This window comes from Kitasatospora indigofera, assembly GCF_014655955.1.
GTDB classification, from domain to species: domain Bacteria; phylum Actinomycetota; class Actinomycetes; order Streptomycetales; family Streptomycetaceae; genus Kitasatospora; species Kitasatospora indigofera.
Genome location: NZ_BNBO01000023.1, coordinates 56,373 through 112,695, shown reverse-complemented (window position 1 = coordinate 112,695; position 56,323 = coordinate 56,373). Strand labels below are relative to the sequence as shown.

52 protein-coding genes and 1 pseudogene (2 of these 53 only partly in view) are annotated in these 56,323 nt (G+C 74.2%); 13 read left to right on the top strand and 40 right to left on the bottom strand.

The genetic code is table 11. The annotated features are described in order from the left end of the window. Positions 1-1,171: the 3' portion of an FAD-dependent monooxygenase gene (locus tag IE329_RS20680; RefSeq protein ID WP_190212425.1), read on the top strand. 371 nt of this gene lie to the left of the window's left edge; the window shows 1,171 of its 1,542 coding nt (coding positions 372-1,542); its start codon lies beyond the left edge, outside the window; it ends in the stop codon at positions 1,169-1,171. A gap of 179 nt (positions 1,172-1,350) precedes the next feature. Here the strand turns inward: IE329_RS20680 and IE329_RS20675 are convergent, their stop codons facing one another. The 6 genes from IE329_RS20675 to IE329_RS20650 form a co-directional block, all read right to left on the bottom strand. Beyond that, positions 1,351-3,747, bottom strand: coding sequence for a collagenase (locus IE329_RS20675; RefSeq protein ID WP_190212424.1), 2,397 nt, complete (start codon positions 3,745-3,747; stop codon positions 1,351-1,353). A gap of 188 nt (positions 3,748-3,935) precedes the next feature. After that, positions 3,936-4,910 carry an ABC transporter ATP-binding protein gene (locus IE329_RS20670; RefSeq protein ID WP_190212423.1) on the bottom strand — a complete coding sequence of 325 codons (975 nt, stop codon included), beginning with the start codon at positions 4,908-4,910 and terminating at the stop codon, positions 3,936-3,938. Beyond that, complete coding sequence (locus tag IE329_RS20665) at positions 4,907-5,923, bottom strand: ABC transporter ATP-binding protein (RefSeq protein WP_190212422.1); 1,017 nt, start codon at positions 5,921-5,923, stop codon at positions 4,907-4,909. The genes IE329_RS20670 and IE329_RS20665 overlap by 4 nt, the downstream gene beginning before the upstream one ends. Positions 5,924-5,926: 3 nt before the next feature. After that, complete coding sequence (locus tag IE329_RS20660) at positions 5,927-6,913, bottom strand: ABC transporter permease (RefSeq protein WP_190212421.1); 987 nt, start codon at positions 6,911-6,913, stop codon at positions 5,927-5,929. After that, positions 6,910-7,896: an ABC transporter permease gene (locus IE329_RS20655; RefSeq protein ID WP_190212420.1), complete on the bottom strand. Its 987-nt coding sequence runs from the start codon at positions 7,894-7,896 to the stop codon at positions 6,910-6,912. Before IE329_RS20655 ends, IE329_RS20660 begins: the two co-directional genes overlap by 4 nt. Before the next feature lie 13 nt (positions 7,897-7,909). Then, positions 7,910-9,658 (bottom strand): ABC transporter substrate-binding protein, encoded by a 1,749-nt coding sequence (locus IE329_RS20650; protein WP_190212419.1) that lies wholly within the window; start codon positions 9,656-9,658, stop codon positions 7,910-7,912. 248 nt (positions 9,659-9,906) lie between these two features. Here IE329_RS20650 and IE329_RS20645 point away from each other — a divergent pair, with 248 nt between their 5' ends. Beyond that, positions 9,907-11,388 carry an aminopeptidase P family protein gene (locus IE329_RS20645; protein WP_190212418.1) on the top strand — a complete coding sequence of 494 codons (1,482 nt, stop codon included), beginning with the start codon at positions 9,907-9,909 and terminating at the stop codon, positions 11,386-11,388. A gap of 162 nt (positions 11,389-11,550) precedes the next feature. Here IE329_RS20645 and IE329_RS20640 read toward each other — a convergent pair whose 3' ends face one another. The 3 genes from IE329_RS20640 to IE329_RS20630 all read right to left on the bottom strand — a co-directional run bounded on the left by IE329_RS20640 (position 11,551) and on the right by IE329_RS20630 (position 13,316). Beyond that, positions 11,551-11,880, bottom strand: a complete 330-nt coding sequence (locus IE329_RS20640; protein WP_190212417.1) for a helix-turn-helix domain-containing protein — start codon at positions 11,878-11,880, stop codon at positions 11,551-11,553. Next, the gene (locus tag IE329_RS20635; protein ID WP_190212416.1) at positions 11,877-12,248 is read right to left on the bottom strand and encodes a type II toxin-antitoxin system RelE/ParE family toxin; all 372 of its coding nucleotides are present in this window, start codon (positions 12,246-12,248) and stop codon (positions 11,877-11,879) included. The genes IE329_RS20640 and IE329_RS20635 overlap by 4 nt, the downstream gene beginning before the upstream one ends. A 96-nt stretch (positions 12,249-12,344) precedes the next feature. After that, positions 12,345-13,316, bottom strand: coding sequence for an aldo/keto reductase (locus tag IE329_RS20630; protein ID WP_190212415.1), 972 nt, complete (start codon positions 13,314-13,316; stop codon positions 12,345-12,347). A 101-nt stretch (positions 13,317-13,417) separates the two neighbouring features. Here IE329_RS20630 and IE329_RS20625 point away from each other — a divergent pair, with 101 nt between their 5' ends. Beyond that, complete coding sequence (locus tag IE329_RS20625; RefSeq protein WP_190212414.1) at positions 13,418-13,993, top strand: MerR family transcriptional regulator; 576 nt, start codon at positions 13,418-13,420, stop codon at positions 13,991-13,993. On the opposite strand, the gene IE329_RS20620 is transcribed toward IE329_RS20625, so the two are convergent. Beyond that, entirely contained in the window at positions 13,885-15,030 is a 1,146-nt protein-coding gene (locus IE329_RS20620) for a nitronate monooxygenase (protein ID WP_229927618.1), read from the bottom strand. The genes IE329_RS20625 and IE329_RS20620 overlap by 109 nt on opposite strands. A gap of 326 nt (positions 15,031-15,356) precedes the next feature. On the opposite strand from IE329_RS20620, the gene IE329_RS20615 reads away from it, so the two are divergent. The 3 genes from IE329_RS20615 (at position 15,357) to IE329_RS20605 (ending at position 18,924) form a co-directional block, all read left to right on the top strand. Further along, the gene (locus tag IE329_RS20615) at positions 15,357-15,842 is read left to right on the top strand and encodes a cation:proton antiporter regulatory subunit (protein WP_190212413.1); all 486 of its coding nucleotides are present in this window, start codon (positions 15,357-15,359) and stop codon (positions 15,840-15,842) included. Positions 15,843-15,846: 4 nt separating this feature from the next. Then, positions 15,847-17,124, top strand: a complete 1,278-nt coding sequence (locus IE329_RS20610; protein ID WP_190212412.1) for a cation:proton antiporter — start codon at positions 15,847-15,849, stop codon at positions 17,122-17,124. Positions 17,125-17,388: 264 nt separating this feature from the next. Next, the gene (locus IE329_RS20605) at positions 17,389-18,924 is read left to right on the top strand and encodes an amino acid permease (RefSeq protein WP_190212411.1); all 1,536 of its coding nucleotides are present in this window, start codon (positions 17,389-17,391) and stop codon (positions 18,922-18,924) included. Positions 18,925-18,994: 70 nt separating this feature from the next. On the opposite strand, the gene IE329_RS20600 is transcribed toward IE329_RS20605, so the two are convergent. Then, complete coding sequence (locus tag IE329_RS20600; RefSeq protein WP_190212410.1) at positions 18,995-19,678, bottom strand: TetR/AcrR family transcriptional regulator; 684 nt, start codon at positions 19,676-19,678, stop codon at positions 18,995-18,997. 136 nt (positions 19,679-19,814) lie between these two features. On the opposite strand from IE329_RS20600, the gene IE329_RS20595 reads away from it, so the two are divergent. From IE329_RS20595 to atzF, 4 genes are read left to right on the top strand one after another with little or no spacing between them, the layout of a single operon-like run. Beyond that, positions 19,815-20,630, top strand: a complete 816-nt coding sequence (locus IE329_RS20595; protein WP_229927617.1) for an urea amidolyase associated protein UAAP1 — start codon at positions 19,815-19,817, stop codon at positions 20,628-20,630. Beyond that, on the top strand, positions 20,627-21,235 hold the full coding sequence (locus tag IE329_RS20590; RefSeq protein ID WP_190212409.1) for an urea amidolyase associated protein UAAP2: 609 nt from the start codon (positions 20,627-20,629) through the stop codon (positions 21,233-21,235). The genes IE329_RS20595 and IE329_RS20590 overlap by 4 nt, the downstream gene beginning before the upstream one ends. A 4-nt stretch (positions 21,236-21,239) precedes the next feature. Next, positions 21,240-24,833 (top strand): urea carboxylase, encoded by a 3,594-nt coding sequence (uca, locus tag IE329_RS20585; RefSeq protein ID WP_190212408.1) that lies wholly within the window; start codon positions 21,240-21,242, stop codon positions 24,831-24,833. Further along, complete coding sequence (gene atzF / locus IE329_RS20580) at positions 24,830-26,560, top strand: allophanate hydrolase (protein ID WP_190212407.1); 1,731 nt, start codon at positions 24,830-24,832, stop codon at positions 26,558-26,560. Before uca ends, atzF begins: the two co-directional genes overlap by 4 nt. Positions 26,561-26,645: 85 nt before the next feature. Here the strand turns inward: atzF and IE329_RS20575 are convergent, their stop codons facing one another. Together IE329_RS20575 and IE329_RS20570 are read right to left on the bottom strand one after the other, a co-directional pair. Beyond that, complete coding sequence (locus IE329_RS20575; RefSeq protein ID WP_190212406.1) at positions 26,646-27,338, bottom strand: response regulator; 693 nt, start codon at positions 27,336-27,338, stop codon at positions 26,646-26,648. Next, complete coding sequence (locus IE329_RS20570) at positions 27,335-28,531, bottom strand: sensor histidine kinase (protein ID WP_190212405.1); 1,197 nt, start codon at positions 28,529-28,531, stop codon at positions 27,335-27,337. Before IE329_RS20570 ends, IE329_RS20575 begins: the two co-directional genes overlap by 4 nt. Positions 28,532-28,694: 163 nt before the next feature. On the opposite strand from IE329_RS20570, the gene IE329_RS20565 reads away from it, so the two are divergent. Further along, complete coding sequence (locus IE329_RS20565) at positions 28,695-29,816, top strand: ABC transporter permease (RefSeq protein ID WP_190212404.1); 1,122 nt, start codon at positions 28,695-28,697, stop codon at positions 29,814-29,816. Next, positions 29,813-30,493 carry an ABC transporter ATP-binding protein gene (locus tag IE329_RS20560; RefSeq protein ID WP_190212403.1) on the top strand — a complete coding sequence of 227 codons (681 nt, stop codon included), beginning with the start codon at positions 29,813-29,815 and terminating at the stop codon, positions 30,491-30,493. Before IE329_RS20565 ends, IE329_RS20560 begins: the two co-directional genes overlap by 4 nt. 86 nt (positions 30,494-30,579) lie before the next feature. Here IE329_RS20560 and IE329_RS20555 read toward each other — a convergent pair whose 3' ends face one another. The 26 genes and pseudogenes from IE329_RS20555 to arc form a co-directional block, all read right to left on the bottom strand. Beyond that, positions 30,580-30,816, bottom strand: a complete 237-nt coding sequence (locus IE329_RS20555; RefSeq protein ID WP_190212402.1) for a hypothetical protein — start codon at positions 30,814-30,816, stop codon at positions 30,580-30,582. Between the two features lie 94 nt (positions 30,817-30,910). Further along, positions 30,911-31,621: a GntR family transcriptional regulator gene (locus IE329_RS20550; RefSeq protein ID WP_190212401.1), complete on the bottom strand. Its 711-nt coding sequence runs from the start codon at positions 31,619-31,621 to the stop codon at positions 30,911-30,913. Positions 31,622-31,773: 152 nt separating this feature from the next. Continuing rightward, complete coding sequence (locus IE329_RS20545; RefSeq protein WP_190212400.1) at positions 31,774-32,694, bottom strand: ornithine cyclodeaminase family protein; 921 nt, start codon at positions 32,692-32,694, stop codon at positions 31,774-31,776. Between the two features lie 10 nt (positions 32,695-32,704). Continuing rightward, entirely contained in the window at positions 32,705-33,757 is a 1,053-nt protein-coding gene (locus IE329_RS20540; RefSeq protein WP_190212399.1) for a proline racemase family protein, read from the bottom strand. After that, entirely contained in the window at positions 33,757-35,127 is a 1,371-nt protein-coding gene (locus IE329_RS20535) for an aldehyde dehydrogenase family protein (protein ID WP_190212398.1), read from the bottom strand. The genes IE329_RS20540 and IE329_RS20535 overlap by 1 nt, the downstream gene beginning before the upstream one ends. A gap of 107 nt (positions 35,128-35,234) precedes the next feature. Next, complete coding sequence (locus IE329_RS20530; protein ID WP_190212397.1) at positions 35,235-36,233, bottom strand: proline racemase family protein; 999 nt, start codon at positions 36,231-36,233, stop codon at positions 35,235-35,237. A 152-nt stretch (positions 36,234-36,385) separates the two neighbouring features. Next, positions 36,386-37,249 carry a dihydrodipicolinate synthase family protein gene (locus IE329_RS20525; RefSeq protein ID WP_190212444.1) on the bottom strand — a complete coding sequence of 288 codons (864 nt, stop codon included), beginning with the start codon at positions 37,247-37,249 and terminating at the stop codon, positions 36,386-36,388. A 119-nt stretch (positions 37,250-37,368) separates the two neighbouring features. Continuing rightward, positions 37,369-38,811 carry an FAD/NAD(P)-dependent oxidoreductase gene (locus IE329_RS20520; protein WP_190212396.1) on the bottom strand — a complete coding sequence of 481 codons (1,443 nt, stop codon included), beginning with the start codon at positions 38,809-38,811 and terminating at the stop codon, positions 37,369-37,371. Continuing rightward, entirely contained in the window at positions 38,792-39,106 is a 315-nt protein-coding gene (locus IE329_RS20515; RefSeq protein WP_190212395.1) for a (2Fe-2S)-binding protein, read from the bottom strand. The genes IE329_RS20520 and IE329_RS20515 overlap by 20 nt, the downstream gene beginning before the upstream one ends. A 92-nt stretch (positions 39,107-39,198) precedes the next feature. Beyond that, positions 39,199-40,353: an NAD(P)/FAD-dependent oxidoreductase gene (locus IE329_RS20510; protein WP_190212394.1), complete on the bottom strand. Its 1,155-nt coding sequence runs from the start codon at positions 40,351-40,353 to the stop codon at positions 39,199-39,201. Between the two features lie 213 nt (positions 40,354-40,566). Next, positions 40,567-41,457 carry a twin-arginine translocase subunit TatC gene (gene tatC / locus IE329_RS20505; protein WP_190212443.1) on the bottom strand — a complete coding sequence of 297 codons (891 nt, stop codon included), beginning with the start codon at positions 41,455-41,457 and terminating at the stop codon, positions 40,567-40,569. 115 nt (positions 41,458-41,572) lie between these two features. Continuing rightward, entirely contained in the window at positions 41,573-41,851 is a 279-nt protein-coding gene (gene tatA / locus IE329_RS20500; RefSeq protein WP_190212393.1) for a Sec-independent protein translocase subunit TatA, read from the bottom strand. A gap of 146 nt (positions 41,852-41,997) precedes the next feature. After that, positions 41,998-42,174, bottom strand: a complete 177-nt coding sequence (locus IE329_RS20495; protein ID WP_190212392.1) for a hypothetical protein — start codon at positions 42,172-42,174, stop codon at positions 41,998-42,000. A gap of 36 nt (positions 42,175-42,210) precedes the next feature. Beyond that, positions 42,211-42,441 carry a hypothetical protein gene (locus IE329_RS20490; protein ID WP_190212391.1) on the bottom strand — a complete coding sequence of 77 codons (231 nt, stop codon included), beginning with the start codon at positions 42,439-42,441 and terminating at the stop codon, positions 42,211-42,213. A 2-nt stretch (positions 42,442-42,443) separates the two neighbouring features. Beyond that, positions 42,444-43,400 carry a helix-turn-helix transcriptional regulator gene (locus IE329_RS20485; RefSeq protein ID WP_190212390.1) on the bottom strand — a complete coding sequence of 319 codons (957 nt, stop codon included), beginning with the start codon at positions 43,398-43,400 and terminating at the stop codon, positions 42,444-42,446. Next, positions 43,397-44,410: a helix-turn-helix transcriptional regulator gene (locus tag IE329_RS20480; RefSeq protein WP_190212389.1), complete on the bottom strand. Its 1,014-nt coding sequence runs from the start codon at positions 44,408-44,410 to the stop codon at positions 43,397-43,399. The genes IE329_RS20485 and IE329_RS20480 overlap by 4 nt, the downstream gene beginning before the upstream one ends. Before the next feature lie 284 nt (positions 44,411-44,694). Continuing rightward, positions 44,695-45,060 (bottom strand): FKBP-type peptidyl-prolyl cis-trans isomerase, encoded by a 366-nt coding sequence (locus tag IE329_RS20475; RefSeq protein ID WP_073921586.1) that lies wholly within the window; start codon positions 45,058-45,060, stop codon positions 44,695-44,697. A 162-nt stretch (positions 45,061-45,222) separates the two neighbouring features. Beyond that, positions 45,223-46,533 carry an FKBP-type peptidyl-prolyl cis-trans isomerase gene (locus tag IE329_RS20470; protein ID WP_190212388.1) on the bottom strand — a complete coding sequence of 437 codons (1,311 nt, stop codon included), beginning with the start codon at positions 46,531-46,533 and terminating at the stop codon, positions 45,223-45,225. Between the two features lie 198 nt (positions 46,534-46,731). Further along, on the bottom strand, positions 46,732-47,715 hold the full coding sequence (locus IE329_RS20465) for an FKBP-type peptidyl-prolyl cis-trans isomerase (protein ID WP_073921587.1): 984 nt from the start codon (positions 47,713-47,715) through the stop codon (positions 46,732-46,734). 216 nt (positions 47,716-47,931) lie between these two features. Further along, positions 47,932-49,293, bottom strand: coding sequence for a Pup--protein ligase (gene pafA / locus IE329_RS20460; RefSeq protein WP_190212387.1), 1,362 nt, complete (start codon positions 49,291-49,293; stop codon positions 47,932-47,934). A gap of 161 nt (positions 49,294-49,454) precedes the next feature. Next, positions 49,455-50,207, bottom strand: coding sequence for a proteasome subunit alpha (prcA, locus tag IE329_RS20455; RefSeq protein WP_190212386.1), 753 nt, complete (start codon positions 50,205-50,207; stop codon positions 49,455-49,457). Between the two features lie 82 nt (positions 50,208-50,289). After that, complete coding sequence (gene prcB, locus IE329_RS20450) at positions 50,290-51,132, bottom strand: proteasome subunit beta (protein WP_190212385.1); 843 nt, start codon at positions 51,130-51,132, stop codon at positions 50,290-50,292. Next, positions 51,084-51,209 (bottom strand): annotated as a pseudogene (locus tag IE329_RS42215) (endonuclease VII domain-containing protein); the annotation flags it as partial. The gene prcB and the pseudogene IE329_RS42215, both read right to left, overlap by 49 nt. Before the next feature lie 155 nt (positions 51,210-51,364). Further along, positions 51,365-51,583, bottom strand: coding sequence for a ubiquitin-like protein Pup (locus IE329_RS20445; RefSeq protein ID WP_190212384.1), 219 nt, complete (start codon positions 51,581-51,583; stop codon positions 51,365-51,367). A gap of 219 nt (positions 51,584-51,802) precedes the next feature. Continuing rightward, positions 51,803-53,332 carry a depupylase/deamidase Dop gene (dop, locus tag IE329_RS20440; protein ID WP_190212383.1) on the bottom strand — a complete coding sequence of 510 codons (1,530 nt, stop codon included), beginning with the start codon at positions 53,330-53,332 and terminating at the stop codon, positions 51,803-51,805. 206 nt (positions 53,333-53,538) lie between these two features. Further along, a complete protein-coding gene (gene arc / locus IE329_RS20435) occupies positions 53,539-55,305 on the bottom strand; it encodes a proteasome ATPase (RefSeq protein WP_073921591.1) in 1,767 nt (588 codons plus the stop codon). A 284-nt stretch (positions 55,306-55,589) separates the two neighbouring features. Here arc and IE329_RS20430 point away from each other — a divergent pair, with 284 nt between their 5' ends. Then, positions 55,590-55,895: a ferredoxin gene (locus IE329_RS20430; protein WP_190212382.1), complete on the top strand. Its 306-nt coding sequence runs from the start codon at positions 55,590-55,592 to the stop codon at positions 55,893-55,895. Positions 55,896-56,112: 217 nt separating this feature from the next. On the opposite strand, the gene IE329_RS20425 is transcribed toward IE329_RS20430, so the two are convergent. Further along, on the bottom strand, positions 56,113-56,323 hold the end of the coding sequence (locus IE329_RS20425; protein ID WP_190212381.1) for a hypothetical protein. 407 nt of this gene lie beyond the right edge of the window; 211 of the gene's 618 nt are visible here — the last part of the coding sequence; its start codon lies off the right edge, out of view — the gene reads right to left on this strand; it ends in the stop codon at positions 56,113-56,115.

Sequence of the window (56,323 nt, the reverse complement as noted above, 5' to 3'; positions counted from 1 at the left end):
CGAGACCGGCGTCGAGCTGTCGGGGTTCACCCAGGACGGGCACGGCGTGCGGGCGGACCTCGCCGACGGCCGCCGGATCACGGCCGACTACCTGGTCGGCTGCGACGGCGCCCGCAGCACCGTCCGGCGGCAGCTCGGGGTGGCCTTCGAGGGCAGCACCGACGAGGAGCAGACGATGTTCTGCGGGGACGTCGAGGTCGACGGCGACCTCGACCCGACGGTCTGGCACCAGTGGTTCGACCAGGACGGGGCCGTCCTGCTCTGCCCCTTCGAGGGCACGCCGGTCTGGCAGTTCCAGGCCTCCCCCGAACTCGGCCCCGACGGCCGCCCGGTGCCGCCCACTCTGGAGGGCTTCCAGCGGCTGTTCGACCGGTACGCCCGGATGCCCGGCGTGCGGCTGCGCAACGCCACCTGGCTCTCCACCTGGCGGGCCAACGTCCGGCTCGCCGAGAGCTACCGCACCGGACGGGTGTTCCTGGCCGGCGACGCGGCCCATGTGCACCCGTTCGCGGGCGGGCTGGGGATGAACACCGGCATCCAGGACGCCTGGAACCTCGGCTGGAAGCTCGCCCGCGTCCTGGCCGGGCAGGCCGGCGACGCGCTGCTCGACAGCTACCAGCAGGAGCGGCTGCCGGTCGCCGCGCTGGCGCTGGACCTGAGCACCGCCGCGCTGGCCAAGGTGATGGCGGCCGTCCGGGTGCCCGGGGTCGGCGTGGAGGCCGTCGCCACCCAGGACCTCCGCGGCCTGGGCATCCACTACCGGTGGAGCAGTCTGGCCGGCGGGAGCCAGGACGCCCCCGGCGACGGCCCGCGCCCCGGGGACCGCGCCCCGGACGCCCCCGGCCACCGGCCCGGCGGCGGGCCGGTCCGGCTGTACGACCTGTTCGCCGGGGGCCGGTTCACACTGCTCGGCTTCGGCCCGGCCGCCCGGGCCGCGCTGGCCGGCTGGGGCCCGCAGGTGCGCACGGTCGCGGTCGACGCGGCCCCGGACGGGGCGGGCGGCCCGGGCGGCCCGGGCGTCCTGCTGGACACGGACGGCCACGCCCGGCGCGCGTACGGGATCACCGGGGACGCGCTGGTGCTGGTCCGTCCCGACCACCACCTCGCCCTGGTGGCGCCGGCCGACGGCGGGCCGCTGATCCGTGCGTACCTGGCGGAGCTGGGGCGCTGACGTGAACGCCCGCCCCACGGGCACCCGGTGGGGGTGCTCGCGGGACGGGCGGGCGGGTGGAACGGGTGGAACGGGTAGGGCGGGTGGAACGGGTAGCACGGATGGAGCCCGGCCGGGCGCGGCCCTCGTGGAAGGTTCCCCGCCGCGCCCGACCGGAGTTGTCGGACCTGCCGCCCGGACTACCGCCGCAGCGGGCCCTCGCAGGTGTAGTCGGCGGTGCCGGCCCGGCCGGTCGGCCAGATGTCGACCTTGCCGAAGCTGCAGTTCATGTCGTCGAGGTTGTTGGCGACGCCCTTCGTCCGGGTCAGGACGAAGTAGTCGACCGTGTCGGACATGTCCTTGAACACCTGGTCCGCGCTGCCCGACGCGGCGAGGTTCGCGGTGATCCGGCCGGTGCACACGAAGCGCATCGGCTTGTTGTCCCAGTCACCGTTGTCCTTGCAGTTCGGGGTGGCACCGGTCGCGCCGGCGAAGGCCGCCTGCACCTCGGAGGCGTAGGCGAACTTCAGCGAACCGTTCGGCGTGAAAGCGGTGTTGGGGACGTAGAGGCTGTCCACCGCCCGGATCCGGTCGTCCAGGAAGGCGCTGTAGCCGGCCTGGATCGCGGCGTCCGCGCCGACCCGGCCGCGCCAGGCGTCGAAGCCCGCGGGGTCGTCCGCACGCTGGTAGCCGTACATCTCCCGCAGCAGGGAGGGATGCTGCTGCCAGAGGTACTCGAAGAACGTCCCGGCGTAGTTGTAGAAGTGGAACGCCGGGGTGTCGTCGTAGGTCGCGTGGAGCAGCTGGTTCACGGTCATCCGCGGGATGCCGGCGGCCTCGTCCTTCGCCAGTTTGGCCACCAGGGACTTGCGGACCAGGATGCCCTGGTCGCGGGTCGAGCCGTCGAAGAACTCGGCCGTGCCCTCGTCCATCGCGGTGGTCAGGTCGCCCGAGTACCAGCGCGGGTCACCGAAGTAACCCGGCACCGCCCAGCGCCCGTTGAGGTAGTGGGTGTACTCGTGGCGGAACAGCTCCTCCAGCGTGAGGGTGGAGTCCTGCGGGACCCGGCGCTGGTAGGTGTAGAAGGTGGCGCCGTTCTCGATGTAGATGCCGCCGTTGTTGGTGCCGTAGCCGGTGAGCAGCGGGTGGTAGACCTCGTAGTCGGCGCGCGAGGCGTACAGGTGGATGTGCAGCGTGGAGTTGGTGTCGCCGGCCAGCGGGACGTCGGTGCCCAGGACGCGGAAGAACTGCGTCTTGACCTGCTTGCTGGCGTAGTACATCTGGTCGACGGTGGCCCGGTCGAGGGCGGTGTGCACCTCGACGGCGCCGTTGTCGTAGCGGTAGGTCCAGGGGAAGAGCTGAGCCTCGATCTGGTCGGTGCAGACGTTGAACTGACCGCAGACCTGGTAGTAGTTGGCCCAGCCGACCAGCTTGACCCAGGGGTCGGAGAAGGCGCCGAAGGTGGCCTTCGCGGTGTCGAGCAGGGTGCCGAGTTCGGCGACCACACCGGCCCTGAGCGGGGCTATCTGACCGAACCTGCCGTACTCCCCCATCGCGTCGCGGGCCAGCCAGGCGTTCTTGGTGCCCTTCAGGTGTCCGTGGCCGGCGAAGGCCCGGAACGCGGCGCGGTAGTCGGCGTCGGCCGCGACCACCGCGGTGAAGTCCTGGTCGCCGTTGTAGATGCCGAGGTAGTTGACGTTCAGCGCGGCCAGGCCGGCCGTGCCCCAGGCCGCGCTGTCCGCCACCGCGGTGCCGGGGCCGAACTTCGCCAGGATCCGCTTCACCAGCGCGAGGTTGCGCTGGCGCAGGCCCACGCTGCCGGCGGTGATGGTCATCTCCCGGACGGTCGCGCCGGCCGACTCGGTGTCGTCGAAGGCGTGGGCGTAACCCGAGTACGCGACCACGGCCTGCTGGACGGCCGCCAGGGTGGCGGCGTCGGTGATGTCGATCTCGCCGTGGTTGAAGTCGAAGTAGACCGTGGCGTGCAGGTAGGTCCACAGGGTGTAGAAGCGTTCGGCGCTGCCGCCGTCGGCGGCGCCGGCGAGCTGGGTGATGCGCTGGGCGACGGCCTGCACATGGGCGTCGTCCATGGTGGTGGCGTAGCGGGCGTCCCAGGTCCAGAGGAAGTTCCGCACGCAGCCGTCGACGGTGACCGCCGGGTCGGTGAGGAAGTCGGCGAGCTGGCCGGGGCCGAGGCCGGTCATCCCGTCCAGCGTGCACGGGACGCCGGCCGCGGTGGCCGCGGGCGTGCCGGAGGCCTGCGCGGCGGCGCCCGCCGCGAGCGGGGCGGGCGCGCCGACCCGGTCCGGGAGCAGCCCGGGGACGGGCGAGTCGCCGAGCGAGCCGCCGCCCGGGGCGGGGGCCGCGCCGCCCGCCTTGGCGGTGGCGGTGCCGAGGTGGTCGACCTCGTCGTAGGCGGTCGGGTCGGGCGCGGTACCGGTGACCGGCGCCTGGGCGGGGGCGGGGGTGGCGACGGGTGCGGGCGCCGTGGGGCCGGCGGGGGTGGCCGCCTGTGCGCTCTGCAGGGCCGGCAGGGTGAGCGTCGCGGCCAGGGTGGCGGCCAGCAGAACTCGACGTGCGGTGCTGTGAGTTGGCACCTGTGCTCCTGGGGTGTGGGAGGAGTGGGGGTGGTTCGGTGCGGTGGTGCTCGTGGCGCGGTGGTGCTCTTGATGCGGCGGTGCGGCACTGCGGTGGTGCGGTTGTGCTCGTGGGGAACGTCGAAGGGGCGCCGCGGCGGCGGGCGGGCGGGGCGGCCGCGCGGGGGCCGCCGCGGCCCGCCGCCGGGTCAGGCCTCGGGGAAGTGGCAGGCCGCCTGCCGGGTGCCAGGACCGGCGATCCGCAGCAGCGGCTGTTCGGTGCGGCAGCGCTCCTGCGCCTTGGGGCAGCGCGGGTGGAAGGTGCAGCCGCTCGGCGGGTCGGCCGGGCTGGGCGGGTCACCCAGCAGCACGATCCGCTCCCGGGCGCGTTCGGCCGCCGGGTCCGGCAGCGGGACGGCCGAGAGCAGCGCCCTGGTGTACGGGTGCGCGGGGCTCCCGTACACCTCGTGCTTGTCGCCGATCTCGACGATCCGGCCGAGGTACATCACCGCGACCCGGTCGCAGACCCGCTTGACCACCGAGAGGTCGTGGGCGATGAAGAGGTACGCGAGCCCGAGTTCGCGCTGCAGGCGCTCCATCAGGTTGACCACCTGGGCCTGGACGGAGACGTCCAGGGCGGAGACCGGCTCGTCCGCGACCACCAGCCGGGGCGAGGTGGCGAGCGAGCGGGCGATGCCGATCCGCTGGGCCTGGCCGCCGGAGAACTCGTGCGGGTAGCGGTCCAGCTGTTCGGGGACGAGGCCGACGAGGTCCATCAGCTCGGCGGCCCGCCGGCGGGCGTCGGCGGCCGAGGCGCCCTGCACCAGCAGGGGTTCGGAGATGATCCTGGCCACGGTCTGCCGGGGGTTGAGCGAGGAGTGCGGGTCCTGGAAGACCATCTGGAGGTGCTTGCGGTAGGGGCGCATCCCGGCGGGGCCGAGCCCGCCGATGTCCTGCCCGTCGAGGGTGATGCTGCCCTCGGTGGGGTCGAGCAGCCGGACGACCAGGCGGCCGGTGGTGGACTTCCCGCAGCCGGACTCGCCGACCAGGCCGAGGGTCTCGCCGGCCCCGAGGTCGAAGCTGACGCCGTCGACGGCGCGGACGGGCGGCCCGGCCCGGCCGGTGCGGCCGCGCCGGCCGGGGAAGGTCTTGACCAGGTCGCGGACGGAGAGCAGGGCGGTCACGGGCGGGCCCCTTCCGGGACGAGCGGCAGGTGGCAGGCGGCCAGCCGGCCGGCCGCCGCGCCGGGGGCGGCGGCCGGCGCGAGCGCGGGGCGCTCGGCCAGGCAGCGGGCGTGCTGGGCGGCGCTCGCTCCGGCGGTGCGGGCGCAGCGGGGCGCGTAGGCGCAGCCGGGCGCGGGGGCGGTCAACGAGGGCGGGTTGCCGGGGATGGCGCGCAGCGGGGCGTCGTCGGGGTCGTCCAGCCGGGGCAGCGAGTCGAGCAGGCCCCGGGTGTACGGGTGCGCGGGGTGGCTGAACAGCTGGTCCACGGGGGCCTGTTCGGCGGCCCGGCCGGCGTACATGACGAGCACCTCGTGGGCGACCCGGGCGACCACGCCCAGGTCGTGGGTGATCATGACGACGCCGAGGCCGCGGTCCTGCTGGATCCGGGCGATCAGGTCGAGGATCTGGGCCTGGACGGTGACGTCCAGGGCGGTGGTGGGCTCGTCGGCGATCAGCAGGTCGGGTTCGCAGGCCAGCGCCATGGCGATCATGACGCGCTGGCGCATGCCGCCGGAGAACTGGTGCGGGTAGTCGTCCACCCGCCGGGCGGGCTCGGGGATGCCGACCTCGGCGAGCATCTCCACCGCGCGCCGGCGCCCGGCCCGGCGGGAGGCCTTGAAGTGCACCCGGTAGTGCTCGGCGATCTGCTCGCCGACGGTGTAGAAGGGGTGCAGGCCGGACAGCGGGTCCTGGAAGACCATCGCGACCCGGCGGCCGCGGACGGTGTTGAGCTGCCGTTCGGGCAGGCCGCACAGCTCCCGGCCGTCCAGCCGGACCGAACCGGTGACGGCCGCGCCCCGGTGCAGGCCCATCACGGCCAGCGAGGTGACGGACTTGCCGGACCCGGACTCGCCGACCAGGCCCAGCGTGCGGCCGGCCTCGACGGTGAAGCCGATGCCGTCCACCGCCCGGACGGTGCCGCGGGGGGTGTCGAAGCTGACCTTGAGGTCGCGGACCTCCAGCAGAGGGCTCATCGGTCAGTACCTCACTCTCGGGTCGACGTAGGCGTAGAGGACGTCGACCAGCAGGTTCGCGGCGACGATGAAGAAGGCGGCGAGCAGGGTCACGCCGAGGATCACCGGCTGGTCGGAGCGGACCAGCGCGTCGTAGAAGAGCCGTCCGACGCCGGGCAGGCCGAAGATCGACTCGGTGATCACGGCGCCGGCCAGCAGCCCGCCGAGGTCCATCCCGAAGATGGTCAGGATCGGCGTCATCCCGGCCCGCATCCCGTGCTTGACGGTCACCGTGCGGGCCGGCAGGCCCTTGGCGCGGGCGGTGCGGATGTACGGCTCGGCCATCGTCTCGATCATCGAGTTGCGGCTCTGCCGGGCGTACATCGCGGCGTAGAGCAGGGCCAGCGCGAGCCACGGCAGCAGCAGGTTGGACGCCCAGGAGAGCGGGTCGTCGGTGAAGGCGGTGTACGCCGGGTACGGCAGCAGGCCGGCGCCGCGCACCACGCCCCAGATCAGCATCACCGAGGTGAAGTAGACCGGCAGGGAGGCGGTGGCCACCGAGGCCACCATCAGCGAACGGTCGGTCAGGCTCCCCTTGCGCAGCGCCGAGGTGACGCCGGCGCCCAGGCCGAGGACCAGCCAGAGCAGGGCCGCGCCGACGGCGAGCGAGAAGGAGACCGGCAGCCGGTCGGCGAGCAGGCTCCAGACCGGCATCGAGTACTCGTAGGAGTAGCCGAGGCACGGGAACGCGCAGTGCAGGGTGCCGGCGCCGCTGCCGTAGTCGCGGCCGGCGAAGATCCCGGTCAGGTAGGCCGCGAACTGCGAGGGGACGGACCGGTCGAGGCCCATCGCCGTCCTGACCTCGGCCAGCCGCTCGGCGCTGCAGGTCTTGCCGCAGGCGGCGGCCGCCGGGTCGTTGGGGAGCAGGTAGAAGATGCTGAAGGTGATGGCGCAGACGGCGAGCAGGATGCCGGCCACCCCGAGCAGCCGCCGCAGCAGGTAGCGGGTCACGACCGGCCTCCCCTGGGGTCGAGGATGTCGCGCAGGGCGTCGCCGAGCAGGGTGAAGGCGAGCACGGCGAGGAACAGGAAGAAGGTCGGGATGAGGAAGTACGCCGGGTCGGTCTCGTAGAAGTTGATGCTCTCGGCGATCATCTGCCCCCAGGACGGGGTCGGCGGGCGGACGCCCACGCCGAGGTAGCTGAGCGCGGCCTCGGTGCTGATCATGCCGGGGACGAGCAGCGTGGTGTAGGCGATGACCGGGCCGGCGACCCCGGGCAGGATCTCCCGGCCGAGGATCCGCCAGGAGCCGGCGCCGCCGACCTTGGCGGCGTCCACGTACTCGCGGTGCTTGAGCGAGAGGGTCTGGCCGCGCACCACCCGGGCGATGCCGGGCCAGCCGAAGAGGCCGATCACGGCGGTCATCAGCAGCACCCGGTTGACGTCCTTGGCGACCGCCATCATCGAGATCATGAAGATCAGCGACGGGAAGGACATGGTGAGGTCCATCAGCCGGGAGAGCACGGCGTCGGTGCGGCCGCCGAAGTAGCCGGCCGCCACGCCGGCCAGGGTGCCGGCGACCACCACCACGGCGGTGGCGGTGAAGGCGATCAGCAGCGACACCTGGCCGCCGTGCAGGACCCGGGCGAACAGGTCCCGGCCGGTGACGGGCTCCACGCCCAGCCAGTGGTCGGGGCCGATGCCGCCGGCGGCGCCGAGCGGCAGTCCGCCGAGGTAGGGGTCGATCGCGCTCCGGTCGAACTCCTCGGGGGTCCAGCCGCCGAGCGCGCTCAGCGGGGTGGCCAGCGCGGCCAGGCCGGCCAGCAGGGCGACCGTCAGCAGCCCGAACCTGGCGGCGCGCCGGGCGAGCAGCTGGTCCAGGACCAGCCGCCAGGGGCCGCGCCCGGCCGGGGCCGTGACGGCCCGGGCCGTGGCCGCGGGATCGGCGGGGGGATCGGTCGCGGGGTCGGTCGCGGGACCGGTTGCGGTGGTCATCGCCGCCGGCCCCTCAGCCCTGGCCCTTGGCGGGGTCCTTGAGACCGATGGTGGCGAAGTCGAACATGCCGGTCCAGACGGGGTGCCCGAAGGCGCCGGCGACGTTGGTGCCGACCAGCAGCGGGCGGCGCTGCCAGAGCATCGGCACGGCCGGGGACTTCTTCATCAGGTCCTGGTCGAGCTGGAGCCAGGCCGCGTTGGCCTCCTTGACGTCCGGCATCCTGGCGATCTCGTCCATCCGGTCCATCGTCGCCTGGTCGCGGAACTGGCTGTAGTTGCCCTGGTTGCCCTTCTCCTTGATGGTGCGGCCGTCGAAGACGAAGGGCAGGAAGGTCGCGCCGGAGGGGTAGTCGGGGCACCAGCCGGTGACCGAGAGGTCCGGGGCGTTCTTGGTGTCCCCGATGGTGTCGTAGTAGACGGAGGGGTCGGCGGTGTTGATGGTGACCTGGATGCCGGCCTTGGCCAGCGACTGCTGGAGCGCCTCGCCGCGGGTCTTGTCCCCGGTGGAGACGGTCAGGCTGACCTTGAGGTCGGACTTGCCGGCCGCGGCCAGCAGTTCCTTCGCCTTGGCGGGGTCGCCGACCGGGGCGATCCGCAGCGGGTCGGCCCGGACGCCGTTGGTCAGCGCGGGCGGCAGGAAGGAGGTGGCGATGTCGGTCAGGGCCGGGCCGCCGAACGAGGTGACCTGGGCGTCCTTGTCGACGGCGTACATCATCGCCTCGCGGACCTTCGGGTCGTCGAACGGCGCCTTGGCGTTGTTCAGGTAGAGCATCTCGGTGCAGCCGGTCATCTCGGCCACCAGCCGGGACTTCACGTCCGCCTTCGGCAGCACCTTGGCGGCCGACTCGGGCCGCATCATCGGCCACTCGACGGCGGAGGCGTCGGCGCCCTCGCTGGCGATCAGCCGGTCGTCGACCTGGCCGCCCTTGAGCCCCTGGACGAACACGATCCGGTCCGGGTAGGCCTTGCGGACGCTGTCGGTGGCCTGGTCCCAGTTGGTGTTGCGGACCAGCGTGAGCTGCTTGCCCCGGTCGTACGTCTCGATCTTGTACGGGCCGGAGGAGAACGGCCGCAGGTCGTACTGGGCGCCCTTCTCCTGCGCCTGCGGCACCGGCGAGAAGGTCGGCAGGGTGGCGGTGTAGGAGAACTCGGCGACCGGGCGCTTGAGGCGGAAGACGATGGTCCGCTCGTCCGGCGTCTCGACCGAGGCCAGGTGCTGGCCGGTCAGCGGGCCCTTGTACCCCTCGGTCCCGTCCAGGTACTGGGCGGCGTAGTCCGGGCCGCCGGTGAGGTCGGGGGCGAAGGAGCGCTCGACGTTGTACTTCACGTCGGCGGCCTTCACCGGGCTGCCGTCCTCGTACTTGACGCCCTCCTTGAGGGTGAAGGTCCAGGTCCGCCCGCCGTCGGAGGGGCGGCCGAGGTCGGTGGCGAGGTCCGGGACGAGCTCGCTGCCGGCCGCGCCGGGCTCGGCCTTGAAGGTCACCAGGGTGCGGTAGAGCAGCCGGATGCCGAAGTCCATGTTGGGCATGGTCCAGTTGCGGGCCGGGTCGAGGTGGGCGAAGTCCTGGTTGGAGAGCACCGTGAGGGTGCCGCCGCGGACGGGCGTGCCGCCGACGATCGTGCCGGACGCGGCGCCCGGGGCCTTGGTGCTGCCGGCCGCGCCGTCCTTGGTGTCGGTGGCCTTGGTGTTGCAGGCCCCGAGGCCGAGGGTGAGGGTCGCTGCGATCGCCGCCGCGAGGGCGGCATGGGTGCGCCTGTTCATGTGCAACTCCGCGATGGGGGGCCGGACTTGCGGCCCGTGGTTCACCCCGGGGCTGATCCGGGGCCCGCCGGGAGGGCGACCCTTCGAGGTCTAGCCGCTCCGCGATGTGACCCGTAACATAGTAATGTGAAATTGCACTGGCAAGGGATGCTGCGGCCCGTTACCGAGCTGTGTCCGGCCGCTGCCCCAACTTCCCCCCTGCAAGCAGCCTTTGTCCCGATTCAACCCTCCGGCAAGGAGCCGCCACGATGACCGACGCCCGCCCACCCCGGCTCAACACCGGCAGCCACGACCTGCCCGTCTCCCCCGCCCTGGACGCCTTCATGGCCACCGCCTGGGCCGCCACCCCGCTCCCGGCCGGGCTGCGGGTGCCCGCCCACGACCACACCCCGGCCCGCCGCGCCCGGCTCTCCGAGACCTTCCCCGGCGAGCGGATCATCGTCCCCGCAGGCGAGTTGAAGGTCCGCAGCAACGACGACGACTACCGCTTCCGCCCGCACAGCGGCTACGCCTGGCTGACCGGCCTCACCGGCGAGGACCAGGTCGGCCACGTCCTGGTGCTGGAACCCACCGGCCCCGAGGGGCACGAACCGGTGCTGTACCTGCGCCCCCGCTCCCCGCGCAGCGCGGGTCACGGCGCCGGCGGCTCCGAGTTCTACCGCGACCGCCGCTACGGCGAGTTCTGGGTCGGCCGCCGCCCCGACCTCGCCGAGGCAGGCCGGCTCACCGGACTGCGCACCGAGCACCTCGACGACCTGGCCAAGCTGCTGACCGGCCCCAACCCCGCCACCCGGGTCCTGGCCGGCGTCGACCCCGCCCTGGACAGCGCCGCCGGACGGCCCGGCTCCGGCGCCGACCGGCAGGCCGACGCCCGGCTCGCGGCCGCCCTGTCCGAACTGCGCCTGGTCAAGGACGCCTGGGAGGTCGCGCAGCTCCAGCTCGCCGTCGACCACACGGTCGCCGGCTTCGAGGACGCCGTCCGGGCCCTGCCCGCCGCCCTGCGCCACCCGCGCGGCGAACGCTGGATCGAGGGCACCTTCGACCTGCGGGCCCGCGCCGAGGGCAACGGCACCGGCTACGACACCATCGCCGCCTCCGGCGCGCACGCCTGCGTCCTGCACTGGACGCGCAACGACGGCCGCCTCGACCCGGCCCAACTCCTGCTGCTGGACGCCGGGGTGGAGACCGACACGCTCTACACCGCCGACATCACCCGGACCCTCCCGCTGAGCGGCACCTTCTCCCCCGTGCAGCGCCAGGCGTACGAGCTGGTGCTCGCCGCCCAGGACGCGGGCATCGCGGCCCTGCGCCCCGGCGCCGCCTTCCGCGACTTCCACCGGGCCGCCATGCAGGTGATCGCCGAGGGGCTCGCCGACTGGGGCGTGCTGCGGATACCCGCCGGGCAGTCGCTGCGGGAGGACAGCGGCCTGCACCGGCGCTACACGCTCTGCGGCAGCGGCCACATGCTCGGCATGGACGTGCACGACTGCGCGCAGGCCCGCGCCGACGCCTACCTCGACGGCGTCCTGGAGGAGGGCCAGGTGCTCACCGTCGAACCCGGCCTCTACCTCCAGCCGGACGACGAGACCCTGCCCCTGGAGCTGCGCGGGCTCGGCATCCGGATCGAGGACGACCTGGTCATCACCGCCGACGGCGCCCGGCTGATGTCCGGGGCCCTGCCGCGTTCGGTGGCCGGCATCGAGGAGTGGATGGGCACCCTGCTGGGCTGACCCGGGCCGCCCGCGCGGGCGCCGCGGGGCCCTCGGCGGAGCGGCCCCGCGGCGCACGGGTGCGGTGTCCGGGTGGCGCGGCGCCCGGATGCCATGGCGCTCGGCCGGGCGGGGAACCGGAGCCGGGGCCCGGGTCAGGGGTCAGGGGTCAGGGGTCAGGGGTCAGGCGACCTTGACCGTCCGGTCGCCGCGCCGCACGGACACCTCCACCTCGCCGCCGATCGCCGCCGCGTACGCCCGCAGATTGTCCAGGCTGTCCACCTGCCCGTGCTCGATCTGCGACACCCGCGCCTGGCTCACCCCGAGCAGCCCGGCCACCTCACGCTGCGTCATCCCGGCGGAGCGCCGGAGCTCGGCGAGCTCGTGCCCCCGGATCCGGGCCAGCGTCTCGGTCCGGATCCGGGCCCGGTCGGCCTCGGCCTCGGGGGTGGCGAGTTCGGGGAACCGCCTCAACGCCTCGGCCCGGACCTCCGTCCAGCTCCGTCCCTTCATCTTCCGCTCTCCTTCCGCTGCTCATCGACGAGATCCGCGTAGCGTGTCTCCGCAAGCGGAATGGCCTCCTCGTACCACTGGGACCAACGCCCGGACTTGTCACCCGCGACAAGGACGATGGCCTCACGGTCAGCATCGAAGACGAACAGCAAACGAACCTCCGAGGCCCCGGAGGAGCCGGGCCTCAGCTCCTTCAGGTTGTGCAGTCGACTTCGGTGGATCCTGTCCACCGCAGGTCTTCCCAGGGTCGGCCCGACCGCCGCAAGCGGGTCGAGTGCTTCAAGGATGTTGCTGGCTGTTTTGGGGTCCTCCCCACAGATCTGTAGATACCACTCCTCCGCCGGTGCCAGAAGCGTGATCTCCCACATACAGCCAGATTAAGTTCTCCCTTATACCGCAACTCCCCCTCCGCCGGAGATCCACCCTCCCGGGGGACGCCACGCCCCGGTCCGTGCGCCGCCCGCTCACGCCTCGTCGAGCCGGCGCCGCTGGTCCGGGGTGAGGTCCAGGCCGACGGCGTCCAGCGACTCGTCGAGCTGGGCCACCGTGGTGGCACCGATCACCGGGATCACCGGCGCGTCCCCGCCCAGCAGCCAGGCCAGCACGACCTGGCCGGCGGTGGCACCGGTCTCGGCGGCGACTTCGCGGAGCGCGTCGAGCTGGGCCCGCGCGCCGGGGTGGTCGTACTGCGGGGGCATCGGCTTGGCCGGGTCGGTGTAGGCGCCGTGGATCAGCGGGCTGTACGCGAGCAGGGTGAGGCCGGGCTCGGTGCGGACGTAGTCCAGCAGTTCGGGGGTGACGTGCTCCTGGGTGCCGAAGGTCGCGCCGGGCGCGGGCCGGAGGTAGCTGTACCGCTGCTGGACGCAGCTGTACCCGGCCACTGCGCGGGCCCGGGCGGTGGCACGGGAGCGCTCCAGCCGCCAGGTCAGCTGGTTGCTGATGCCGAGCAGGTCGGCGGCGCCGTCCCGGACCAGCGCCCCGAAGGCGTCGACGGTCTCCTCCAACGGCACCGAGCGGTCCTCGATGTGCCCGTACAGCAGGTCGACCCGGTCGGTCCCGAGCCGCCGGAGGCTGCCCGCGACGCCGGCCCGGACCGCCGCGGCGGAGAGCCCTTCGGCGTTGGCCGGCCACTCCCCCGGTCCGGCCGGACGGGCGCCGACCTTGGTGGCGAGCACCACCTCGGCACGCGCGTCCCGGTCGGCCAGCCAGTCGCCCAGCATCAGTTCGCTCTCGTCGCCGGTCGCGCCGTCGATCCAGAAGGAGTAGCAGTTCGCGGTGTCGACGAAGGTGCCGCCGCGCTCGACGAACCGGTCCAGCACGGCGAACGACCCGGCCCGGTCGACCCGGGTGCCGAACGGCAGGACGCCGAGGCAGAGCGCGCTGACCTCGGGGCCGGGGGTGCCGTCCGCGCGCCGGCCGAGGGTACGAAATCGCATGGTTCCTCCAGGTACTGGGTGTGCTGCGAGCCGCTCGGAACCCTGCCAACTGGACCGCACTCCAGGTCAAGCCGCCCGGCGGCGCTGGCATGATCTCCGGCATGACCCACGCCACCGCGCCCCAGCAGCCTGCCGCCCGTGCCGCCGCGGACCCGGGTGCCCACTCCGCCGGCCCGGCAGGATCCGGCGCCAATTCCGGCGCCAATTCCGGCGTCCGCCCCGGCGGGGAGGGGTGGCTGACACCGGCACAGGCCGTCGAGCGGTCGGGCTTCAGCCTGGACACCCTGCGCTACTACGAGCGGATCGGCCTGCTCGGCTCGGTGGGGCGCTCGCACACCGGGCACCGCCGGTTCAGCCCGCACGACCTGGAGTGGCTCGGCGTCCTGCGCTGCCTGCGCGACACCGGCATGCCGATCGCCGAGATGCGCCGCTTCGCCGAGCTCGTGCGCGCGGGCGAGGGCACCTTCGCCGAGCGGCTCGCGGTGCTGGAGCAGCACGACGTTCAGGTGGAGGAGCAGATCGCGCACCTGCGGCACCAGCAGGAACTGATCCACCGGAAGATCGCCTTCTACCGCTCCGCGACGGGCCCTTCGGAGGCCGAGCCCGCGCCGCCGGGCTCCTCGGACCCGGAGCCCGAGCCGGTGGCAGCCCCGGCCGGCCCGCCCAGGGCCGGCTGAGCCTCCCGCCACAGCTCCCGGGTGATCTCCGCGGCCGGGCCGGTCCGGGCCAGGCGGTGCGCGGTGCCCGCCCACAGGTGCATCCCCTCGGCGTCACCCCGTGCGGCGGCCGCCGCCCGCAGCGGCCGGGTCAGGTGGTGGACGGCGGGGTAGGCCGCCGGGGCGTGGCGCTCGTACCGGTCGACGAAGGCGTTCCGCAGGCCACGCGCCGGGCGGCCGGTGAAGGCCCGGGTGACCACCGTCCCGGCGAACCGGCCGTCCACCAGAGCGGCACGGTGGGCGGCGGAGGCTCCCGACTCGTCGGCGCGCAGGTAGGCGGTGCCGAGCTGGACGGCGACGGCGCCGGCCCGCAGGGCCGCGGCCACGGCGGGGCCGTCCCCGAGCCCGCCGGCGGCGATCAGCGGCAGGCCCGTCACCGCGCGCACCTCGCTCAGCAGTTGGGCCAGCGGAACGCGGCCGGGCCGGTCGGTGACCGCGAAGGTGCCCCGGTGCCCGCCCGCCGCCGGGCCCTGGACGCAGAGCGCGTCCATCCCCGTCGCGGCGGCCCGCCCGGCCTCGGCGGCGGTGGTCACGGTGCCGATCTGCAGCGTGCCGGCGGCGCGCAGCGCGCGGGCCTCCTCGGGCGAGGGCAGCCCGAAGGTGTACGAGACGACGGGGACGGGATCGGCGAGCAGCGCCTCGATCTTGGCGTCCCAGTCGTCGCGGTCGTCGGGGACGGTGGCGGGCAGCCGGACGTCGTACCGCTCGGCCTCCGGCTGCAGCCGGTCCCGGTAGGCGTCGACGGCGGCGAGGTCGCCGGGCCCGGCGGGGACGAAGAGGTTGACCCCGAACGGACGGTCCGTCAGCTCACGCGTACGGGCGACCTGTTCGGTGACGGCGGCGGCGCCGAGGTACCCGGCGGCCAGGAACCCCAGGCCGCCGGCCGCGTTGACCGCGGCCACCAGGGCCGGGGTCGAGGCGCCGCCCGCCATCGGGGCGGCGACGACGGGGACGGCCAGCCGGTCGAGTCGCGCCGGCATCCGCCCGCTGCTCCGCATCCCGGTCCTCCGTCACATCCCGGCGCCGCCGCACCGCCGATCGGTCGTGTACGCCCACTGTAGGCCCTGCCTCCCGCGGGCGAACCGGCGGGGTCGGTGCGGCGGCGCGGGCCGACCGTCGCTCAGCACCCGCGCCCGGCACCGCCGGCAGCCCCCGACCAGGCTCGACACCCGAAGACTTTACTATTGCATTACTCTTCGCCCAGGGCCTGCCGCACACCGGCGACCGCGCCACGGAGTGCCGCGACCCCGGGCCCGTCGGCCGGCCGCCGCTCCCGGTGCCGGCCGGGCCCGCCCCGAGCAGCCCTGACGAGAGGACACCAGCCGTGCCGATCCCCCGCGTCCGGACGACGAGCCTGCCCGGCGTCGGCGTCCAGTACGACTTCACCACCCGAGAACAGCGGCACCTCTCGGTCATCGCCCACCGGGACGGCTCACGCAGCCTCAACCTCTACCGGGCCGACGACCCCGACGCCTGTGCGCACAGCCTGCACCTGAGCGAGGGCGAGTCCGCCGCGCTGGTCGACGCGCTGCGCCCGGCCCAGCACAGCACGGCCCTGCTGCACACCACCGACCTCGGCCTGATCGCCGAGCGGATCCCGCTCAGCGGCGTCTCGTACTGGAACGGCCGGCTGCTCGGCGAGACCCGGATGCGCACCGCGACCGGCGCCTCGATCGTCGCCGTGCTGCGCCGCACCGGAGCCGTCCCGTCCCCCACGCCGGACTTCCGGCTGGCCGGGGGCGACACCCTGATCGTCATCGGTACCCGCGAAGGCGTCGACGCCGCGGCCGCCATTCTGGGAAGGGAGTGATCGGATGCACAGCGCTTCCGTCTTCATCGAACTGGGCGCGATCATCCTGGTCCTCGGACTGCTCGGCCGGATAGCCGGCCGGTACGGGCTCTCGCCGATCCCGCTGTACCTGCTGGGCGGCCTGGCCTTCGGCCACGGCGGGCTGCTCCCGCTCGCCGCGAGCGAGGAGTTCGTCGCGACCGGCGCCGAGATCGGCGTGGTCCTGCTGCTGCTGATGCTGGGCCTGGAGTACACCGCCGCCGACCTGGTCACCAACCTCAAGGCCCAGTACCCGGCCGGCGCCGTCGACTTCGCGCTGAACGCGCTGCCCGGCGCGGGGATGGCGCTGCTGCTCGGCTGGGGCCCGGTGGCCGCCGTGGTGCTCGCCGGGGTGACCTGGATATCCTCCTCCGGCGTGATCGCCAAGGTGCTCGGCGACCTGGGCCGGCTGGGCAACCGCGAGACCCCGGTGATCCTCAGCATCCTGGTGCTGGAGGACCTCTCGATGGCCCTCTACCTGCCGATCCTCACCGCGCTGCTGGCCGGCGCGGGCCTGCTCGCCGGCAGCATCACCCTGGCCGTCGCGCTGGTCACGGCCGGCGCGGTGCTCTTCGTCGCGCTCCGCTACGGGCGGCTGATCTCCCGCTTCGTCTCGCACGACGACCCGGAGAAGCTCCTGCTGGTCGTGCTCGGCCTCACCCTGCTGGTGGCGGGCATCGCCCAGCAGTTGCAGGTGTCGGCGGCGGTCGGCGCGTTCCTGGTCGGCATCGCCCTCTCCGGTGAGGCCGCCGAGGGCGCGCACTCCCTGCTGAGCCCGCTGCGGGACCTCTTCGCGGCCGTGTTCTTCGTCTTCTTCGGGCTGAACACCACCCCGTCGAGCATCCCGCCGGTGCTGCTGCCGGCCGCCGCGCTGGCCGTGGTCACCGTGTTCACCAAGATCGGCACCGGCTACTGGGCGGCCCGCCGGGCGGGCATCGGCAGCGGGGGCCGTTGGCGGGCCGGCGGCGCGCTGGTCGCCCGCGGCGAGTTCTCCATCGTCATCGCCGGACTGGCCGTCACCGCCGGCATCGAGCCGGACCTGGGGCCGCTGGCCACCGCGTACGTCCTGCTGCTCGTCATCATCGGTCCGCTCACGGCCCGGTGGACCCAGCCGGCCGCCGAGTGGTTCGCCCGGCGCCGGGCGGGCACCGGGCCCGCCCCCGTGGGCCCGGTCGCCGCACCGCTCACCGGCTCCGCGCCCGGCGCGCAGAGCGCGGACGGGCTGGAGCTGCCGGCACCGTCCAGCGCCTCCGCCGCCAACTGACCGTCCCCTCCCGGGCCGCAGCGACCTCGGTGCTGCGGCCCGGTCGCATGTCCGGGCTCCGCCCCGGGCCGCGGCCAGGGCTCCGGCGACCCGGTTCCGACCCGGCCCCGACCCGGTTTGCGACCCGGACGGGCGGTGAGCACAAGGCAACATCCCGGCAACCGACGGGCAATGCGGGGGAAGCCGACCGGCCCCACATTTCTGTCAGCCGACAGAAACTGTGCGGCCGCTCGCCTCCCCGCCCTCGTGGAAAGCCGGTGCCCGATGACCACCAGCCCTTCCCTCGCACCGCCCGACCGGGCCGGCGAACCCCGGACCGACGGCCCGCACCGCGCCGCGGCCGCCGGCGACCGGTCACTCACCGAGTTCGGCTACCCCCAGCAACTGCACCGCACCATGGGGCGGTTCGCCTCCTTCGCGGCCGGCTTCTCCTTCATCTCGGTGCTCACCACGGTGTTCCAGCTCTTCTCCTTCGGCTACGGCTTCGCCGGACCTGCGTTCTTCTGGAGCTGGCCGCTCGTCCTCGGCGGCCAACTGCTGGTCGCGGCCTGCTTCGCCGAACTCGCCGCGCGCTACCCGATCTCCGGCTCGATCTACCAGTGGGCGACCAGGCTGGCCAACGCCACCTACGGCTGGTTCACCGGCTGGCTGATGGTGATCGGGCAGATCGTGGTGGTCACCGCCGCCGCCCTGGCCCTGCAGGTGGTCCTGCCCGCCGTCTGGCCCGGGTTCCAGCTCCTCGGCGGGGACCCGGCCCTGACCACCGGCACCGGCGCCGCCAACGCCGTCCTGCTGGGCACCGCGCTGATCGCCCTCACCACGCTGGTCAACGTGATCGGCATCCGGCTGATGTCGGTGATCAACAGCGTCGGCGTCACGGCCGAACTGGCCGGCATCGTGCTGATCTCCGTCCTGCTCCTCACCCACAGCGAGCGCACCCCGACCGTGGTGCTGCACACCGGCGGGCAGGGCGGATACCTCTGGCTGTTCCTGGTCGGCTCGTTCACCGCCGCGTACGTGATGATCGGCTTCGACAGCGCCGGCGAGATGTCCGAGGAGACCCGCGCCCCGCGCCGCACCGCCCCCAGGACCATCCTGCTCGCCCTGGCCGCCGCCGGCCTCGGCGGCGGCCTGCTGATCCTCGGCGCCCTGCTGGCCGCCCCCGAGCTCACCGACGGCCGGCTCGCCACCGAGGGCATGTCGTACGTGCTGACCAGCACCCTCGGCGACCTCCCCGGCCGGCTGCTGCTCGCCGACGTCGCGGTGGCCGTCTGCGTCGGCACGCTGGCGATGCAGACCGCCGGCGCCCGGATGATCTTCTCGATGGCCCGGGACGGCGTCCTCCCGTTCTCCCGCCGCCTGGCGGCGGTCTCCCCCCGCACCGGCACCCCGCACCTGCCCGCCCTGGTGACCGGCGGGCTGGCGACCGGGTTCCTGCTGGTCAACCTCTTGGCGCCGTCCGCCTTCCTGGCCCTGGAGACCACCTGCATCGTGCTGGTGTACACCGCGTACGCGCTGGTGGTGGGAGCGATGCTGCGGCGCCGCCTGCGCGGGCTGCCGATCGGCACCGAGGGCGAACGGGACGAGCACGGCGAGCCGTTGTTCAGCCTGGGCCGCTGGGGCCTGCCGGTGAACGTCCTCGCCCTGCTGTACGGCGTGGCGATGACGGTGAACCTGGCCTGGCCGCGCTCCGCCGTGTACGACCCGGCGGGCGGGCACTGGTACCTGCAGTGGTTCAGCCTGCTGTTCCTGGCGGCCGCACTGGCGGCCGGGGCCGCCTACCGGCTGCGCCGGCGCTGACCCCGGCACCACCCCGGCGCCGGACGCACCGCCGCCGCTCCCGGGCCCGGCCCGGCTGCGTCCCCCTGGTTCAGGCGGGCCGCAGCCGGGCCGCGGCCGTGCGCGCGGCGGCGGTCTGGCCCGCTGTCCGGCCGGCCAGCCGCAGCGCGGCGTCGGCCACCGCCTCGCCCACCTCCCGTGCCTGCCGGCCGCCGGTCTCACGGGCCACCGCCACCCCGCCCTCGACCAGCCCGAGCAGCAGGTCGGTGCGCAGCGCCGGGTCGCCGGCCTCGTCCAGCCGGGCCAGCAGGGTGCCGTACGCGGCCTTCAACTCCCCCCGGGAGCGGCGGAATCCGGCGAAGCGTTCACCGCGGACCTCGGGCAGCTGGTACAGCGCGCCGAGGTTGTAGAGACCGCCGAAGAGCAGCTCCGCGTCGAAGGCGGCGAGCGCCCAGAGCCCGGCGGCGGCCGTCTCCTCGTCGCACTCCCCGAGCCCGGCGAGCAGCCGGCCCGCGAAGGTCAGCGAGGGCTCGACCGTGCTCTCCAGCAGGGTGGCGAGGATGTCGTCCTTGCCGGTGAAGTAGTGGTAGAGCGAGGCCTGCCGCAGTCCGGCGCGCTCGGCCACCGCCCGGGTCGTGGTGGCCGCGTAGCCGTTGACCGTGAAGAGTTCGGCCGCCGCCGCCAACACCTCGGCGCGGGGCGTCAGTTCACTCGCCGACGGACCCTTCGCACGGGGGCGTCCGACGCGGGGCGGGGTTCCTCGGTTGGCGGGCACAGCATGATCCTCGCACAGGCCCCCGGTGGTGAGGGGACGGTAACCGCGGTGAAACGCGCGGGCAACGGCGGCGACCCCCGGCGCACCTAATTTCTGTCACGCGACAGAAACCCCCGGCAGCAGCCCAGGAGGCGCCGTGACCACCCCCGAGACATCCACGGCCACCACCGTGGCCGCCCGCGCCCACGCCCGGGCCCAGCACGGCCGGGTCGTCGAGTGCATGCCCCAACTGCCGCCCCCGGAAGGCACCCTGTGGGCGGAGACGGTGGCCGGCGGCAACTACACCCACCTCGCCGTCCCGGCCGGCACCGAACTCACCCTCACCGACACCGAGGGCGACGCCTGCGCCCACCTGCTGCTGTACGTCACCGGACGCCCCTGGGAGCGGCTCAACGCCGCCGACACCGTCAAGGTCCAGTGGAACGCCTACCTCGGCGCGGGCAGCCTGCTCCTCTCCGACCAGGGCCGGGTGCTGGCCACCCTGGTCGAGGACACCTCGGGCCGGCACGACGCCCTGACCGGCACCTCCGCCGCCGCCCGCAACACCGCCCGGTACGGCGACGGCAGCGCCCACGGCCCCTCCCCCGCCGGCCGCGAACTGTTCAAGCTCGCCGCCGCCAAGCAGGGCCTGACCCCCCGCGACCTGCCGCCCGCCATCTCCCTCTTCCGGGGCGTGCGGGCCGAGCCGGACGGCTCCCTGACCCCGACCGGCGCGGCCGGCCCCGGCGCCCGGGTCACCCTGCGGGCCGAGCAGCCGCTCACCGTCCTGATCGCCAACACCGCGCACCCGCTGGACCCGCGCCCCGGCTACCACTGCAGCCCGCTCGCCGTCCGGGCCGTCCCGGGCCGGCCGACCGCCGCCGGGGACCCGCTGCGCACCGCCACCCCCGAGGCGCACCGCGCCTTCCTCAACACCGACGCCGCCAACTCCACCACCCTGGAGGCACGATGACCACCGTCGTCCTGGACCAGCTCGTCCCCGCCCGCGCCGGCTGGTCGGCGGTCGTGCGGCGCGGGCAGCAGCTCACCATCACCGATCTCGGCGGCAACCAGGCGGTGGACTGCCTCCTCTACGACGCGCACGACACCGGCGTCCGGTACAGCGCCCCGGACACCCTCCAGGCCCAGGGCTCGCTCTTCCTCACCAAGGGCAGCGTGCTGCTCTCCGACGAGCACACCCCGCTGATGACGGTGCTGGCCGACGACTGCGGCCGGCACGACACCGTCGGCGGCGCCTGCTCCAAGGAGTCCAACACCCTGCGCTACGGCCACCACACCTGGTCCCAGCACGCCTGCGTGGAGAACTTCCTGGCGGAGGGCGCCCGTTGGGGCCTCGGCAAGCGGGACTTGGTGAGCAACATCAACTGGTACATGAACGTGCCGGTCGAGGCCGACGGCACCCTCGGCATCGTGGACGGCCTCTCCTCCCCCGGGCTGCGGGTCGTCCTGCGGGCCGAGACCGACGTCCTCGTCCTGGTCTCCAACTGCCCGCAGATCAACAACCCCTGCAACGGCTTCGACCCGACGCCGGTCCAGATGACGATCAGCGAGGACTGAGCCGATGACCTACGACACCCTGCTGATCGCCAACCGGGGCGAGATCGCCGTCCGGATCATCCGCACCGCCCGCCGGCTCGGCCTGCGGACGGTCGCGGTGTTCTCCGACCCCGACCGCTCGGCGCCGCACGTCCGGCTGGCCGACCACGCCGTGCGGCTCGGCCCGGCCCCCGCCAAGGACAGCTACCTCCGGGCCGACCTGGTGCTCGGCGCCGCCCTGGACAGCGGAGCCGGCGCGGTCCACCCCGGCTACGGGTTCCTCTCCGAGGACGCCGGCTTCGCCCGTCGCGCCGAGGCCGCCGGCCTGGCCTTCGTCGGGCCGACCCCGCACCAGCTGGAGGTGTTCGGCGCCAAGCACACCGCCCGGGCCGCCGCCGAGGCCGCCGGCGTCCCGCTGCTGCCCGGCACCGGGCTGCTCCCGGGCCTGGACGAGGCCCTGGTCGCCGCCGAGTCGGTCGGCTACCCGGTGATGCTCAAGGCCACCGGGGGCGGCGGCGGGATCGGCATGCAGGCCTGCCGCTCGGCCGCCGAACTCGCGGACGCCTGGGAGCGGGTGCAGCGGGTCGCCGCCGCCAGCTTCTCGACGGCCGGCGTGTTCCTGGAGCGCCTGGTGGAGCGGGCCCGGCACGTCGAGGTGCAGGTCTTCGGGGACGGCACCGGCCGGGTCGTCACCCTCGGCGACCGGGACTGCTCGCTCCAGCGCCGCAACCAGAAGGTGCTGGAGGAGGCCCCCGCCCCCGGCCTGCCGGACCGGGTCCGCACCCAACTCGCCGACTCCGCACGGGCGCTGTGCGCCGGGGTGGACTACCGGTCGGCGGGCACGGTCGAGTTCGTCTACGACGCCGTCCGCGAGGAGGCGTACTTCCTGGAGGTCAACACCCGCCTGCAGGTGGAACATCCGGTCACCGAGGCGGTGCACGGCGTCGACCTGGTGGAATGGATGCTGCGCCTGGCCCAGGGCGACACCGGGGTGGTCCGCGAGGTCGGCCCGCCGGTCGGCCACGCCGTCGAGGCGCGGGTCTACGCCGAGGACCCGAGCCGCGACCACCGGCCCAGCGCCGGCCTGCTCACCGAGGTGGCCTTCCCCGCGGGCGCCCGGGTCGACGCCTGGGTGGAGACCGGCACCGAGGTCACCACCTCCTACGACCCGATGCTCGCCAAGGTGATCGTGCACGGCACCGACCGCGAGCACGCGCTGGCCGAACTCGGCACCGCCCTGGCCGGCACCAGGATCGAGGGCATCGAGACCAACCTCGGCCTGCTGCGCGCCGTCCCGGCGGTCGAGGCCGTCCGCGCCGCCACCCACCACACCGCCACGCTCGCCGGGGTCACCGACCCCACGCCCAGGATCGAGGTGGTGCGGGCCGGCACCCTCACCTCCGTCCAGGACTGGCCCGGCCGCACCGGGTACTGGCACGTCGGGGTCCCGCCCTGCGGGCCGATGGACGACCTGTCCTTCCGGCTCGGCAACCGCGCGCTCGGCAACCCCGAGGGCCTGCCCGGCCTCGAATGCACCCTGCAGGGCCCGGCCCTGCGCTTCACCCACCCCACCTGGGTCTGCGTGACCGGCGCCCCCGCCGCCGTCACGGTGGACGACCGGCCCGTCCCGCAGTGGGAGCCCGTGCTGGTGCCGGCCGGCGCCGTGCTGGACCTCGCCGCCCCGCCCGGCCCCGGCCTGCGCACCTACCTGCTGCTCGCGGGCGGCCTGGACGTCCCCCGGTTCCTCGGCAGCGCCGCCACCTTCACCCTGGGCAAGTTCGGCGGCCACGGCGGCCGGGCCCTGCGGGCCGGCGACGTCCTGCACGGCGGCACCGGCGGCCCGCACCCGGCCTTCGCCCCCGTCCCGCCGGCCGAGCACCCGGAGTTCGGCACGGTCTGGGAGCTGCCGGCCGCCGAGGGCCCGCACGCCGCACCGGAGTTCTTCACCGAGCAGGACGTGGAGACCTTCTACGCGGCCGACTGGAAGGTCCACTTCAACAGCGCCCGGACCGGCGTCCGGCTGGTCGGCCCCAAGCCCGCCTGGGCGCGGACCGACGGCGGCGAGGCCGGCCTGCACCCCTCCAACATCCACGACACCCCGTACTCGGTCGGCGCCGTCGACTACACCGGCGACATGCCCGTCCTGCTCGGCCCGGACGGCCCCTCGCTCGGCGGGTTCGTCTGCCCGGCCACCGTCGTCACCGGCCAGCGCTGGAAGCTCGGCCAGCTGCGCCCGGGCGACACCGTGCGCTTCGTGCCGGTCACCCTGGACGCCGCCGCCGGCCTGCGCCGCACCCCCGCCACGGCGCCCACGCCCTCCCGCGCGCCGATCACCGACGGCGGCGTGCTCGGCCGGCTGCCCGCGACGGCGGACCGGCCGAGCGTCACCTACCGGCGCAGCGGGGACGACAACCTGCTGGTCGAGTACGGGCCGATGCAGCTGGACCTGGCCCTGCGGATGCGGGTGCACGCACTGGCCGAACGGCTGGCCGCCGAGCAGCCGGCCGGCATGCTGGGCCTCACCCCGGGGATCCGCTCGCTCCAGGTGCACACCGACCCGGACGTCCTGCCCGTCCCCCGGCTGCTGGAGCTGGTCCGGGAGATCGAGGCCGCGCTGCCCGCCACCGGCGAGCTGCGGGTGCCCAGCCGGACGGTCCACCTGCCGCTCTCCTGGGACGACCCGGCGACCCGCGAGGCGATCACCCGCTACATGGCGGGCGTGCGCGACGACGCCCCCTGGTGCCCGTGGAACATCGAGTTCATCCGCCGGATCAACGGCCTGGAGTCGGTCGAGGACGTGTACCGGACGGTCTTCGACGCCGAGTACCTGGTGCTGGGCCTCGGCGACGTCTACCTGGGCGCACCGGTGGCCACCCCGCTCGACCCCCGGCACCGGCTGGTCACCACCAAGTACAACCCGGCCCGTACCTGGACGGCCGAGAACTCGGTCGGCATCGGCGGCGCCTACCTCTGCGTGTACGGGATGGAGGGGCCGGGCGGGTACCAGTTCGTCGGCCGGACGGTGCAGATGTGGTCCGGCTGGCAGCAGCGCGGGCCGTTCACCCCGGGCGCGCCCTGGCTGCTGCGGTTCTTTGACCGGATCCGGTGGTACCCGGTGTCGGCGGACGAACTGCTGGAGATGCGGGCCGACATGGCCGCCGGGCGGCTGGAACTGAAGGTGGAGGAGGGCGAGTTCGCGCTCGCCGACCACCTGGCCTTCCTGGCCGCGAACGCCGGCCCGATCGAGGACTTCCGGGCGGTGCAGGCCGCCGCCTTCGGCGCCGAGCGCCGGGCCTGGGAGGAGGCGGGCGAGTTCGACCGCGCCGAGAGCGCCGCCGCCGAGGTGCCGGGGCCGGTCCGGCAGGTCCTGGCGCCGCCCGGCGGGGCGGTGGTCGAGGCCGAGTTCACCGCCTGCGTCTGGAAGGTGGACGTGAAGGCGGGCGAGCACGTCCGCCGGGGGCAGCAGCTGATGGCCCTGGAGGCGATGAAGATGGAGTCCCCGGTGTTCGCCGCCCGGGACGGCGTGGTGGCGGAGCTGCTGGTGGGACCGGGCGACCAGGTGGAGGCCGGCTCCCCGCTGGTCGTGCTGGCCGCCGTCCCGGCGGAGGTGGCGGCATGACGACGACCGGGGCGAGGACGGAGCCGGCGGACGGCGCCGCCGTGCGGCGGGTGCGCGAGGCGTACCGGCGGATCGACGAGGCGGACCGGCCGGAGGTCTGGATCGGTCTGCGGCCGCGGGACGAGGTGGAGCGGGAGGCCGCCGAGGTGGACTCCCGCCGGGCCGCCGGGGCCCACCTGCCCCTGGCGGGAACGGTGTTCGCGGTGAAGGGCAACATCGACCTGGCGGGCCTGCCGACCACCGCCGGCTGCCCGTCCTTCGCCTACCTGCCCGAGGCGGACGCGCCCGCGGTGGCCCGGCTGCGGGCGGCCGGCTCGGTGCCGATCGGCACCACCAACCTCGACCAGTTCGCGACCGGCCTGGTCGGCACCCGCAGCCCGTACGGCGCGGTGCGGGGCGCCGTCGACCCGGCCAGGGTGTCGGGCGGCTCCAGCTCCGGTTCGGCGGTCGCGGTCGCCCTGGGCCTGGTCGACCTGGCGCTCGGCACGGACACGGCCGGCTCCGGCCGGGTGCCGGCCGCCTTCAACGGCGTCGTCGGGCTGAAGCCGACCGGCGGCGTGGTGCCCACCACCGGCGTGGTCCCGGCCTGCCGCAGCCTGGACTGCGTCTCGGTCTTCGCCCGGTCGGTGGACGCGGCCGAACTCGCGTACGGGATCATCGCCGACCCCGTCCCGGTCGGCCCGGCGCCGCGCCGCCCGGGGCCCTGGCGGATCGCGGTGCCCGCGCCGGAGCAGCTGGGGGAACTGGACGAGGGCTGGCCGGCCGCCTATCTGGCGGCCGTGGACCGGCTCACGGCGGCCGGCGCCGAACGGGCCGGCATCGACCTGGCCCCGTTCGATGCGGTGGCGAGGATGCTCTACGAGGGCGCCTTCGTGGCCGAACGCTACGACGCGGTGGGCGAGTTCATCGAGAAGCAGGCCGGCGCGCCCGATCTGGACCCGGTGGTGCGCCGGATCATCACGGCCGGCCGGGACATCCCCGCGCACCGGCTGTACCGCGACCTGGCGGAGCTGTCCCGGCTGCGGGACCTCGCGCTGGCCGAACTGGGTGAGGCGGACGCCCTGTTGCTGCCCACCACGCCGGGCCACCCGACCCTGGCGGAGGTCGCCGCCGATCCGGTGGGGGCCAACAGCCGGCTCGGCCGGTTCACCAACTCGACCAACCTGCTGGGGCTCTGCGCCCTCGCGGTGCCGGCCGGGCAGGTCCGCGGCCTGCCGTTCGGGGTGATGCTGATCGGCCGCCCGCACACCGAGTCCCGGCTGGCCGTCCTGGCCCGCCTGCTCGCCGCTCCCCCGGCACCGGCCGCCCCGCCGGCAGCGGTGCCGCCCGGGCCGCCGGCGGTCCGGCTCGCGGTGCTCGGGGCGCACCTCACCGGCCAGCCCCTGAACGGCCAACTGCTCGCGCTGGGCGCCACCCTGGCCCGCACCACCCGGACGGCGCCGGACTACCGCCTGTACGCCCTGGACACCGCCCCCGCCAAGCCCGGCCTGGTCCGGGTGCCGTCCGGCGGGGCGTCCGTGGAGGCCGAGGTCTGGGAGCTGCCGGCCGCCGGCCTCGGCACGCTGACCGCCGCCCTGCCGGAACCGATGGCGATCGGGTCCGTCCGCCTCGCCGACGGCAGCCGGGTCGCGGGGTTCCTCTGCGAGCCGGCCGCACTGGCCGGCGCCGAGGACATCACCGGGTACGGCGGCTGGCGCGGCTACCTCGCCGCGCACGACCCGTCCTGACCGGGCTGATCCGGGCTGACCGGGTTGATCCGGCACGAGCCGCCGCTGAGCCGCCGCCGGGGCGGCCCGGCCGCCCGGCGGCGGCTCAGCGGTCCCCGCGCCGGATCAGCCCGCGGGTGGTGGCCGCCCGCACCGCGGCCGTCCGGGAGTCCACCCCGAGCTTGGTGTAGATGTGCACCAGGTGGGACTTCACGGTCGCCTGGCTGAGGTGCAGCTGCCGGCTGACCTGCTGGTTGGTCAGCCCGGCGGCCACCAGGCCGAGGACTTCGGTCTCCCGGGCGCTGAGCGCCGCCGAGGGCGTGCGCATCCGCTCCAGCAGGCGGTCGGCCACCGTGGCGGCCAGGGCGGAGCGGCCGGCGGCGGCGGCCCGGACGGCCTGCGCCAGCTCCTCCGGCGGCGCGTCCTTCAGCAGGTAGCCGGTGGCGCCCGCCTCCAGCGCGGGCACCGTGTCGGCGTCGGTGTCGTAGGTGGTGACGATCAGCACCCGGGGGGCGCCCGGCCGGGCGGTGATCGCGGCGGTGGCCTGGGCACCGTTCATGCCGCGGCCGAACTGGAGGTCCATCAGCACCACGTCGACGTCCGGCCGGGCGGCCAGCTGGACGGCCTGCTCGGCGGTGGCCGCCTCCGCGACGACCACCAGGTCCGGCTCGCCCTCCAGGACGGCCCGCAGCCCGGCCCGCACCACCGGGTGGTCGTCGGCGAGCAGCAGCCGGATCGGCGCGGCGGGGGCGCCCCCGGGCACCTCGGGCGGGACGGCGGGACGGACGGGGTCGCTCATGCGCCCTCCTCGGCCGGTTCGGGCAGCAGGACGGCCAGCGCGGTGCCCCGGCCGGGGGCCGACTCCACCGTGAACGTCCCGCCGAGGGAGCGGGCCCGGGCCCGCATCGCGGGCAGGCCGAACCCGGCGTCGCCCGTGCCGGGCGCGGACACCGCGGCCGGGTCGAAGCCGGTGCCGTCGTCGAAGACGTCCAGGGCGACCTCGGAGTCCATGTAGCTCAGGGTGACCTCCGCGTGCGAGGCCCGGGCGTGCCGGACGGTGTTCGCCAGCGCCGACTGGGCGATCCGCAGCAGTGCCACCTCGTGCGGCCCCGGCAGCGGCGCCGGGTCGCCGGAGAGGTGGAACCGGACGGGCACGCCGCTGTGCTCGGCGGTGGTGGCGCAGAGCCGCTCCAGCGCGGCGGGCAGCGAGGAGCCGTCCAGGTCCGGCGGGGTGAGCGCACGGACGAAGCGGCGGGCCTCGGCGAGGTTGTCCTGCGCGGCCTGCCGGGCCTGCTCCACGTACCCGGCGGCGGCCTCGGTGCGGTCGGGCAGCGCCCGGCCGGCGGCCCGCAGCAACAGCTGGATGCTGGACAGGCTCTGCGCCAGGGTGTCGTGGATCTCCCCCGCCAGGCGCTCGCGCTCGGCCAGCACGCCGGCGGTGTGGTGGGCGGCGGCCAGGTCGGCGCGGGCGGCGCTCAGCTCGTCGATCAGCCGGCGGCGCTCCTCGCTCTCCCGGTAGAGGGCCTGGTAGCCGAGCACGGTGGCGATGGCGACGGCCGCGCCGAGGGTCGGCCCGATGACCGCGGCGGGGTCGAAGCGGTGCTGGTGCCAGGCGAAGCCGAGGACGGCGGCCGCCGTGGTCAGTGCCACGGCGGCGAGCCCCGAGCGGCGCCCGAGCAGGTGCAGCTGGAGGAAGAACAGCGGGAAGGCGAGCCAGACGCCGTCCTGGGTCAGTGCCAGCAGGACCAGCCAGGCCGCGGTCAGCGCGCCGAGCCAGAGCGCCGAACCGGCCCGCGAGCGGCGGACGGCGCCGAGCAGCGGGCCGGCCGCGTAGACGGCGCCCGTCGTGAGGGCGACGGCGGTGACGGCCGCCGGCCGGGAGCTGTGGACGGTGGAGCGGGCGACGGCCAGCGCGAGCAGGCCGGCCACCAGCAGGTGCAGACAGATCCGGAGCACGGCGGCGACGGGGGTGAGTGAACGGTCGGTCGCCATCCCTCCAGGCTAGGCGCCCGCGCGGTGGCCCGGCATCAATCGAAAGGTTGACCTGCGGTTGTGTCCTTCGATGCGGAGGATCCAATCCCCGGTGCGATGCCGGAGCCCAGGCTCCCCGGCGAGATTGGTGGGCGTCAACCCGTTGCCGAGGGAAAGGCCCGTCGTGTTCGTCGCCCGGAGGGACCTGGGGTTCGCCAAGGGGCGGTTCGCCCTGATGGGGACCGTCATCGTACTGATCACCGTACTGGTGGGCCTGCTCTCCGGCCTGACCGCCGGGCTGGGCCGGCAGAACGTCTCCGCGATCACCGGCCTGCCCGCCGACCGGCTGGTCTTCTCGGCCCCCGCCGACGGGCAGAAGCTCTCCTTCACGGACTCGCAGGTGACCCCCGCGCAGTGGGACGGCTGGGCCGCCGCCCCCGGCGTCCGGTCGGCCGAGCCGCTGGGCATCGCCACCGCCAGGGCCGCGGCCGGCGCGCGCACCGCCGCGCTGTCCGCCTTCGGGCTCCCGGCGGGCTCGGCGCTCGCCCCGCGCGGCGACCTGCTGGCCCCGGGCCGGGTGGTGCTGTCCGCGTCCGCCGCCGCGGACCTGGACGTCCGGGCCGGCTCCACGCTGACCCTCACAGGCCGTGAGCTGACCGTCGCCGCCGTCTCGGGCGACGCCGCGTTCAGCCACCTCCCGGTCGTCTGGACCAGCCTGGCCGACTGGCAGCTGCTCGCTCCCCCCGCAGCTCCCCCCGCAGCCGGCTCCCCCGGATCCGGCCCCGTTACCGGCTCCGGCGAGCACGCCACGGTGATCGCCCTGTCGCTCTCCTCGGCCGGCGGCCTCGCCGACGCCGACCGCCGCTTCGCCACCAGGGCGCTCACCCCGGACGACTCGCTCGCCGCGATCGGCTCCTACACCTCCGAGAACGGCTCGCTGCAGCTGATGCGGGGCTTCCTGTTCGCCATCTCGGCCCTGGTCGTCGGCGCCTTCTTCACCGTCTGGACGATCCAGCGCAGCGGGGACGTCGCCGTCCTGAAGGCGCTCGGCGCCTCCACCGGCTACCTGCTGCGGGACGCGCTCGGCCAGGCCGTGCTGCTGCTGGTGGCGGGCACCGCCGTGGGCACCGCGATCGCGGTCGGGGTGGGCGCGGCCGTCGGCTCCGCCGTGCCCTTCGTGCTGGACGCGCCGACGGTGCTGGTGCCCGCCGCCGTGATGACCGGCCTCGGCGCGCTCGGCGCCGGGCTCTCGATCCGCCGCATCACCTCCGTCGACCCGCTGACCGCCCTGGGGAGCGCCCGATGAGCCTGCAGCTCGCGAACATCACCCTCACCTACCCGGACGGCGACGGCCGGCTGACCGCCCTCGACGACGTCTCGCTGGACGTCCCGGCGGGCACCGTCACCGCGGTGGTCGGCCCGTCCGGCTCGGGGAAGTCCAGCCTGCTGGCGGTGGCCGCCACCCTGATCGCCCCGGACCGCGGGCGGGTCGTCCTGGACGGCGTGGACACCGGCGGCCTGGACCGCACCGGGCTGAGCGCCCTGCGCCGGCAGCGGATCGGCATCGTCTTCCAGCAGCCGAACCTGCTGCCCTCGCTGACCGCCGCCGAGCAGCTCCAGGTGATGGCCCACCTGGACGGCCGCTCCCCGCGCGCCGCCCGCGCCCGTGCGCTGGAGCTGCTGGCGGCGGTCGGCCTGCCGGACCTCGCCGGCCGGCGTCCGCACCAGCTCTCCGGCGGGCAGCGCCAGCGGGTGAACATCGCCCGGGCCCTGATGAACGACCCGACCGTGCTGCTGGTGGACGAGCCGACCAGCGCCCTGGACCACGAACGCGGCGCGGCGGTCATCGACCTGATCACCGGCCTCACCCACCGCCGGGCCACCGCCACCGTGCTGGTCACCCACGACCGGACCCACCTGACCGCCGTCGACCAGGTCGCCGAGGTGCACGACGGGCGGCTGACCGTGCCGGCCCGGACCTGAAGCCGGCGTCCCCGGCCGGTCCGCCGGCCGGGGACGTCCTGGGCCGCGCTACTTCCCGGGGCCGAGCACGGTGTCGACGGAGAGCGTCACCGGCGCGCCGACGGAGGCCGGCAGTTCGAAGCTCTGCCCGGGGTGGTGCACCGCGTGGACGGGACCATGATGTCGGTCAGCGACCGGCTGTGCGGAGCATTGGCGGGCGGCGTCACGGCGATCTGGCTCCCGATGATCTCGACCCGGTACCCGACCAGCTGGTCGGAGATCAGGTCGGCCGCTTCGAGCAGCGTCGGCGGCTCGAAGGGCTGTCCCACTGCTGCGGCGGACATGGAGTTCCTCCTGGCTGCCGGTGTCGGGGCCATCATCGTAGGACGCACCGGCCGCCGCGGGGCCGCACGGCCGGGTTCACCCGGGCGAGTGCCGTCAGCGCGCCCGGAGCCGCAGCGCGGGGCGCTCCTCCTCGGCGTCCGCGCGGCCCTCGGCCCAGAGCGAGCGGACGTGGCCGAGGTGGCGGGACATGCACTCCTCGGCGGCGTCGGCGTCGCCGGAGATCATCAGGTCGAGCAGCTCCAGGTGCTCCTCGGCGGAGGAGACCAGCTCGCCGCGGGCGTCGAGGCGGGTGAGGCCGTAGAGGCGGGATCTCTTGCGGAGGTCGCCGACCACCTCGACCAGCCGGGCGTTGCCGGCCAGGCCGAGCAGGTCCAGGTGGAACTGGCGGTCGGCCTCCAGGTAGCCGATCAGGTCGTGCCGGCCCGCGGCGTCGACGATGGCCTGGGCGGCCGGGCGCAGCCGCTCCAGCTGCTCCGGGGTGGCCGTGCGGGTGACCCGGCCGACGGTCGGCACCTCGATCAGGGCACGGATCTCGGTGAAGTCGTCGAGGTCGCCCTCGGTGAGTTCGGTGACCCGGAACCCCTTGTTGCGGACGGCCTCGACCAGCCCCTCGCGGGCCAGGTCGAGCATGGCCTCGCGGACGGGGGTGGCGGAGACGCCGAAGTCGGCGGCGAGCGCGGGGGCCGAGTAGACGACGCCGGGGCGCAGTTCGCCGGAGATCAGGGCGGCCCGCAGGGCGTGGGCGACCTGGTCGCGCAGCCGCTCCTGGACGGAGATCAGGTTGCGGGGTTTGAGGTCGGCCATGGTGTTCCTCCGGCTGGTCGCAGGCCACCATTGTACAATGTCACGTTACGTGCGTTGTACAACATTCCAGCATCCGCACCGGGCGGCCCGCCGCGCGCCCCCATCGTGGCAGCGCCCGCCGCCCGCCACAACGCCCCGGCCGGAACGGGTGGTCAGGCCGCGCCGCCGCCCCGCCGGTACATCTCGGCCGCCACCGCCAGGTCCTCCCAGGCCTGGCCGACGCTCTTGAAGAAGCGCGGCCGGCCGGCCGGCACCGGGGCCTTCCCGTTCACCAGCTCGGCCAGGTTGTGCGGCGACCCGGCGGCCGGCCCCGCCAGCAGCAGGTCGCCGGCCTCCCGACCGGCCGCGGCGCGCGCCTCCACGTACAGCTCCGACCGGCCGACCAGCGCGGTGTCCACCTCCCGGGCGTCCGGCTCGTGGGAGCCGACCGCCGCGACGGCGGCGTGCGCCGGCACCAGCGCGCCGTCGAACAGCGGCGTGCGCGCCGTGGTGCAGCAGACCACCACGTCCGCCTCGGCGACCGCCTCCGGCGTCCCGGTGGCGGCGGCCGGGCCGAGTTCCCGGGCGTACCGGACCAGCGCCTCGGCCGGGCCGGCGCTGCGGGCGACCACGGTGACCCGGGTCAGCGGGCGGATCGCGAGCAGCGCGTCCAGGTGGCCGTAGGCCTGCGGTCCGGCGCCGAAGAGGACGAGGTGCGCCGCCTCCGGGACGGCGAGCCGGCGCAGCGCGACGGCGGTGACGGCGGGGGTGCGCAGCGCGGTGAGGGCCGCGCCGTCGTACAGCGCCAGCGGCTGCAGGGTGGGGCCGTCCAGCAGCAGGTAGCTGCCGGTGATCCGGGGCAGCCCGCGGGCCGGGTTGGCCGGGGCGACACCCGCGATCTTGACGCCCGCGTGGGCGGCCGAGGCCGCGGGCATCAGCAGCAGCTCCCCGGCCGGGACGGGCAGGCCGGTCCGGGGCGGGCAGTCCTCGGGGTCGAGCCCCTCGGCCAGCACCCGTTCGATCGCGTCGGCGGCCTCGGCCGGGGTGAGCGGGGCGGCCGGGGTCAGGGGCGCGGCGGGGCGGCGGGCGGTCATCGGCGGTGGGTCATGGCAGCAGGAATCCGGTTCCGAGAGAGTCGTGCGGGTCCAGGACGAAGCGGTGCTCGCCGGTGCGGTGGGCGGTGCCGGTGACCTCCGTGAGGAGGCCGTCCGGGTGGTCGCCGGCGAGGCGCCCTGTGAACACCGTGCCGATCACCGATTCGTGGCGCAACTCCTCCCTCGGCGCGATCCGGCCCTCGGCGGCGAGCACGGCCAGCCGCGCGGAGGTGCCGGAGCCGCACGGGGAGCGGTCGATCTGGCCGTCCGCGAAGACGGTGACGTTGCGCTGCGCGGGGCCGGCGGGGGTGTCGGGCAGCTCGTCGAAGAGGATCACGCCGTAGACGCCGGACAGCCGCGGGTCGCCCGGGTGCCGGGTGGCCTCCGCGCCGGCCAGGGCGGCGCGGATCTCCCGGCCGGCGGCGGTGAGTTCGGGCAGCAGGGCGGGGGTGACGGCGAGGCCCAGGGCGGCCGCCGGGACGGCCGCGTAGCAGGCGCCGGCGTGGGCCACCGAGACCTCGACGGTCCCGCGCGAGGTGGTGACCGGCAGCTTCGCCGCGGTGACCAGGGCCGGCACGTTGTGGAAGGTGACCGCGGTGGTGCGGCCGGCCGTGCGGTGGACGGTGGCGGTGACCCGCCCGGAGGGCACGTCGATCCGGACCGCGACCCGCCCGTCCGCGGGGGCCGGGACCAGGCCGGAGTCGACGGCCCAGGCGCCGAGCGCGACGGTGCCGTGCCCGCAGGCGGTGGAGTAGCCGTCCTTGTGCCAGAAGAGCACGCCCAGGTGGGCCCCCTCGTCGTCCGGCGGCACGACGAAGCCGCCGTACATGCCGGGGTGGCCGCGCGGCTCGCGGCTGAGCAGCTGCCGGACGGTGTCCAGCGCGCCGGGCCGGGGCTCCCCCGCGCCGCCGGGCCCGAGCGCGCAGGCGCGGCGTTCGGCGACGCTGTCACCGGGAACGGCGGGCAGGCCCGCGGTGACGATCCGGAACGGCTCCCCCGCGCAGTGGTAGTCGACGGCCTCGACCGGGCCGGGGAGGGACCGCGGGTGATCCTGGCCGGCCATCAGGAGGCCTCCGCCGGCAGCAGGGTGACGGTCCGGCCGGCGGTGTAGAAGTCCAGGGCCGCCTGGCCCTGCTCGCGGTCGCCGTGGATCGCGGCGCCGGTGCCGCCGAACGGCAGGTGGAAGTCGACGCCGCTGGAGGGGGCGTTGATCCGGATCATCCCGGCCTCCAGCCGGTCGGCGGCGGCCAGCGCGGTGTCGAGGTCCCGGGTGTGGACGGAGGTGGCGAGGCTGTGCCGGGTGTCGTTGGCCAGGGCCAGGGCCTCGTCGAGGTCGGCGGCGGGCAGCAGGACGGCGACCGGGCCGAAGAACTCCTCGGTGCGCAGCGGGTGTCCGGCGGGCACGTCCGCCAGCAGGGCGGGTTCGAGGTACCAGCCGTCCCGCTCCGGGACGGCTGCGCCGGCCAGCACGGTGGCGCCCTGGGCCCTCGCCGAGGCGATCGCGCCGGTCAGCCGCTCGCGGGCGGCGGCCGAGATGAGCGGACCGCAGACGCTCTCCAGCCCGGCCGGCCCGGCGAGCGCGGTGAGCGCCTTGGTGAGCGCCTCGCGCAGCGGCCCGTAGGCGGCGCCGACCGCGATCACCCGGCTGGTGGCGGTGCACTTCTGGCCCGCGTACCCGGCGATCGCGGCCGCCAGGTGGGCGGCGGCCTGCTCGATGTCGGCGTCGGGCAGCACCAGGGCGGAGTTCAGCCCGCCCAGCTCGGCCTGGACGGGGACGCCCCGCTCGGTGGCGGCGTGCACCACGGCCCGGCCGACGGCGGTGGAGCCGGTGAAGGAGACCACGTCGGCGGCCCGGACGAGCGCCTCGCCCTCCTCGGCGCCGCCCGGGACGACCGTCAGCACCCCCGCGGGCAGGCCGGCCAGTTCGGCCAGCCGCAGGGCGCAGGCGGTGGCCTCGGGCGCGGGCTTGAGCAGCACGGTGTTCCCGGCCGCGAGCGCGGGGGCGGCCTTCCAGGCGGGGATCGCCAACGGGAAGTTCCACGGGGTGATCAGCCCGGCCACCCCGTACGGGCGGCGGCGGGTGAGCAGCAGTCCCCGGCCGGCGGCGGGCTCGTGCACGGCACCGGTGGGCGCGTACGGCGTCTGGGCGTAGTAGCGCCAGATCGCGGCGGTCCTGGCGACCTCGCCACGGGCCTCGGCGGCCGGCTTGCCGACCTCCCGGACGATGAGCGCGGTGAGTTCGTCGGCGTGCGCCTCGACGGCGTCGGCCGCCCGGGTGAGGGCGGCGGAGCGGGCCGCGGCGCCGGCCGCCGCCCAGCCGGGCTGGGTCTCGCGGGCCCGGGCGGCGGCGGCCGCGACGCCCAGGGCGCCCGGCGCCGGGACGCTGATCACCAGGTCGGCGGGGTCGGCGGGATTGCGGGAGGTGACGGTCACGACGGGGCCTTTCGGTGCTGGGGGCCGGGCAGCGGCCGCCGGGAGGGCGGCGGCCGGAACCCGGGTCAGGGCTCGGCGGTCAGGGCTCGGCGGTCAGGGCTCGGCGGTCAGAGCAGGAACCCGGCGGGGAAGGGATCGCTCGGGTCGAGGAAGTACTGCGCGGTGCCGGTGATCCAGGCCCGGCCGGTGACGGTGGGCACCACCGCGGGCAGGCCCGCCACGGTGGTCTCGGCGACCAGGCGGCCGGTGAAGCTGGTGCCGATGAAGGAGTCGTTGCGGAAGTCCCGCCCGATCGGCAGTTCGCCGCGGGCGTGCAGCTGGGCCATCCGGGCCGAGGTGCCGGTGCCGCACGGCGAGCGGTCGAACCAGCCGGGGTGGATGGCCATCGCGTGCCGGGAGTGCTCGGCGGTGGAGCCGGGGGCGAGCAGCTGGACGTGGTGGCAGCCCCGGATCGACGGGTCCTCCGGGTGGACGGGCGGCTCGGCGTTGATCACGTCCATCAGGGCGAGCCCGGCCGCCAGGATGTCGTCCTTGCGCTCGCGCTCGAAGGGCAGCCCGAACTCGGCGAGCGGCAGCACGGCGTAGAAGTTGCCGCCGTAGGCGAGGTCGTAGCCGACGGTGCCGTACCCGGGCACCTCGGCCTTGCGGTCGAGCGCGACGGCGTACGAGGGGACGTTGCGGATCGTCACGGCGACGGCGGCGCCGTCCTCGACCCGCACCTCGGCGACGACCAGCCCGGCGGGGGTGTCCAGGCGGACGGTGGTGACCGGTTCGACCACCTCGACCATGCCGGTCTCGACCAGCACCGTGGCGACGCCGATGGTGCCGTGCCCGCACATCGGCAGCAGCCCGGAGACCTCGATGAAGAGCACCCCGAAGTCGGCGTCCGGCCGGGTGGGCGGCTGCAGCACGGCGCCGCTCATCGCGGCGTGGCCGCGCGGCTCGTACATCAGCAGGGTGCGGAAGTGGTCGAGGTGCTGCTGGAAGTGGACCCGGCGCTCGGCCATGGTGGCGCCGGGGACGACGCCGAACCCGCCGGTGACGACCCGGGTCGGCATGCCCTCGGTGTGGGAGTCGACGGCGTGGAAGACGTGGCGGCTGCGCATGGGTGGGCTCCCGTGGGGGTGAGGGTGGGCGGGCGCCGGGCCGGCGGCCCGCCCAGCCCGCCCGGGGGGGGGGCGGGGGGGGGGGGGGGGGGGGGGGGCGCCGGGCCGGCTGCCGTCGCAGCCGGCCCGTGGGTCCTGCGGGCCGTCACCGGTCAGGCGAGGCCTTCGGCCAGGGCCTTCTCGGTGGCGGCGCGGACGGCGGCCTCGGTCTCCGGCGGGAGCGGCCCGCGCGGGGGCCGGGTCGGGCCGCCGGGCAGCCCGGCGATGTCCATGGAGAGCTTGATGGCCTGGACGAACTCCGTCCTGGAGTCCCAGCGCAGCAGCGGGTGCAGGGCCTTGTAGAGCGGCAGCGCGGTGTCCAGGTCCCGGGCCAGTGCGGCCCGGTAGAGCGCCACCGAGGCCTCGGGGAGGGCGTTGGGGTAACCCGCGATCCATCCGACGGCGCCGGCCAGGGCGAGCTCCAGCAGCACGTCGTCGGCGCCGATCAGCAGGTCGAGGCCGGGCGCCAGCTCGGCGATCTCGTACGCCCGCCGGACGTCGCCGCTGAACTCCTTGACGGCCACGATCGAGCCCTCGCCGTGCAGCTGGGCCAGCAGGGCGGGCACCAGGTCGACCTTGGTGTCGAACGGGTTGTTGTACGCGACCACCGGCAGGCCGGCGGCCGCCACCTCGGCGTAGTGGGCCCGGACGGTGGCGTGGTCGGCCCGGTAGGCGTTCGGCGGCAGCAGCAGGACGGACCCGGCGCCGGCCTCGGCGGCCTGCTCCGTCCAGCGGCGGGACTCCGCGCTGCCGTACGCGGCGACGCCCGGCATCACCCGGGCCCCGTCGCCGGCCGCCTCGACGGCGGTGGTGACGATCCGGGCCCGCTCCTCGGCGGTGAGGGTCTGGTACTCGCCGAGCGAGCCGTTGGGGACGACGCCGTCGCAGCCGGCGTCGATCAGCCGGCGCACGTGCTCGGCGTAGGCGTCGTAGTCGACGGAGAGGTCGGCGCGCAGCGGGGTCGTGGTGGCGACCATGATTCCGCGCCAGGGGCGGGCGGTGTCGTGCGGGGTGTTGGACACGGCATTACTCCTTGGTGAGGTGTGACATTTTATTAGCGGACGCAGTCGGTGACAAGGGCCCTCCCCGGCGGGTCTCAGCCCCGCGGACCGGCGGACGGACCGGGGCCGTCGGACCGGCCGCACGGACCGAGCCGGCCGAGCTGCCCCAGCGGCACCGGCACGGCCAGCGGACGGCTGTCCGGCCCGGCGGCCGGGCCGCCCGCCAGGCAGGCCACCGCGGGGCCGCACATCCGGCCCTGGCACCAGCCCATCCCCGCCCTGGTCAGCAGCTTGACCGTCCGGGCGTCGCCCGCGCCGAGCGCGTCCACCGCCTCGCCGATCCGCCCGGCGGTGACCTCCTCGCAGCGGCAGACCTCGGTGTCCGGCCGCAGCCAGCCCGGCCAGCCGGCGCCCGGCCGGTGCGCGGCGGCCATCAGCTCGGCGAAGGCCCGCAGCCGGGCCCGGCGGCGCACCGTCCCCGCCGACGGCGGGCGGCCGGCCACCGCGTACGCGGCCAGCTCCCCCTCGGCCAGGGCGAGGTCCGCCCCGCCGACCCCGCAGGTCTCGCCCGCCGCCCAGAGCCCGGGCAGGCTGGTGCGCTGCCGGGCGTCCACCCGCAGCGCGAACGCGCCGTCGGGGGTCCGGCGGGTCTCGGCGCCGAGTTCGGTGGCCAGCTCGATCTGCGGCAGCAGGCCGTGGCCGACCGCCAGCGCGTCGCAGGCGACCCGCCGCTCGGTGCCGGGCAGCGGCCGCCAGTCCCGGTCCAGCCGGGCCAGCGTGACGCCGGTGACCCGGTCGGTGCCGTGCGCCTCCACCACCGCCGTCCGGCGCAGCAGCCGCACCCGGTGCCGCAGCAGCGCGGCGGCGTGCACCGCCCCCTCGGCCAGCTTGCCGGGCACGGCGGCCGGCACCGCCGGCCGGCGCGCGTAGCCCAGGTAGTCGGCGGCCTCGGCCACCAGCGGCACCTCGGCACCGGCGGCGACCAGCGAGGAGGCCGCCGCCAGCAGCAGCGGCCCGCTGCCGGCCAGCACGATCCGGCGGCCGGGCAGCACCAGGCCGGACTTGAGCATCGCCTGCGCGCCGCCGGCCGTGACCACCCCCGGCAGGGTCCAGCCGGGGAACGGCAGCTGCCGCTCGTACGCGCCGGTGGCGAGCAGCACGGCCCGGGCCCGGACGGTCGCCCGCCGCTCCGCCGCCGCGCCCACGCCGGCGTGCAGCAGCCAGCCCTCGGCCCGCTCGGCCGTCCAGACCTGGTGCTCGGCGAGGTGGTCCACCCGGCCGGCCCGGGTGTGCGCGGCGAGCCGGACGGCCAGGGCGGTGTAGTGCCGCCAGCCGTGGTGCAGCCGCCCGGGGCGGGTGGCGCCGAGGCCTGGCGCCGGGTGCCGGTAGTACTGGCCGCCGGTGCGGGGCCCGGCGTCGAGCAGGGCGCAGCGCAGGCCGAGGTCGGCCGCGGTGACGGCGGCGGCGAGTCCGGCGGGGCCGGCGCCGATCACGGCGAGGTCGTAGCCCGCGGCGGGGTCAGACGGCGAGGTCGGCACGGCCGTGGCCCTCCTGGGTGGTGACGGTGTCGCCCGGGCCGGCCGGGAGCAGGCAGGTGCGCTGGTTGGGGCGGCCGTTGACGGTGGCCAGGCAGTCGAAGCAGACCCCGATCCCGCAGAAGGCGCCGCGCGGCCGGCCGCCGACCCGGGTGGTGCGCCAGGCGAGGATGCCCTCGGCCCAGAGGGCGGCGGCGATGCTCTGCCCGGGCAGGGCGGGGACCGGACGGCCGTCGAACTCGATCGTGTGGGCGGGCTGCGGCTCGGCCCTGACCAGGGCGGCGGGGGTGCGGCGCACGGCGGACTTCCGTTCCGGTCGGGTGCGGGCGGGCGTTCATGAGGACGTACGGGCGGGACGCGCAAGCGGCCGTTCAGGGGGAGGGCGGCGGTTCAGGCCGCCCCGGGGAAGCGGTCGGCCCGGAACGGCGCGAGGTCGAACCCGGGCGGCTTCCCGGTCAGCTGGCGGCTGATCAGCAGGCCGGTGGCCGGGGCCAGGCCGATGCCCGCGCCCTCGTGGCCGCAGGCGTGGTGGAGCCCGGGCACCCGGGGGTCGGCCCCGATGGCCGGCAGGTGGTCGGGCAGGTACGGGCGGAAGCCCCGGTAGGCGCGCAGCACCGACACGTCGGCGAGGACGGGGAACAGCCGCGCCGCCTGGGCGGCCAGCCGCCGCAGCACCTCCACCGACAGGGTCCGGTCGAAGCCGACCCGCTCGCGGCTGGCGCCGATCAGCACCGGCCCGGCGGGGGTGCCCTCGACCACGGCCGAGGTCTGCAGGGCGGCCGATCCGCTGGCCACGTCCGCGACGTAGTCGGCGGCGTAGACCTTGTGCCGGACGATCCGCGGCAGGGGCTCGGTGACCAGGACGAAACCCCGCCGGGGCAGCACCGGCAGTGCCACGCCCGCCAGCGCCGCCAGTTCGCCGCCCCAGGTGCCGGCCGCGTTGACGACGGCGGGCGCGGCCAGCTCGCCCCGGTCGGTGGCGACGCCGCGCACCTCGCCGCCCGGCCCGGTGCGCACCGCCCGGACGGTCTCGCCGAGCCGCAGTTCGGCGCCGGCCTCCCGGGCCGCGCGCAGCAGGTGGGCCGCCGCCAGGGCGGGCTGGACCTGCGCGTCCTGCGGGTAGTGGAAGCCGCCGGCCAGACCGGGGGCGAGGTGCGGTTCGAGCTCCCGCAGGGCGTCGGCGGGGACTTCCACGGCCTCCACCCCGGCCGCCGTCTGGCCCGCCGCGAAGGTCCGCAGCGCGTCCAGCCGGGGCTGGTCGGCGGCGACCACCAGGCCGCCCTTGGGCTCGTACTCGACGGCCGGGCCGAGGGTGGCGGCCAGGTCGTGCCAGAGCCGGGTGCTGAGCAGCGCGAGGTCGAGTTCGGGGCCGGGCTCCTTGTCGGAGACCAGCAGGTTGCCCTCACCCGCGCCGGTGGTGCCGCCGGCCACCGGCCCGCGGTCGACGACGGCGACCCGCAGGCCGGCCAGGGTCGCGTAGTACGCGCAGGCGGCGCCGACGACGCCGGCACCGACCACGACGACGTCCAGGGAGGCTCTCTTCACACCAGTAATATGTCACATTGCTTGCCTGCTGCCAAGGGCGCCCCGCCGCGAACGCCACGGGCCCCGCCGGGACCACCCCGGCCCCGCCGCGGCCGCCCCCCGACCTCACCGCCGCAGGCCCGGCCGCCGGGGGCGCCGTCGCCGCCGGACACGCGAAAGCCCCGGCCCGCCGGTGACGGCGGGCCGGGGCTCGGGCTCACTGACCCGGACGGATCAGGTGATGTCGTCCAGCTGCTCCCGGCGGGCGGCGGGCACCGGGGCGCCGGCCAGCGGGGCCGCCGAGGCCTCCACCGGGCCCGGGAGGGCGACGGCGTCCACCGAGAGGTCCAGCACCGAGGCCTCCTCGTCGTCCAGCCCGGCGTCCGGGTTGCGACGCGACTTGCGGCGGTCGTTGAGCATCGCGACACCCACGGCGACGAAGTACAGCGCCCAGATCGGTGCGGCCAGCGCCAGCATGCTCAGCGGGTCCGCGCTCGGCGTCGCGAAGGCAGCGAACACCGTGATGCCCATGATCATGCCGCGCCACCAGCCGAGCAGCCGGCGGCCGCTGACCATGCCGATCAGGTTGAGCATCACCAGCAGCAGCGGGAACTCGAACGCGAAGCCGAAGACCAGCACCATCCGGGTGGCGATGTTGAAGTAGTCGTTCGGCGGCAGGATCGGGGTCGTCCCGTTCGGGGTGAACGAGATCAGCACCTCGACCGTGGTCGGCAGCAGCAGGAAGGCGCAGACGGCACCGGCGATGAACAGCGGGGCGCCGCAGGCCATGAAGATCATCGTGTACTTGCGCTCGTGCTTGTGCAGCCCGGGCACCACGAACGCCCACACCTGGTACAGCCAGACCGGCACGGCCCCGACCACGCCGGCCGTCAGGGCCACCTGCAGCATCCAGGTGAAGCCCGAGGTGAGACCGATGTTGGAGACCTGCGCGCACTTGCCCTTGTACTGCGCCGCCGTCTCCACGGTGCACTGCGGGAGCGGCTTCAGCAGGAAGGTCTCGATCTGCTTGTGGTAGATCAGCGCGACGATCGTGAGGACCACGATCGCCAGGACCGACTTCACCACCCGGTTCCGCAGCTCGCGGAGGTGGTCGGCGAGGGCCATCCGCCCCTCGGAGTCCTTGGGCGCCTTCAGCGCCTTGGAAGACTTGCTCAACCCCGGTCCTCAACTCGTGCGTCGAAGCCCGCCGGACGGCGGGCTCCGCTGGTCGCGCGCCGGCTCATCGCGGCTGCGTGGTCTCCTGCGACGGCTGTTCCCCGGCCACCGGCCGCGACGGTCCGGGGGCACCCGGGGCGGCCTTGATGGTCTTCGGCGGCGGGGCGTCCTGCTGCGCGGGAGCCCCGGCCGCACCGTCCTCGGCGCGCATGGCCTTGGTCTCGCTCTTCAGGATCCGCATCGACTGGCCCAGCGAACGTGCCAGGTCGGGCAGCCGCTTGGCACCGAAGAGCAGAATTGCGAGGACCACGACCACCAGGATCGCGATCGGCGAGATCCGCATGCTCGGCCACCTTCTTCTCGCGGCGGCGGGTTCACCGCCGCGCACTGTCGGGGAGCGGCCCCGCCGGAAGGTCGGGAGCCACGGTCAGAGGGTAACCCGCCGCCCGCCGCCCGAGCAGTCCCCCCGGGCCACGAGCAGGTGAAGACTCAGCCCGCCCGGGACGCACCGGCCAGGTCGCCGGCCGCTTCGGCCAGTGCCCTGGACGCGGTGTCCACCTCGCGGGCCAGCACCCGCACGTCCAGCCAGAGCCGGCCGGCGAGCAGGCCGAGCACCAGCAGCCCGGCGGTGGCGAGCAGGACGGCGGCGACGAGGGTCCACGACATGGGCCAAGCCTAGGCCCTGCTCCGCACGCCCCCGCGTCACCCCTCCGCCGGGACCAGCCGCATGGTGCGCACGCCGGCCCGGGTCAGCGCCTCGACGATCTTCTCGCCCGCGGGCTTGCGGACCCCCGCCCCGCAGGACGGGCAGCTGAAGCTGTAGTACGACTGCGCCGGGGTCCGGCCGAGGGTGAGGCGGAACCCCTCCGCGGGCAGCTCCACCTTCTCCCGGCAGTCCGAGCAGTAGACCTTGAACCTGGTGTCCGGCTCCACCGTCAGGCCCGCCCTTCGGGGTATCCCGCCAGCGCCTCCAGGGCGGCAGCCGCGGCCTGCTCCGCCAGCTCGGGCGGTGAGACGATCCGGCCGTCCCGGCCGAGCCGCAGCGCCAGCGGGCGCAGCCCGGACGGGTCGGCGCTGCGCAGGGTGATCCGCAGGCCGCCGTCGGGCAGCTCCTGCGCCGAGTCGTGGGTGTAGTACTCGGCCACCCAGCGGCCGCCGGGGCCGACCTCGACCACCACCTCGGGGTCGTCGGCGGACGGGTTGACCAGTCCGCCGGACAGGTCGCGGGGCTCCAGCCGGGGCGGGTCGGAGGGGGTGTCCAGCACCTTGATCTCGGCCACCCGGTCGAGCCGGAACATCCGCCGGTCCTCGGAGACCCGGCACCAGGCCTCCAGGTAGGTGTGGCCCTCGGTGACCAGGCGGATCGGGTCGACCTCGCGCTCGGTCATCCCGCCGCGGCCGTGCGAGTAGTAGCGCAGCCAGAGCCGGCGGCCCTCGCTGAGCGCGCGGTCGATGTCGGCGAAGACGTGGCTCTCGGCCTCGAAGGTGACGCCGACCCGGGCGCTGCCCTCGGCGCTGTCCCCCGCCGCGTTCTCGATCTTGGCGACGGCCCGGGTGAGGGCCTCCCGGTCGCGCTCGCGCAGGCCCGGCAGCCCGGCCACGGCGCGCGCGGCGACCAGCAGCGCGGTGGCCTCGTCGGCGGCGAGGCGCAGCGGCTGGGCCACGTCGTCGACGTTGTGCCACCAGATCCGGTCACCGTCGGTGTCGATGTCCAGCAGGTCGCCGCCGCGGAAGCTGGTGCCGCACATCGGCAGCACGTTGAGGTCGCCGATCAGCTCGCGCTCGGTGATCCCGAAGGCGCGGGCGACCTCGGCCACCTCGGCGCCGGGACGCTCGCGCAGGTAGGTGACCAGGGAGAGCATCCGGCGGGTCTGGTCGATGGCGTTGCTCATGCCTGTGCTCCCTCGGTCGCGGCACCGGTCAGGGTCACGGCCGCGGTCGCTTCCAGTCCGGCCACCGCGCGCAGCCGGTCGATGACGTCGGCCCGCAGGTCGTCAGGGCCCAGCACCACCAGGTCGGGGCCGAACTCGGCGAGGTGGGCACCGAGGCCGTAGCCGTACGGGATCTCCAGCTCGTCCCAGGTCTCGTCCACCCGGCGGGTCTCCAGCGCCTTGGTGCGCAGCGGGAAACCGGCCCCGCGGCGCAGCCGGACGGTGGCGGTGGCGGTGGCGCCCTCGCCGGCGAAGGTGGCGACGTACGCGCGGACGTCCACGTGCTCGGGGACGGCCCCGGTGAAGGCGCCGGAGCGGGAGCGGACCTTGCCGGTGATCCGGCTGAGCCGGAACACCCGGGCGTCCTGGCGGTCGCGGTCCCAGCCGGCCAGGTACCAGTGGCCGCGCCAGCACTCCAGGGCCCACGGCTCGACGGCCCGCTGCTCGGCCGCGGCGGCGCCGGCCTTGCGGTACTCGAAGGTGACCGGGCGGCGGTCCCGGGCGGCGGTCAGCAGCGGTTCGAAGGCGGCCTCGCGGGCGGGGATCCGCGGCTCCAGGGCGCTGTACGTCCCGGCCTCGGCGAACGGGACGCCCGCCGCGCGCAGCTTCTGCAGGGCGCCGCTGGCCGCGCCGGACATCTTGGCCTGCTGCCACACCCGGGCGACCAGGGTCAGCGCCGCGGCCTCCTCCGCGTCGAGCGCGATCTCGGGCAGCCGGTTGCGGTCGGCGCGGGCGAGGTAGCCGAGTTCGCCGTCCAGCGAGTTCTCGTCGACGTCGATGACCAGGCCGAGTTCGCGCAGGTCGTCCTTGTCCCGCTCGAACATCCGGTTGAAGGCGTCCTCGCTGCCGTTCTGCCACGCCTCGCGGTAGGCCTCGACGGACTCCCGCAGCTCCTTCTTCGAGAGCGGCCGTCTGGTGTTCATCAGGCACAGGGCGAGATTCATCAGCCGCTCTGCCTTGGCGATCGCCATCGCTGACCCTTCCGGTGTGCCGCGCCGCGCGCGGGGTTGCGCCCGCCGGGAATCCGTGTACCCGGCGCCCCGACCGTACCGGTAGCGCCGCCGTCGGCGAAAGCCGAGGCCGGTCGGGCCGTGCCCGGCACCACCGCGGGCAGCGCCGAGGGCCGCACCCCCGGCGTGCGGGGGTACGGCCCTCGGGACGGCGGCCCGGTGGGGCCGCGCCGATCAGACGGTGCTGATCATCCGGTGCCGGCCCGCCGGGTAGGGGGCGGGCGCTCCGGGCCGGGCGGTGCTGATCAGACGCCGAGCAGGTCGACGACGAAGATCAGCGTCTCGCCCGGCTTGATGGCCGGGGTCGGCGACTGGTTGCCGTAGGCGAGGTGCGCGGGGATGGTCAGCTCGCGCCGGCCACCGACCTTCATGCCGACGACGCCCTGGTCCCAGCCCTTGATGACGCGGCCGCCACCGAGCGGGAACTTGAACGACGAGCCACGGTTCCAGCTCGCGTCGAACTCCTCGCCGGTGCTGAACGCGACACCGACGTAGTGCACCTCGACGACCTGACCCGACTTGGCCTCGGCACCGTCGCCGACCGTGATGTCACGGATCTGCAGCTCGGTGGGCGGGTCGCCAACGGGGAAGTCGATCTCGGGCTTGCTCACAACTGCCTCTTCTCACGGTTCGTTACGTACATGACGGAGCGGCAGGTACCCGCACCGCCATTCCTTCCGGAACCACGGTACGGGCGCCCGCCGCCCGCCCGGGCGCAGGCCACGCGGCCCCGCCCGAAGGTCATTCACGTCCCATTGTCACCCGAAGGCGGGTCAGCCCACACCGGCGTCGAGCACGTCGACCACGAAGACCAGCGTGGAGTTGGCCGGAATGTCACCCTGCGCCTGGTCCTTGTAGCCGAGCGAGGCGGGGATCACCAGCTCGACCCGGCTGCCGACCGCCACGCCCTGGAGGCCCTTGTCCCAGCCCTCGATGACCTGGCCGCCGCCGACGGAGAAGGAGAACGCCTGGCCCTTGTCGAGCGAGGAGTCGAACTTCTTGCCGTCCTTCCACAGCGCGCCGGTGTACTGGACGAGGACCTTCTCGCCCGACTCGACCTTGGGGCCGGTGCCCTGGATCAGCACGTGGCTCTTGAGCTCGGTCGGCTCGGCCGCGCCCTTGACCGGGGTGATCTCGGCGGCCTTCTTGCCGTTGTCCTTCACCTGCGGGAAGTCCGCGGGCGGCGGCGTGACCGTGCCGCTGACCACCGCGTCGGGGGCGTTCACCCGCTGGATGTCGATCACGAAGACCAGGTTGTCCTTCGCGCCGATCGACATGCTGGTGTTGCCCTGCGCGCCGAAGGCGGCGGCCGGCGGGGCCACCACCAGGACGCGGCTGCCGGCCTTCTTGCCGACCACGGCCTGGTCGAGCGCCGGGATCAGCGCGTCGGTGCCGGCCTGGAAGATCTGCGGCTTCCCCTTCTCGTCGTACGAGCTGGGGATGTCCTTGCCGGTGGTCCAGTCCTTGGCGGTGTAGTCGACCGAGGTCCAGGAGTTCTTCTCGACGACCGGGCCGCTGCCCTCGGAGAGGACCTTGACCACGAAGGTGCCGTCGGCGGCCTCGGCGGGCGTGGTGATGACCGCCTTCTTGCCGAAGTCGCCGGTGACCGTCGGCAGCACCTTGGCGCTGTCCTTGATCGGCGGCACCGGGTCGGCGGTGGGCGTCGGGGCGGCCGTCGGCGCGGCGTCCACCGGGGTGGAGGCGGCCGAGGACTTGCCGTCGCGGTTCACCAGGTAGAGCGTCACTGCGCTGCCGGCCAGCAGCACGGCCAGCACGGTGCCCAGGATCATGCCGAGCTTGCCCACGCTGGGCGGGTTCTCGTAGTACCCGGCCTCGGAGGTGTCCTGGCGGCGCACGTTCGAGGCGAAGATCTGCGGGGCCTCGTCCACCGTGGTGCCGGTCCTCGGCCGCGGCCCGTCGCCGGGGCTGCCCCAGCCGGCCTGCTGCTTCAGGATCGACGGCGGAACCACGATCGACTCGCCGTCGCCGGGCAGCGGCCCGCCCGGACGCGAGTCCGTCGGGTCGCCGGCGGAGCCGCCGTTCGCGGTGCCGGGCCCACCCGGGCTCGACGCTTTCTCAGACATGACTCCCCATCCATCTCACCAGGTCTTCGAGGCCTACCGGCCGGCTTGCTGATCGCCGAGATCCTGCCGTACTGCCGCCGCACCCGGAAGCCCTGGCCACCACAGTGCGGGAGGGCAGCAGTATGACAGGTCAGTATGAGGACGGGCGCGTCTGGTGTACGAGCGTCCGCCAAGCGTACGAGCCCAAGGGCCCGTACGTCAGACCGCCTCCAGGATGTCGATCACGAACACCAGGGTCGAGTTCGCCGGCACCGCGCCCTGCGCCTGGTCCTTGTAGCCCAGGGCGGGCGGCACCACCAGCATCACCCGGCTGCCGACGGTCTGGCCGACCAGGCCCTTGTCCCAGCCCTCGATCAGGCTCTTCGTCCCGACCTGGAGGGCCTGGGCGCCGCCGTGGCTCCAGGAGGAGTCGAACTGCTGGCCGTTGCTCCACAGCACACCGGTGTACTGGACGACGAGGGTCTGGCCGGTCTGCACCTGCTTGCCCTCGCCCTTGATCAGCACGAACTGCTGGAGGTCGGTGGGCGGCGCCTGACCGGGCGGGATGGTGATCGTCGGGGCGGCCTTGCCGTTGTCCTTCACCTGCGGCGAGGTCGGCGGTGCCTGGGTCATCGTGCCGGAGAGGGTGGAGTCCTGCGGCAGGGCCTCGGTGATGTCCAGCACGAACACCACGGTGTCGCCCGGTGCCACCCCCAGCGTGGTGTTGCCCTGGTCGCCGAAGGCGGCGGCCGGCGGGGCCACCACCAGGATCCGGCTGCCCACCTTCTTGCCGACCACGGCCTGGTCGAAGGCCGGCACCAGCTGGCCGCTGCCGGCCTGGAAGAGCTGCGGCTTGCCGTCGGCGTCGTAGGAGCTCTTCAGCTCCTTGCCGGTCGTCCAGTCCTTGGCGGAGTAGTTGACCGTCACCCAGTCGCCCTTGCTGACCGTCTGGCGGTCGCCCTCGCTGAGCGTCTTGATCACGAACTGGCCGCTGGGCTGCCCGGCCGGGATCGTGATCACGGCCTTGCTGCCGAAGGACCCCTCGACGGTCGGCATCGGCGCCGCCTCGTCCACCGGCGCCGGCACCGTCGGCGCGGCGCTCGACGCCGAGGGCGACACCTCGGCCGGCGCCTTCGAGCTGCTGCTGCAGGCCAGCAGCAGTGTCAGGGGCAGGACTACGAGCAACCCGGCGGTGCGACGCACGGTGTTCCTAACTGTCGGTCAAGTGCAGCTGTTCGGACATCCTCCGACAGCGTATGCCGAGACCCCGCCCCGCCCCGGTAGGCGACACGGGCGCACCGCCCCACGTCACACCTCGCGCGGGGGCTCCCGGGCCGCCCCCGCCGGCCCGCCCCGGCCCCGCGCGGCGGACGGCCCGCACCCCGGCTGTCGGGGTGCGGGCCGTCCTGGCCGTCCGGGTCACATGCCGGCGATCAGCTTCTCCACCCGCTCGTCCACCGAACGGAACGGGTCCTTGCAGAGCACGGTGCGCTGCGCCTGGTCGTTCAGCTTCAGGTGCACCCAGTCGACGGTGAAGTCGCGGCGCTGCTCCTGCGCCCGGCGGATGAAGTCGCCGCGCAGCCGGGCCCGGGTGGTCTGCGGCGGGACGGACTTGGCCTCGAAGGTCTTGAGGTCCGTGGTCACCCGCTCGGCCTGCCCCTTGGCCTGCAGCAGGTAGAACAGGCCACGGCGGCGGTGGATGTCGTGGTAGGCGAGGTCGATCTGCGCGACCCGGGGGTTGGACATGCTCATCTGGTGCTTCTCGCGGTACCGCTCGATCAGCCGGTACTTCATGATCCAGTCGATCTCGTTGCCGACCTTCGCGAGGTCCTCGGTGCGGACGGCCTCCAGGGTGCGGCCCCAGAGCTCCAGCACCCGGGCGATCGTCCCGGTGTTGATGCCCTTGCGGTCCGCGAACTCCAGTGCCTTGGAGTAGTACTCCTCCTGGATGTCCAGCGCGCTGGCCTCCCGGCCGTTGGCGAGCCGGACCTGGTGCGTGCCGGTCAGGTCGTGGCTGACCTCGCGGATCGCCCGGATCGGGTTCTCCAGCGTCAGGTCGCGCATCACCACACCGGCCTCGATCAGGCGCAGCACCAGGTCGGTGGCGCCGACCTTGAGCAGGGTGGTGGTCTCCGACATGTTCGAGTCGCCGACGATGACGTGCAGCCGGCGGTAGCGCTCGGCGTCGGCGTGCGGCTCGTCCCTGGTGTTGATGATGGGGCGGGACCGGGTGGTCGCCGAGCTGACGCCCTCCCAGATGTGCTCGGCCCGCTGGCTGACGCAGTAGACCGCGCCGCGCGGGGTCTGCAGCACCTTGCCGGCGCCGCAGATCAGCTGGCGGGTCACCAGGAAGGGGATGAGCACGTCCGCGAGGCGGGAGAACTCGCCGTGCCGGGCCACCAGGTAGTTCTCGTGGCAGCCGTAGGAGTTCCCGGCGGAGTCGGTGTTGTTCTTGAAGAGGTACACGTCGCCGGCGATGCCCTCCTCGTGCAGCCGCCGTTCGGCGTCCACCAGGAGGCCTTCGAGGATCCGCTCGCCCGCCTTGTCGTGCGTCACCAGTTCGGTGACCTCGTCGCATTCGGGGGTGGCGTACTCGGGGTGCGAACCGACGTCGAGGTAGAGCCGTGCACCGTTGCGCAGGAAGACATTGCTGCTGCGGCCCCAGGAAACTACGCGGCGGAAGAGGTACCTGGCCACCTCGTCCGGAGACAGACGTCGTTGTCCCCGAAACGTGCACGTGACGCCGTACTCGTTCTCCAGCCCGAAAATTCGGCGGTCCATGAGGCATCCATTCTCTGATTGGAGCTGTCCGAAACCGCCTCCACGGTGGCAATCCGTTCACGACCGGCCTGGTCGGACCATGGATGTGACGTCGGTTCACCGTAGGGGCACGGAATCCCGTACGGCCGTGCGGCCGGCCGTACGGGATTCACTCACGAGGGCTACTCCGACGTCGCCGCCGGCTTGTCCTCGTCGTCCGCCTCCGCGGACTGGTCCCCGTCGAGCAGCCGGCCGAGCTGGCTGCCGAGGATCCGCTTGAACTTGCGCTGCTGGAACCGCTGGCGGTCGAGGACCGCGACCTCCAGCTGCTCCGGCGTCAGGGTGCGCGGGGAGCCGCCGTTCGGGTCCCTGGCGAGCGAGTCCACGGCCAGCCTGAGGGCCTCGGTGAGGCTCAGCCCGACCTGGTGGCGCTGCCCCAGGTAGTTCCCGATGGAGTCGGCGTTGCCGCCGACCACGACGCTGTTCTGCTCGTCCACCACCGAACCGTCGGGGGTGAGGCGGTAGATCTGGTCGTCGTCGGGGGTCCTGCCGACCTCCGCGACGATCAGTTCGACCTCGTAGGGCTTCTCCCCCACGGAGGAGAAGATGGTGCCCAGCGTCTGGGCGTAGACGTTGGCCAGGCCCCGGGCCGTCACGTCGGCCCGGTCGTAGGAGTAGCCGCGCAGGTCGGCGTAGCGGACGCCGCCGATGCGCAGGTTCTCGAACTCGTTGTAGCGGCCGACGGCCGCGAAGGCGATCTTGTCGTAGATCTCGGACACCTTGTGCAGGGCCCGCGAGGTGTTCTCGGCGACGAAGACGATGCCGTCGGCGTAGGTGAGCACGACCACGCTACGGCCGCGCGCGATGCCCTTGCGGGCGTACTCCGCGCGGTCCGCCATGGCCTGCTGAGGCGAGACGTAGAACGGTGTCGACACCGGCGGTCGTCCCCTTCTGTCAGGACCTCCCTCCGGCCCGGGGGCTGGGAGGGAGGGTCGGGAGGTGGATCGGGCGGAGGGACTAGATCAGCGGTGCCTGCGGACCGTTGGGGTGCTCCAGCCGCTTGTCGGTGATCGAGTGCGCGATGCCGGAGACCTCGGACTCGGACAGCCTGCGGAAGCCGTCCTCGGTGATCAGCGAGACGATCGGGAAGATCTTGCGGGCGAGGTCCGGCCCGCCGGTGGCGGAGTCGTCGTCGGCGGCGTCGTAGAGCGCCTGGACGACCAGCATCGAGGCCTGCTGCGAGGTGAGGCCCTCGCGGTAGAGCTTCTTCATCGAGCCCCGGGCGAACACCGAGCCCGAGCCGGTGGCGGCGAATCCGCGCTCCTCGGAGCGGCCGCCGGTGACGTCGTAGGTGAAGATCCGGCCGCGGTCGAGGTCCTGGTCGTAGCCCGCGAAGAGCGGGACGACCGCCAGGCCCTGCATGGCCATCCCGAGGTTGCCGCGGATCATCGTGGTGAGCCGGTTGGCCTTGCCCTCGAAGGAGAGCACGGTGCCCTCGATCTTCTCGTAGTGCTCCAGCTCCAGCTGGAAGAGCCGCACCATCTCGACGGCGAGGCCGGCGGTGCCGGCGATGCCGACCGCGCTGTACTCGTCGGCCGGGAAGACCTTCTCGATGTCGCGCTGGGCGATCACGTTGCCCATGGTGGCGCGGCGGTCACCGGCGATCACCACGCCGCCGTCGAAGACCGCCGAGACGATCGTCGTCCCGTGCGGCGCCTCGACGGTGAGCCCCTCCGGGAGGCTGCGGCGCCCGGGGATCAGCTCCGGCGAGTGCTCCGCCAGGAAGTCCATGAACGAGGAGGACCCGGGGGTCAGGAAGGCAGCCGGTAGACGCCCGGTGCCACGAGTGTTGGCTTCCACACGATTCCTTCCAGGTAGCTTGAAGCGCGCGCTGCCCGCACCCTACCCGCCCGGCGATCACTATCCACCTGTGGCGGGGGCGGACCCGGGCGGACGGGAGGCCGACGCCGCCCGCCCGCCCTCGGCGGTCGCAACCGTGAATTCCGCGAATGGCCCGGACCGCTCCTGCCGCGGCCTCCGGACCGGCCTCCCGGCCGCTCTCCCGGCCGGACTCCCGACTGCGCGCGGGCCGCTACTGGCCGCCCTTCTGGACGAATTGCCGCACGAAATCCTCGGCATTCGACTCGAGGACCTCGTCGATTTCGTCCAGGACCGCGTCGACGTCGTCGCTCAGCTTTTCCTGGCGCTCCTGGAGCTCCCCGGAATTCTGCGCCTCGGCAGCCTGCTCCTCGACCTCCTCGGAGGCACGGTTCGCCCGCTGCTGGCCGCCACCGGTGTCCTTGTCCGCCATTTCCCTCACCCCGCTCACTCGTCTGGCACGGCTTGGTGTTGCTGGGTCTTCACCACTGCGTCGACCCTATACACCGGGTGCGGGAATCGCTCCCGGTTTGCGTGTGGCGCTTCCTGTCCAACGTCCGGCGCTCCCCCGGATGATTCCCATTCAGGAGGCGTTCACCCGTGGTGATCGAAAAGTTACCGGGTGACCCGGACGGGCGCCGCCGGCGTCCGTTCAGGTGCCGGCCTGGCCGCGGTCGCCGGAAAGCACCCGGACCAGGTCCTCGGCCGTGCGACAGCGGTCCAGGAGTTCCTTGACGTGGTTGCGCGTCCCGCGCAGGGGTTCCAGGGTCGGCACCCGCTGGAGCGAGTCCCGGCCGGGGAGGTCGAAGATCACCGAGTCCCAGGAGGCCGCCGCGACGTGCTCGGCGTACTGCTCCAGGCAGCGGCCGCGGAAGTACGCCCTGGTGTCCTCCGGGGGCTTGGCGGCGGCCCGCTGGACCTCCTCCTCGGAGACCAGCCGTTCGAACCGCCCACGGGCCACCAGGCGGTTGTAGAGGCCCTTCTCGGCCCGGACGTCGCTGTACTGCAGGTCGACCAGCTGCAGCCGGGAGCTGTCCCAGCCGACCCCGTCGCGGCTGCGGTAGCCCTCCAGGATCTCCTTCTTGGCCACCCAGTCCAGCTGCCTGGACAGGCTCATCGGATCGCGCTCCAGCCGCCCGAGGACATCCTCCCAGCGGGCCAGCACGTCCACCGTCTGCTCGTCCGCGTCGTTGCCGAAGCGGTCCTCGACGTACTTGCGGGCCAGCTCGCAGTACTCCATCTGGAGCTGGACGGCGGTCAGCCGGCGCCCGCTGCGCAGCGTGATCAGATGCTTCAGGGTGGAGTCGTGGGAGACCCGGTGCAGGGTCCGCACGGGCTGGTCGACGGCCAGGTCGGAGGCGATGAAGGCGTCCTCGATCATCGACAGGACCAGCGCGGTGGTGCCCAGCTTGAGGTAGGTGGAGATCTCGGAGAGGTTGGCGTCCCCGATGATCACGTGCAGCCGGCGGTACTTCTCGGCGTCGGCGTGCGGTTCGTCGCGGGTGTTGATGATCGGGCGCTTGAGGGTCGTCTCCAGGCCGACCTCGACCTCGAAGTAGTCGGCCCGCTGGCTCAGCTGGAAGCCGTGCACCGAGCCGTCCTGGCCCAGGCCCACCCGGCCGGCGCCGGTGACCACCTGGCGGGAGACGAAGAACGGGGTGAGGTGGCGGACGATGTCGGCGAACGGCGTCGACCGCTTCATCAGGTAGTTCTCGTGGGTGCCGTAGGAGGCGCCCTTGTTGTCCGTGTTGTTCTTGTACAGGTGGATGGTCTGCCCGTTGGGCAGCTCCAGGGCGCGCGCCGCGGCGGCCGCCATGATCCGCTCGCCGGCCTTGTCCCAGAGCACGGCGTCGCGCGGGTTGGTGACCTCGGGCGAGCTGTACTCGGGGTGGGCGTGGTCCACGTAGAACCGGGCCCCGTTGGTGAGGATGATGTTGGCCAGGCCGATGTCCTCGTCGGTCAGCTGGCTGGCGTCGGCGACGTCCCGCGCGAGGTCGAAGCCCCGGGCGTCGCGCAGCGGATTCTCCTCCTCGAAGTCCCAGCGGGCCCGCCGAGCCCGGTGCATCGCCGCCGCGTACGCGTTGACGATCTGGGACGAGGTGAGCATGGCGTTGGCGTTCGGGTGCCCGGGTACGGAGATTCCGTACTCGGTCTCGATCCCCATCACGCGCCGTACGGTCATGCGGCCCTCCTTGCCCTGTGCGCCGCCCCCCACGGGCGGAACGCACTGACGTACCGCTGAACAGCACCCTCCCGGGCCGGACGCCCGCGAACGGTGGGTAGAGCCTAGAACGCCGCACCGACAGCCCGGCCCCGAGACGCGCCGTCCGGCTGCGGGGCCGCGAGGCGCCACAGCCGGACGGGGTCGGCGGAACGGGGAGGACCTGGTTAGAGGTACTGCCCCGTGTTGGCCACGGTGTCGATGGAGCGGCCGGACTCGGCACCCTGCTTGCCGGTGACGAGCGTGCGGATGAAGACGATCCGCTCGCCCTTCTTGCCGGAGATGCGGGCCCAGTCGTCCGGGTTGGTGGTGTTGGGCAGGTCCTCGTTCTCCTTGAACTCGTCCACGCAGGCGGCGAGCAGGTGGGAGACGCGCAGACCGCGCTGGCCGTGGTCGAGGAAGTCCTTGATGGCCATCTTCTTCGCCCGGTCCACGATGTTCTGGATCATGGCGCCGGAGTTGAAGTCCTTGAAGTACAGGACCTCCTTGTCACCGTTGGCGTAGGTGACCTCCAGGAAGCGGTTCTCCTCGGTCTCGGTGTACATCCGCTCGACCACCGCCTGGATCATCGCCGCCACGGTGGAGTCCACCGAGCCGTCGTGCTCCTTGAGGTCGTCGGGGTGGAAGGGCAGCGAGTCCTTGAGGTACTTCGAGAAGATGTCCTTGGCCGCCTCGGCGTCCGGACGCTCGATCTTGATCTTGACGTCCAGCCGGCCGGGCCGCAGGATCGCCGGGTCGATCATGTCCTCGCGGTTCGAGGCACCGATCACGATGACGTTCTCCAGGCCCTCCACCCCGTCGATCTCGGCCAGCAGCTGCGGGACGATGGTGTTTTCCACGTCCGAGCTGACACCCGAGCCGCGGGTGCGGAAGAGTGACTCCATCTCGTCGAAGAAGACGATGACGGGCGTGCCCTCGCTGGCCTTCTCACGAGCCCGCTGGAAGACCAGGCGGATCTGCCGCTCGGTCTCGCCGACGTACTTGTTGAGGAGCTCGGGGCCCTTGATGTTGAGGAAGTAGCTCTTGCCCTGCGGGCGGCCGGTGACCTCGGCGACCTTCTTGGCGAGCGAGTTCGCCACCGCCTTGGCGATCAGCGTCTTGCCACAGCCGGGAGGGCCGTAGAGCAGGACGCCCTTCGGCGGCCGGAGCTCGTACTCCTTGAACAGGTCGGCGTGCAGGTAGGGCAGTTCGACCGCGTCGCGGATCTGCTCGATCTGGTTGGCCAGACCGCCGATCTGCCGGTAGTCGATGTCGGGGACCTCCTCGAGGACCAGGTCCTCGACCTCCGACTTGGGCACGACCTCGTAGACGTAGCCGGAGCGGGACTCCAGCAGGAGGGCGTCGCCCGGGCGCAGGGTGATGTCGCGCAGCGGTTCGGCGAGCCGGACCACCCGCTCCTCGTCGGTGTGCCCGGTGACCAGCGCGCGCTCGCCGTCCTCAAGGACTTCCTTGAGGGTGACGATGTCGCCGATGCTCTCGAAGGCCATCGCGTCCACGATGTTGAGGGCCTCGTTGAGCATCACTTCCTGGCCGCGGCGCAGCTCGTCGAGCTCGACGCTCGGGCTGACGTTGACGCGCAGCTTGCGACCGCCGGTGAAGATGTCTGCGGTGCCGTCCTCGTTCTGGTCGAGGAAGGTGCCGAATCCGGCGGGGGGCTGGGCCAGCCTGTCCACTTCCTCCTTGAGGGCCACGATCTGGTCGCGGGCCTCCCGAAGGGTGGAGGCGAGCCGTTCGTTCTGGGCGGTCACGCCGGCCAGGTTGGTCTGGAGCTCGACGATCCGCTCTTCGAGGATTCTCGAATTGCGCGGCGAGTCGGCGAGCTTGCGGCGCAGGACAGCGATTTCCTGCTCGAGGTACGAGACCTGAGCGGCCTCGTCGGAACCACGAGCGGGCCTGCCAGGGCTGCGGTTGTAGTCGTCATCGTGGGCTGCCACGGTCCTCACCTCCTCCGGGGAGCTGGACGCTTCCAGACCCTACCTGGGACCAGGGGTATGTAAACCCCTAGATCAAGAAAGATGGAACGGGCGTGTCCGATCTTCGCCCTCGCGTGCTTCCCCTCTGCTTTAAGAGATACCCACCGCGCACCGGCCAAAGCGGACCAGATGTATCGTCGACCGAGTCGATATCCGATCGCGACCACGAGAGCCGGTCGGATCGTTGTACGAATGGCGGGATTGCCCCTGAATACGGGGCGACTCGGGACAGAACGGCAGGAGACATGTCGGTGACCGGTGAGGCGACGGCAGCGGGCGAGCCGCTGGAGGTGTGGATCGACCAGGATCTCTGCACCGGCGACGGCATCTGTGTGCAGTACGCGCCGGAGGTCTTCGAGCTCGACATCGACGGTCTCGCGTACGTGAAGGGCGCGGACGACGAGCTGCGCCAGCAGCCGGGCGACACCGCGCCGGTGCCGCTGACCCTGCTTCAGGACGTGGTGGACTCGGCCAAGGAGTGCCCGGGCGACTGCATCCACGTGCGGCGGGTGGCGGACCGGGTCGAGGTGTACGGGCCGGATGCCCCCTAGATCGGGGCTCTTTCGCCTCCGGGCCGCTTTGATCCGATGCCGACACTCGTCGCTTCGTCGGTCGCTTCGCTCCCTCCCGCGCTCCTCCCTTTCGGCATCGGCGCGGCCCTTCGGCTCACTCGCGGCTGTGGCCTCCCGCAGGGCAGTGCCCTCCTGCGGGGCCGTACGCGGCCCTTCGGCTCACTCGCGGGGGCGGCCCCGGTGGGGTCGGGGGGTGTCAGGCCCGGGCCGGCGGGGCCTGGGTCTGGGTGCGGGTCCAGCGGGCGCCCTGGCGGGTCCAGGTGAGGTCGAGTGAGACGTCCGGGCTGAACCGCGGGACGTCGTCGGAGGAGTAGCCCTGGGCGTGGCCGGTGATGACGCCGTCGCTGCGCAGGGCCAGCCTGCTCACCGTCAGGTTCTCCTGCTCCGAGAGCAGGGTGGCGAGCACC

Bases quoted from the DNA above. Each gene is read 5' to 3' on its own strand.
- IE329_RS20665 (WP_190212422.1), bottom strand. From the start codon at position 5,923: ATGAGCCCTCTGCTGGAGGTCCGCGACCTCAAGGTCAGCTTCGACACC.
- IE329_RS20655 (WP_190212420.1), bottom strand. From the start codon at position 7,896: ATGACCACCGCAACCGGTCCCGCGACCGACCCCGCGACCGATCCCCCC.
- IE329_RS20650 (WP_190212419.1), bottom strand. From the start codon at position 9,658: ATGAACAGGCGCACCCATGCCGCCCTCGCGGCGGCGATCGCAGCGACC.
- IE329_RS20645 (WP_190212418.1), top strand. From the start codon at position 9,907: ATGACCGACGCCCGCCCACCCCGGCTCAACACCGGCAGCCACGACCTG.
- IE329_RS20640 (WP_190212417.1), bottom strand. From the start codon at position 11,880: ATGAAGGGACGGAGCTGGACGGAGGTCCGGGCCGAGGCGTTGAGGCGG.
- IE329_RS20635 (WP_190212416.1), bottom strand. From the start codon at position 12,248: ATGTGGGAGATCACGCTTCTGGCACCGGCGGAGGAGTGGTATCTACAG.
- IE329_RS20630 (WP_190212415.1), bottom strand. From the start codon at position 13,316: ATGCGATTTCGTACCCTCGGCCGGCGCGCGGACGGCACCCCCGGCCCC.
- IE329_RS20625 (WP_190212414.1), top strand. From the start codon at position 13,418: ATGACCCACGCCACCGCGCCCCAGCAGCCTGCCGCCCGTGCCGCCGCG.
- IE329_RS20620 (WP_229927618.1), bottom strand. From the start codon at position 15,030: ATGCGGAGCAGCGGGCGGATGCCGGCGCGACTCGACCGGCTGGCCGTC.
- IE329_RS20610 (WP_190212412.1), top strand. From the start codon at position 15,847: ATGCACAGCGCTTCCGTCTTCATCGAACTGGGCGCGATCATCCTGGTC.
- IE329_RS20605 (WP_190212411.1), top strand. From the start codon at position 17,389: ATGACCACCAGCCCTTCCCTCGCACCGCCCGACCGGGCCGGCGAACCC.
- IE329_RS20590 (WP_190212409.1), top strand. From the start codon at position 20,627: ATGACCACCGTCGTCCTGGACCAGCTCGTCCCCGCCCGCGCCGGCTGG.
- uca (WP_190212408.1), top strand. From the start codon at position 21,240: ATGACCTACGACACCCTGCTGATCGCCAACCGGGGCGAGATCGCCGTC.
- atzF (WP_190212407.1), top strand. From the start codon at position 24,830: ATGACGACGACCGGGGCGAGGACGGAGCCGGCGGACGGCGCCGCCGTG.
- IE329_RS20575 (WP_190212406.1), bottom strand. From the start codon at position 27,338: ATGAGCGACCCCGTCCGTCCCGCCGTCCCGCCCGAGGTGCCCGGGGGC.
- IE329_RS20570 (WP_190212405.1), bottom strand. From the start codon at position 28,531: ATGGCGACCGACCGTTCACTCACCCCCGTCGCCGCCGTGCTCCGGATC.
- IE329_RS20560 (WP_190212403.1), top strand. From the start codon at position 29,813: ATGAGCCTGCAGCTCGCGAACATCACCCTCACCTACCCGGACGGCGAC.
- IE329_RS20555 (WP_190212402.1), bottom strand. From the start codon at position 30,816: ATGTCCGCCGCAGCAGTGGGACAGCCCTTCGAGCCGCCGACGCTGCTC.
- IE329_RS20550 (WP_190212401.1), bottom strand. From the start codon at position 31,621: ATGGCCGACCTCAAACCCCGCAACCTGATCTCCGTCCAGGAGCGGCTG.
- IE329_RS20545 (WP_190212400.1), bottom strand. From the start codon at position 32,694: ATGACCGCCCGCCGCCCCGCCGCGCCCCTGACCCCGGCCGCCCCGCTC.
- IE329_RS20540 (WP_190212399.1), bottom strand. From the start codon at position 33,757: ATGGCCGGCCAGGATCACCCGCGGTCCCTCCCCGGCCCGGTCGAGGCC.
- IE329_RS20530 (WP_190212397.1), bottom strand. From the start codon at position 36,233: ATGCGCAGCCGCCACGTCTTCCACGCCGTCGACTCCCACACCGAGGGC.
- IE329_RS20525 (WP_190212444.1), bottom strand. From the start codon at position 37,249: ATGGTCGCCACCACGACCCCGCTGCGCGCCGACCTCTCCGTCGACTAC.
- tatC (WP_190212443.1), bottom strand. From the start codon at position 41,457: ATGGCCCTCGCCGACCACCTCCGCGAGCTGCGGAACCGGGTGGTGAAG.
- tatA (WP_190212393.1), bottom strand. From the start codon at position 41,851: ATGCGGATCTCGCCGATCGCGATCCTGGTGGTCGTGGTCCTCGCAATT.
- IE329_RS20495 (WP_190212392.1), bottom strand. From the start codon at position 42,174: ATGTCGTGGACCCTCGTCGCCGCCGTCCTGCTCGCCACCGCCGGGCTG.
- IE329_RS20485 (WP_190212390.1), bottom strand. From the start codon at position 43,400: ATGAGCAACGCCATCGACCAGACCCGCCGGATGCTCTCCCTGGTCACC.
- IE329_RS20480 (WP_190212389.1), bottom strand. From the start codon at position 44,410: ATGGCGATCGCCAAGGCAGAGCGGCTGATGAATCTCGCCCTGTGCCTG.
- IE329_RS20470 (WP_190212388.1), bottom strand. From the start codon at position 46,533: ATGTCTGAGAAAGCGTCGAGCCCGGGTGGGCCCGGCACCGCGAACGGC.
- pafA (WP_190212387.1), bottom strand. From the start codon at position 49,293: ATGGACCGCCGAATTTTCGGGCTGGAGAACGAGTACGGCGTCACGTGC.
- IE329_RS20445 (WP_190212384.1), bottom strand. From the start codon at position 51,583: ATGGCGGACAAGGACACCGGTGGCGGCCAGCAGCGGGCGAACCGTGCC.
- dop (WP_190212383.1), bottom strand. From the start codon at position 53,332: ATGACCGTACGGCGCGTGATGGGGATCGAGACCGAGTACGGAATCTCC.
- IE329_RS20430 (WP_190212382.1), top strand. From the start codon at position 55,590: ATGTCGGTGACCGGTGAGGCGACGGCAGCGGGCGAGCCGCTGGAGGTG.